This window comes from Pseudothermotoga sp., assembly GCF_031962025.1.
In the GTDB taxonomy this organism is placed as follows: domain Bacteria; phylum Thermotogota; class Thermotogae; order Thermotogales; family DSM-5069; genus Pseudothermotoga_B.
On record NZ_JAVRKW010000009.1, the window covers coordinates 1 to 57,671 of the forward strand.

Sequence of the window (57,671 nt, forward strand, 5' to 3'; positions counted from 1 at the left end):
TCATGCAGCACACGCTTTCAAATGCCAAAACCTGATGCACAAACTTTTTTGCCAGATTGATCTGATGCCAGTGGCATTTCGGCATAACTGTGAAGACAAAAACGCATAGATTTGTATAAAGTCTTGCACACTGATAATATGTTTGCTATTAAAAAATCACCTCTGACAAGAAAATCGCCAGAGGTGATTTTATTTACTACCAGTTCAAAAAGTGAATCTCACAAAACGGCAAGACTTATCAGCCAGACAACTACAGCGGCAGTAAAGCCTTCGATCAGCGTACCAAAGGTTTGCAGTCTGTAGCCTGTCTTGACATCCATTTTCGAAAATTGTGTCACGACCCAGAAGTAGCTATCGTTAGCGTGGGAAACAACCATAGACCCTGCACCGATCGCAACGACAGCGAGTGCCTTAGCCGTGGTAGAAGTTAATCCAAGCGGTCCCATGAGCGGAGCAAGCAAAGATGCAGTTGTGATTATCGCAACGGTTGAAGAACCCTGTGCCGTTTTTATTGCAGCTGCAATAATGAACGGCAGCCACATTCCAAGATTCGCTTTTGCAAGGTTTTGCCCTATTATATTGGCAATGCCAGAATTTTGAAGTACCTTTCCAAAAGCACCACCAGCGGCGGTTATGAGAATTATAATTCCCGCGTTCAATACAGCTTGTCCAACCCATCCGCTCATCGAGAGCATTTCTTTGTCCAATTTTTTCGGCAGCAGGAAAGCTATGAGAACACCTATTATCAATGCAGTTACAGGATTTCCTATGAATCCTATGAAGTTTCTGAATCCACCATCACCAAAAGGTTTTGTTGGAAAATCAGAGATGGATTTCAATACGATTAAAATTATCGGGATGATTATGGGCATGAATGCCGAAGCAGCACCAGGGGCTTCTTTCATTTTTTTGCTTATTTCTTCCTCTGTCAGTTCTGGGTCTGGATCTATTTTTATCTTGGAGCCAAATTTCATAGCAAAGAACCAGCCAACAAGCATTGCAGGTATCGATACGAGCAAGCCCCAGAGTATGACAACACCCAGATCAGCGTTGAGAATACCCGCCGCGGCAACAGGTCCGGGAGTCGGTGGTACCATCGTATGGGTTGCATACAGACCGAGGCTCAAAGAAATTGCGGTGATCGACAAACTCAACCCGGCTCTTTTCGTTAGAGCTTTGTTCAACGGATTGATGATGACAAAGCCAGAATCGCAAAAAACCGGTATTGAAACTATATAGCCGATAATGCTCATCGCCAGTGGTACGTTTTTTCTGCCTGTCAATTTTAAGATTGACTCAGCCATAGTGAATGCTCCGCCAGATTTTTCCAGGAAAAATCCTATGATTGTACCGGCGACGATCACAATACCGATGGAACTGACCGTGCCACCAAATCCTGCGGTGATTGAAGAAACCACATCTGAAAGTTTCATCCCTGAAAGTAATCCATAGATAAATGCGGCAAAAATCAGGGCAAGAAAAGGATGCAGTTTCCATCGAACCGTAGAGATAACGATGAACAGAATCGCCAAAAACAGCAAAACCACTGACCAGATTGCCACAGCTTCATACCTCCTCTAAAAAATATGAGCTGAATTAATTATACAAGTTCTTCCTTAACTCTTGAAAGGCTTTTCTCAAAGTCGTATAATGAGCATGAAATGGAGGTGTTTGGATGTATCTACAGGAAGTAATAGAGAGACTTAACAGTTACTGGGCAAATGTAGGATGTATGATAGATCAACCGTACGATATGGAAGTGGGAGCTGGCACTTTCCATCCGTCTACTTTTTTTGGATCTTTGCGAGAAGGCGAATGGAAAGTGGCGTTTGTTCAGCCAAGCCGTAGACCAGCCGATGGTAGATACGGTGAAAATCCTAATCGCCTTCAAAGGTATTTTCAATACCAGGTTATTATAAAACCATCACCAGAAGATTCACAGAAACTGTATCTTGATTCCTTACGTGCTTTGAACATAGATCTGAGCGAACACGATGTCAGATTCATAGAGGACAACTGGGAATCACCAACGCTGGGTGCGTGGGGAGTAGGCTGGGAAGTATGGCTTGACGGCATGGAAATAACGCAGTTCACCTATTTTCAGCAAATCGGCGGTATTCCTCTCAAATCAATTCCTCTTGAGATAACATACGGTATCGAGAGAATAGCGATGTATCTTCAGGGGAAAAACAACATATTCGATGTGATGTGGAACGAAAAGATTTCTTATGGCAATATCTATCTGGAGAACGAAAGACAATTTTCCAGGTACAATTTTGAACTTTCAAATCCACAGAGCCTTTTTCAGTTATACGATATTTATTCTATGGAATTTGAGAATCAGATCAACAATGGAAATTATCTTGTGGCGTACGATTATATGATCAAATGCTCTCATACCTTTAATTTGCTGGATGCAAGAAATGCCATAAGTGTGGCTCAAAGACAGCAATATATAAGATCCATCAGGACTATGGCAAAACGCTGTGCGGAAGCCTTTCTGGGAGGTCAATCGAAATGACAAACAACGCGTTGCTTGAAGTGGGTGTTGAAGAATTACCGGCAAGTGAAATTGACCAGATAAAACAGCAGTTGAAAGAATTATCGGAAAATTTTCTTAAAGAGGCTAAGATCGATTATCAGAATTTGCTTTGTTTTGTAACAAACCGCAGAATATGTGTGCTGATACAAAATCTTTCTGATAAACAGCAGGACATGGTCGTTGTGAAAAAAGGTCCTTCCGAGAAAGTTGCCTTCTCTGATGGTAAACCTACAAAGGCTCTGCTCGGTTTTCTGGCAGCCAATCAAGCATCTCAGGATGATATTTTTATTCAAGAAGGGTATGTCTATCTGAGAAAAAAACTTCAGGGAAAAAGTTCACAGGAAATTTTGCCGGAGATCTTCAAGCGTGTGGTCCTTTCACTCAGATTCACCAAGCCAATGAAATGGGCAAATGGAGAATACGAATTCATACGCCCTGTGAAGTGGATTTTATGTATATACAACGATCAGGTTCTTGAATTTGAACTGTTCGGTGTGAAATCATCAAATACAACTCGCTCGCATCCATACATAGCAAAACAGATCAAGATCGAAAAGCCACAGGACTACATATCCACTCTCAGGGATCATTTTGTAATCGTCGACGAAGCAGAACGAGTGCAAAAGATAAAACAACAGCTCGATGAGCTTGAAATGCAAAATGGTTTCAAATGCGATAAAGAAGAAAAAATGATCGATAAGATTTCAAAGATCACAGAATGGCCTGTTGCAATAGTGGGAACTTTTAAACAGCAGTATCTCAATTTGCCTTCTGAGTTGATAACCGTTACCATAAAACACCACCTGAGTGCCTTTACAACCACAAAAGACGGCAAAATCACCACATCTTTTGTTGCATTTTTGGACAGACCGCATGGAGATTTTTCCAAAATCATTCAGGGGTATCAGAATGTCGTCAATGCTCGTCTTGAGGATGCTCACTATTACTTTGAAATAGACAAAAGATACAAACTCGAAGACTTCAACGACAAACTCAAAGAGATGGTTTTTCAAAAAGAACTTGGAACTTTGTTCGACAAAGTAAAGCGAATCGAACAGATCAGTATGTACATCGCTGAAAAAGTCGGTCTGAAAGATATGCTGGAAAAAATTCGACGAGCGGCTGTATTATCCAAGGCTGATATCGCATCACATGTCGTTTACGAGTTCCCGGAATTGCAGGGAGTTATGGGAAGGATCTATGCAATTTTGAACGGTGAAGATAGCCAGGTTGCACATGCCATAGAAGAACAGTATTCAGATCAGTTGCAAACAAAGATCGGTGCAATCATAGGTATTTCTGACAGAATTGACACCATCGTTGGGAATCTCGCAGTTGGGAATATTCCGAGCGGTTCAAAAGATCCATTTGGCTTGAGAACCAAGATGGATACGATTTTACGGGCTGTTGTGTTTCAAAAATGGGATATAGACCTATATGATCTACTGTCCATGGCACTGAAGCTTTTGAACATGCAGTGCGGCGAACAGATAATCGAGAGTTTTGTGAGTTCAAGATATTACGCATTCTTGACAGGTGAAGGTCTCACTTACGATGTCGCAAGAGCCGTTAACCATTTGTGGAGAAAACCGCTCAGAGGATTCCTCTCTGCAAAAGCGATATCGAAGATGATGAACACCGAGGACTTCAACAAACTGTGCGTCGGTTTTGAGAGGGTTCACAATATCACAAAAAATTACACAGATACAACCTTCGATGGAGCTCTATTTGAAAAAGAAGCCGAAATATCTTTGCTGAACCAGTTCTTACATGCAAAATCCGTTGTCATGGAGAGCTTGAAAGAACTGGATTACGAAAGGGCTGTGAATTCACTCATCTCTTTAAAGCCTTACATTGACAATTATTTTGACCAGGTCTTTGTCATGTCAGAACGGGAAGATATAAGAAGAAACAGGCTCGGTTTTCTAAAAAGTATCGACGCACTGTTTATGCAAATAGGTGATCTGACCCATTTAGTGAAAAGAGAATAAGGGCATCTGCCCTTATTCATTTTTACTGACTGGAAGTAGACCAGTAATTAGATGGTTCTCTTGTGATAATTATGTCGTGTGGATGGCTCTCACGGACACCAGCCTGAGTTACTCTCATAAATACCGCCTTGTCTCTGAGTTCCTGTAGATTCTTGGCACCAACGTAACCCATTCCGGCTCTCAGCCCTCCAATTAGTTGATGAACCACATCTTTGACAGTGCCCTTGTAAGGTACCATTCCTTCAACGCCTTCAGGAACGAACTTGAAGTTTTCATTTTGGAAATATCTGTCGGCACTGCCCTTTTTCATAGCGGCTTCACTACCCATTCCTCTGTAAGCTTTGTACTTTCTGCCCTGATACAAAATTGCTTCTCCCGGTGCTTCTTCTGTTCCGGCAAAGATGCTGCCTATCATCACCGAATCTGCACCCGCAGCGAGAGCTTTGACAATGTCTCCGGAGTATCTTATGCCACCATCTGCGATTGATGTAACCCCATAATTTCTACAAACCTTTGCACATTCCATCACAGCCGTCAACTGAGGCACACCGATACCTGCGACTACTCGAGTGGTGCAGATCGAACCAGGTCCTATCCCAACCTTCACACAATCAGCACCTGCTTTTATCAAAGCCAGTGCGCCTTCTTCCGTTGCCACATTTCCGGCTACAACAGGCAGTTCTGGAAAATCCAGTTTTATTTTTTTGACAATCTCCAGGACTTTTTTCGAATGACCGTGGGCTGTATCAACAACGATGAAATCCACCTGAGCATCTTTTAGAGCCTGTACCCTGCTTAAAGTGTCATCTGCAGTTCCAACTGCCGCTCCGACGATCAATCTTCCCTTTGAATCTCGAGCCGCTAAGGGATGTTCAACAACGCTCATGATGTCCTTTATTGTTATCAATCCAACCAAGCGTTTTTGCGAATCAATCAGCGGTAGTTTCTCAACCTTGTGTGCATGCAAAATCTGTTTTGCTTCTTCCAGACTTACAGATGGTTCTGCAACCACGAGTTTTTCCATTGGCGTCATGAGTTCTTTAACGGGTCTGGCATAATTTTTCTCAAATCTGATATCCCTGTTTGTTATCAAACCGAGTAAATGATTATCTTCATCAACTACTGGCAGACCACCTATGCGATAAGTTGACATCAACTCAAGAGCTTTCTGTATACTATCATCCGGGTGAATTGTAACTGGATCACAGATCACTCCATTTTCAGTTCTTTTTACAATCGATACCTGGTGGGCTTGTTCTTCAATCGTCATATTCTTGTGTATGACTCCTACTCCGCCTTCGCGAGCAAGTGCTTTTGCAAGTTCCGCTTCCGTGACTGTGTCCATCGCGGCACTGACAAGCGGTATATTCAACCAGATATCCCCAACAAGCCTGGTTCTCACATCGGTTTGAGATGGCAGAATTTCACTGTATCTTGGTATTAAAAGAACATCATCAAAGGTGAGTCCTTCCTGAAAGCTCAAAGTTCCACCTCCTGTACATTTTTCGGTTTTCGATGTATTATGTTTTTCAGAAATTATATCACCGGGGTGGTTAAATTATGCCAGCACTTTTCATAAAGATCTACGGACATGTACAGGGTGTCGGGTTCAGGTATTTTGCCTATAAAATAGCAAGGAGAATGGGTATTAAAGGTTATGTGAAAAATGCCGACGATGGCTCAGTCGAGATTCATGCCCAGGGTGATGAAAACACGCTTGCCGAATTCATAAACCAAGTGAGCAGAGGACCAGCTTCAGCAGTTGTGACCAGTGTGCAATACACAGAAGTAGATGAGCAGAATTTCCAAACCTTTGAAATCGTCCATTGAAAAGGAGGAAAAAGATGTTCATATCTTTTGAAGGAATCGACGGCAGCGGAAAAGGTACTCAGGTAAGGCTCTTTTTGAAGTATCTACAGCAAAGAAAACTTCCATATGTGTGTGTGAGAGAACCCGGTGGAACAAAGGTAGGTGAAATGATAAGAAAATTGCTTTTAAAAGACCAGTCCATCTCGATTCTTCCAAAAGCAGAACTTTTATTGTTTTTAGCGAGCAGAGCTCAATTGGTATCCCAGATAATATTACCAGCTCTGTCAGAAAACAAAATCGTCGTGGCAGACCGATTCATAGATTCAAGTGTTGCTTATCAGGGTGCGGGGAGAAATATTGGACTAAAAGAAGTCGAAAAACTGAATGATTTTGCAACAGGCGGATTGAAGCCTGATCTCACATTTTACATAGATATCACAGTTGAGACTTCGGTGAAAAGAAAAAAAGCCTTTGATAGAATTGAATCAGAAGGATATGAATTTCTAAAAATCGTGAGAAATGCTTATCTTGATCTGGCAAGCAGGTACGCTGACAGAATAGTTGTAATAGACGGTGAAAGAACCATTGAGCAAATCCACAGGCAGATCGTTGAGATTTTCGAGGAACGGGGTGGAAACAAAATATGAAGCAGCTTTCAAGACTCATTCTGACAGATCTGAAACGCATTTTCAAAAATCGCTTATCCATCCTTACAATCATCATGGTACCAGTACTGGTGATACTCTTAACCACGATCTTGTTCAACAGCTACAGTTTATTCCGCGCTCGAATCGGCATAGTCAATCAGGACAGTGATCCACTCTCGCGGTTCACAGTGGGTATAGTCATGTCTCTTTTCAAAGGAAGTACCATATCATACGCCGGCTCTGATTATGAAAACAGATTGATGAACGGTGAATACAACGCCATTGTGATTATACCCAAAGACTTTTCAAAGGACCTGTATGCGGCAAAGCAGACCACCATAAGCTTCATACCAAGTCCGGTGGATCTGCAGGTTTCATCAATCATGTACCAGCTTTTCAAATCGATGTTCGAAGATTTGCAGGGAAGTCCGTTTTTCGATCCGCAGGTGATCAGATATCTATTTGCTTCTTCTGGCTATCCTGCACCCAAATTGGTAATGAGTGAGAAGGAAGAACTACTCAGTTTCAAATCTCTGTTGACTCCCATTGCCATTTTTCTCTCGGCTGCCTTTGTGGTAATTGCGCTGTCGAGCGGTTCAACTGTTTCTGAAAAAGAGAGTGGCTTGATAGATATATACCTTTCAACCAATCTGAGCCATATATCCTACACTGTCTCAAAGATTTTTTCTTATACAATCCTTGGCATAATAGAATCTCTCATCGCGTGCATTTTGTTTATCCTGCTAAAAGTTCATCTTCCAGTAGGACTGCTCACTATACTGATTATTTTGAATTCTTTTTTCCATGCCTGTGTGGGTATCATACTCTCTTATTTAGCCACGAACACGCAGACGGCAAATCTCTTTGGTCTGAGTGTTGTTGTCATATCGTTTTTTCTCAGTGGCATGATAGTACCTATAAGTTCTATGCCAAACATAGTTCAAACCGTTTCAAAGTACTTTCCGCTGTTCTTAACAAATTACATTCTCAGAAAAACACAGATCTACGGTCTGTTTTCGATGAATGAGATAAAAGTCATGCTGATCTGTTCAACGATAGTCTTTTTCTTAGCACTGATTTCAGGAATTTCATATTTCAAAAGAAGGTGAATGCTATGAAAGTGTTAATTGTTTCAGATACGCATGGTTCAATCACAAGCTGGAATAAAATTGAAAAAATGTTTGGATCAGTCAATGAAATCTTTCACCTTGGAGATGTGCTCTATCACGGACCAAGAAATCCTTTGCCAGACGGTTACAATCCGGCTGAACTTGCAAGTGTCTTGAAAGCAAAAGCAAATATATCCTATGTTAGAGGAAACTGCGATGCAGATGTTGATCTAATGGTTCTTGAAAAAGAAGATATGCCCAAGATAATGTCATTGACTGTGGAAAACAAAAAGATGGTTTTACTACACGGAGAAAACATCAAAAACGACAATCAGATTCTCGAATTGATCGAAAGATACAATGCCGATGTCTTTGTTTACGGGCATTTTCACATCCCAAGACTTGAAATAGTTCGATCCAAAGTCATTCTCAACCCCGGTAGCCCTTCTCTTCCAAAAATGAACCACCCACCGACATGTGCACTGATCGAATTTTCATCGAATTTAAAGATATCCATTTACACAATAGATGGAAAGCTTTACAGGGAGATGTCTCTATGATAGATTTTTCAACGATAATTGAAGAACTCAATCCAAAAGTTGAAACAGTTAGAAATGAAGGTACCATGTTGCCGCCAGATATAGATTATGCTGAATCAGCCCAAATCGTGGAAGAAGATATCATCAAAGATGCACCCTGCTGTCAGACAATGGTTTTTGTAGACAGCAGAAGAAGAACCTTTGAATCGATAAATGTTCTTGGATATAACATGCTGCTCAGTCAGATTGTCACAGGTGCGGTCATCTTAGAAAATGGAAAATGTACGACACTTTTTTCACCAGAAAAAGGACCAGAATCGAAATTGGTTCTTGCAGTACCAGATGCACTGGCACAGATAATCAATCTTCAGGAGAAAAAGGTGAAAATCGGCGAACTTATTTGCGAAGTTGCAACTGGCAGGGATGCAAAATCCGCACTGGATTCCTATATGCAACAGCTTGAACGTGATGAAGTCTCTAAATACATCGATGATTTTTTGACAATCAAGGATGGCAGTATAGATTTTGCAACACCTTCTTTCCGTGCGGCACGAGGTCCTGTGGGACTGGTCAAAAACGTGCAAAAAGCCTTTGTGAGTTTAGAGGTTTTCAAGAGCTATGGTTTGATGAAAAAAACTCAAAGATCAAGATGTATTCTTACGAACCCCATTGGCAACAATAATCTTTTGAGGATAATGTCTTATTTGAAACTGGTCAACACTGCTGGCTTAAAAGGTCTCGTGCGTATCGAAACAGTGATTGAAGAGGACAGGTTTGAAAAAGAAAAATACGATATCTTCGAAGTTTTCAACCAGCTTGCTTCAAGTCTGCCTTCGCTGGTAGATGACCTTTCATTGATCCCAAGAACTCCTGAAGATACACTGCCGATTATTTTTCTGGAGCGCTACTTGGATAGATATTTCTACAATCATTCTTATATACGCTGCAACCTTGCCGAAACCTTAAAAGGAAGGGGGACAATGATTTGAAAGGATTTTCCACAAGATCAATTCATGTCGGGGAGATTCACCAGCTTGATTCGATTACCACTCCGATCTTTCAAACCGCCAATTTTCTGATGAACCCATCCAAGTACAAAGTGGATAGCCGTGATAACTATATTTATTCGAGAATTTCAAATCCAACTGTGAGAGCTCTGGAACAGAAACTTTCAAATCTGTGCGGAGCAAAGGAAGGTATTCTGTTTTCATCTGGTATGGGTGCAATTACCTGTTCGCTTTTGTCAGTTCTTTCCCAAAAAGACAGGGCTATTTTCTTAACTGAACTCTATGGTGGTACATACAGCCTGGTTCAAAAGATTTTACCACAGCTTGGTATTCAATGCGAATTTTTCTCAGTAGATGATATATCAAATATTTCAATCAATGGAGCAAAAGTCGTTTACGTTGAATCGCTGACCAATCCACTTTTGAAATTGACAGATGTGGAGTTTCTGGCGAAAATTGCACACAAGAACGGTGCTTTACTTTTTGTAGATAACACCTTTTTGTCTCCATACAATTTCAGATCCCTTGAATTTGGTGCAGATTTAGAGATACACAGTGCTACAAAATACATAAACGGTCATTCAGATGTGATCATGGGATTTGTAGCAAGTAAAAATGAGGATCTGATCAATAAAATCTGGCAGAAGATGTACACCCTTGGTTTCAACCCCGATCCTTTCCAAGCCTATTTGGTGTCAAGATCGGTTAAGACTCTCGCACTGAGAATGGAAAGGCACAATTACAATGCCCGGCAGGTAGCTCAATTTCTATCAAATCACGAAAAAATAGTCGAAGTTAGATACCCCACCTTGTACAAAGATATTCCAGAATGTTATAAAAGCTGTCCTGGTTTTGGAGCAGTTGTCTACTGTGACCTTTTGACACAGAAGAACGCACTGAAATTCGTTGAAAATCTCAAAATATTCAAGCAGGCAACTTCACTTGCCGGAGTGGAATCTCTGGTAACTATTCCGTCTCTGACCTCACATGCATCTCTGAACGACGAAGAACTGAAAAAAGCAGGCATTTCAAAAGGTGGAGTTAGAATTTCTGTGGGTATAGAGGATCTGCAGGATCTGATAGAAGATCTAAAACAAGCCCTGGAGAAAATTTAAGGCGCCCTGCGGCGCCTTTTTTATTCTACACCAACCTGCATTCTGACAAACCTGGTGACCCTGATATTTTCTCTTATTTTGCCTATCAATTCGTCGATTACTTGCTTGACTGTTTTTGTGTCATCGAAAATGTATTTTTGATCATAGAGACACACTTCTTCGTAGAATTTTTCGAGCTTACCCTGAACTATTTTTTCAAGAACAGCCTGTGGCTTGTTAGAATCCTTCAGTTGAGCAAGATAGATCTCTTTTTCTTTTTCAACAACCTCGGCAGGTACATCCTCTCTTGTGACGTAGGTGGGATTCATCGCAGCAACGTGTTTGGCAAGGTTGTATGCAAGTTCCTTGAATTCAGGCATTCTCGCAACAAAATCTGTTTCACAGCCCAGTTCAAGCAGAACACCTATTTTATCGTTGAAATGAATATAAGAAGTCACTACTCCTTCCTTGGTTGCCCTTCCAGCTTTCTTCTGAGCAACAGCGGCTCCACGTTTTCTGAGTATCTCAACTGCTTTCTCAAAATCTCCCTGAGCTTCATTCAGTGCCGTCTTGCACTCCATAACTCCTGCACCTGTCATATCTCTGAGTTTTTTAACCATATCTGCACTTATCTGCATACAAAAACCTCCTTTTTAGTTTTGACATATTAGCCGAGCCATATTATATCACGGCATTCGATTTGAGCCTCTTTAAAGCTTCAACTACATTCGGTGGAACCCACATGCTTACATCGCCACCCATTAAAGCAACTTCTCTCACCAGACCTGAAGATAAAAAAGAAAACTTCTCATCGGTCATGAGAAAAACAGTTTCAAGCTCATTGCAAAGGTGCTTGTTTGCTATAGCCATTTCAAGTTCATACTGAAAATCCGTTAGAGCTCTCAGACCTCTTACCACGACTTTGATCTGTTTTTGTCTCAGATAATCCACTAAAAGCCCTTCGTGATAATCCACATGAACATTTTTTCTATCACTGATCAATTGGGATATCATTTCCACTCTCTGCTGAGCCGTGAAGATTGGTTTCTTGCGCGGATTAACCATCACCACAACCCATAGCTCATCAAAGATTTTCATCGCTCGATCGATTATATCCATGTGCCCGTAAGTTATGGGATCAAATGACCCGGGATACACCGCTTTCACTTCAATCACCACCGCAATCAGCCTGAAAGATCATGCCGTCATCAATTCTGAACGCCGTTAACCTTCCACCGTAGACACAGCCTGTATCGATTCCTATCTTATCGCGTGAAACAAACACATTTTCAAAAGGTGTATGACCAAAAACCACTATGTATCCTTCCAGCGGGTTTTCAGCGTATATGAATTCCTCTCTTATCCATATCAGATCAAAGTTGTTCTGTTCTTGAACAGGAAGATATGGCTTGACACCCGCATGTACAAAAAAATATCCATTTTCAATGTGATAATAAACGGTATTTTCGAAAAACTCAAGGTGTTCTGAAGGAATTTTTTTCACATCTCCATAACTTCTCACAGTTGCGTATGCACCATTCATCATCCACAGTTCAAAATCCCTATTATTGAGCACATAGTTGAGCATCATCCATTCATGATTACCCCGCAGAAAAACACAATCATAAACCTGTCTCAAAGCGAGCAACTTTTCAACAACTGCTTTACTGTCAGGACCACGATCTATATAATCACCGAGAAATATCAACTTATCCGTATTACAAAGTGGCAGTTTATCTATCAGACTGTCCAAAGCCCTGGCACAACCATGAATATCACCTATCGCATAGATCAATTCAAGTCCCTCCGCCTGTACAGAAACAGACCAAAGCCCACCAGTATCATGATTGCACTGAACAATTGTGCCGTTCTCAAATTTGCCCAGTAAAGGCTGTCAAGTCTGAGCTTTTCAATACAAATTCTGCCAAGCGAGTAAAGACATAGATACAGTGAAAAAACCTCGCCAGAATTTTTCCGATATTTATTCATGAACCGGGTCAATATCAGAAAGATAAAAAGATCCCAGATGGATTCATACAAGAAAGTCGGATGAAAATAATCAAATTGTGAATAACCAAATGGTCGAAATCTGACCGGTACATACATCTTCCACGGTAAGTTCGTTGGAGCTCCAAAAGCTTCGTAATTGAAAAGATTTCCCCATCTACCTATCGCCTGACCTAAAGGAAGGTATGCCGCACCAAGATCGAGAATTTGAAAAACACCGAAGCTGACGTTTTTTTTCAACTTGCTGTACAGGATAAAGGTTGCTATTGCAAATAAAACAGCTCCCTGTATTGCCAATCCCCCATGCCACACCATCAAAATCTCAAGCGGATTTCTCTGATAGTACTTCCAGTTGAAAATAACATAGAAAAACCGTGCCCCTATTATTCCAAAGATCACAGCATAGAAAATGAGTTCATCAAGTTGATCCAGATTGATCTTTTGTTCTTTTGCACTTTTTCTGGCAAGTAAATAAGAAAGAACTATTCCCAAAAGGATAAAAACAGAATAATAGCGCAGTTCAAACCTACCAAGCTTTAAAATTGTGCTTGTTAAAATCAGCTCTCCGCGGAATACCTGCATGAGAAATAACCAGCACAAAAGGAAAATTACGGCAAAAAGCAGCACCCTCAGCATGAGCTATTTCTCCAGAATGTGTTCTCTTATCTCGTTTATTTGTTTTTTGATCTTGTTGGCAGTCTTGTAATCTTCCTGCTTCAGGGCTTTCTCCAAGCGGTACTGCAGAATATATATTCTGCGCTTTGCCGCTTCATGTAAATCTTCCTGAGATATCTCGCTTTTACCAAAAAGAATCTTCAAAACAGCTACCGGAGCAACGGAGAAAACCAGTTCACCAGATGAAAGACTGTCCACGGATATCTCACCAAGATCTGTATCCTGAACAAGTTCGATGTGCCCAGCAAGATAATTCAATCCTTCTTTTGATAAACTGGGAGCTTCATTCAATTGTTTTCTCAAACAGCGCCGACAGAAAGCCACCTCTTTTACCATACCATCTGCTATGAATTTATAAATTTTTGCATCTGAATCTCCACAAAAATCGCATTTCACAGAATCACCTCATAAGAATTGAACACAGACATCGCTTTACCAACACCCTCATTGATGATCACTTCGACTGCATTCTCTACAACATCCAGAACACGGTCCAATACAGCCAATTCACTTTCGCTGAAATCCTGCAGAACATAATCTACCAGATCAACACCCTCGGGTTTTGGTCCTATACCAATTCTCACTCTGACAAAGCTATCGGTATTTAAAAGATCTATTATGGACTGAAGACCCTTATGACCACCTGAACTTCCCTTTGCCCTGATTCGAATCTTTCCAATTGCAAGATCTACATCATCGTACACAACAATTATATCATCAACTGTGCAGCCAAAATCACTCAAAGCCTGTTTCACTGCCCTGCCGCTCAGATTCATATAAGTCATCGGTTTTATCAAAGATATCTGATCACATGAGCTGAAAGTATACAAAGAACTCATCTGCCATTGCGCGCATTTTTTCAAATGATGGCATCTATCGACAAACATAAAGCCCACGTTATGCCTGTTGAAAGCATAACGTGGACCGGGATTGCCAAGTCCAAAAATCAGTTTCACTTTTCTTCTTCAACTTCCTCTTCTTTCTTACCCTTCTTTATGACTTCTGGTTCAGCCGCTGTTGCTTCTGCTGGCTTGACTTCTTCCTCTGCAGCAAGACCACGAGGCACAACTACCGTTACTACGGCTTCCTGTTGAGGCAGTAGTGGTTTCATGCCCTGTGGAAGTTTCAAATCCCTGACATGTATGGATTGTCCAAGTCCGAGCTTGGTCACGTCGATTTCTATGTACTCAACGACAGCCGAAGGCAGAGTTTCAACTGGCAGTTCGCTGTGTATCACTTCCAGAATTCCGCCTTTTTCAACTCCTTCGGCTTTACCAACAACACGAATTGGAATACTTATCTTCATAGTATGACCTTTGGCTGGTCTGTAAAAATCAATATGAACGATCTGGTCTGTGACCTTGTCAATCTGCACATTCTTGATGAAAACTTCTACCGTTTCAACATGATCACCCATGTTCAATTCGAGTTTCAAAGGCATGGATTCAGAGATCTTGTGAAATGCCTTTTCAACCTCGAACCTGTTCAAAGTAATGCTCACTGGCTCTGTTTCTGGTCCATAAATCACAGCAGGTATATTGCCTTTGTTTCTCAGTCTTCTAACGACCCTTTTTCCGTGTTCGGTTCTTAAGTTCGCCGTAAGTTGCATATCCTTCTGTCCCTCCTCATCTGAACAATATACTCACCGAAAGATTCTTCCTTATCCTTATAATCGCTTCCCCAAGTAAAGAAGCTATACTGAACACACAGAATTTTTCAGGTAAGTCCTTATGGTACACAGTATCAGTTATATAAACTTTATCAATATCACTTTTTTGAATCTTTTCAACAGCGTTACCAGAAAGAACTCCATGGGTTGCACATGCAAGTATACGCCTTGCACCAGATTTTTTCAAGATCTCTGCACCCTGGACAAGTGTTCCGCCAGTGTCAATTATATCGTCAAACATGATCGCTGTTTTGTCTTTAACATCACCTATAACATGAACGACTTCAGCCACGTTGTCGGCAGGTCTGCGTTTATCAAGTATCGCCAAGGAAACTCCAAGTTTTTCTGCAAACTTGCTTGCCCTGCGAACTGCACCGACATCAGGAGCAACAACAACCAGATCTTTTTTCTCGTCTTTGTAGAGCTTCAATATCTCCTCGCTGAAAACCGGAAAGCTGTACAAATTATCCAGCGGTATATCGAAAAATCCCTGAATCTGTTCGGCATGAAGATCAACTGTTAGAACCCTTGTCGCGCCAGCAACAGTTATGAGATTTGCGAGCAATTTGGCTGTTATTGGGTCTCTACCCTTGGCTTTCCTGTCCTGGCGCGCGTAACCATAATATGGTATCACAACTGCCACACTGTTTGCTGATGCCCGTTTGAAAGCATCGATCATGATCAAAAGTTCCATGACATTATCATTAACTGGATGCGAAAAAGATTGCAAAACAAAAACATCATGTCCTCTGACCGTTTCGTTTATCTTGACATTGATTTCCCCATCTGAAAAACGGGAAACCTGGCAATCTCCAAGTCTCAATCCTAAATAATCAGCAACACGTTTAGCGAGCTCAGGGTTCGAATTACCAGCGAAAAATTTCAAATCATTTCGTTGAAACGGCATCAGCCTTCCTCCTTTTGTTTTTTCTTCAAAACCCATCCCAATTTGTTCTCCTGCCTTGCCCTTGCTATTGCCAGACTCCATTCAGGTACATCCTGTGTTATCGTCGAACCCGCGGCAATGAACGAGCCTTTTTTGATTTTTACAGGTGCAACCAGTGCTGTGTTACTTCCAATAAAAACCTGATCTTCTATCACCGTCTGGTTTTTCTTCTTACCATCAAAATTACACGTTATCGTCCCAGCACCGACATTCACATCTTCACCGATCTGCGAATCTCCAAGGTATGTCAAATGCTGTGCTTTGGTATTAGAACCAATTGTGGAATTCTTCACTTCCACGAAATTCCCTATCTTAACCTTCGGGTATAGAACAGTACCCTCCCTCAATCTGCTGAACGGACCGACCGAAACTCCGCTCATGATATGAGCACCTGTACATTCAGATCTATTCACAACAACCTGATTTTCTATCACACAGTTCACAATACGGGTCATGGGACCTATCACACAATCCTCACCAATGACAGTTTCACCCTCTATGAAAGTCATCGGATACACGATTGTATCCCTACCAATCTTAACACTGGCATCTATATATGTGGTCAATGGATCAACAATTGTTACACCATCGAGCATCAGTCTTTCAAGTATGCGCTTTCGCTGAATTTTTTCAACTTGTGCAAGTTGAATTCTGTTGTTTATACCAGAAAAATCCTCGACATTTTCATCTCTGTACACATTGACTTTTTCGAGTAAACCAACGGCATCTGTAAGGTAGTATTCCCTCTTGCGATTTTCACAGTTTATCTTTGGAAGTACTTCTAAAAGCTTGCTGCCTTTGAAGATATACACACCTGTGTTTATCTCCCTGATCTTTTTTTCCTGTTCAGAGGCATCGAATTCCTCCACTATTTTCACGAACTTACCCGAATCATCCTTCACAATTCTTCCATAACCTGTGGGATCGTCCATCTCAACCGAAACAACTGTCACGTCATAATCACCACGGCGGTGTGCATCCACAATTTTCTGCAGTGTTTCCTGTCTTATCAATGGCATGTCTCCATACAAAATGAGCACATCATCTGCCGGATCTATGAAATGCTTTGCGCTCATAACCGCATGTGCTGTACCAAGTTGTTCTGTCTGATAAGCTATATCAACATCATCGGGAAGGACCTGTTTTACCATCTGAGCCTGATAACCGATGACTACACATACTTTTTTTGTTATGCCAGACACCGCGTCCAGAACCCACTGAATCATGGGCTTGCCGCACAGAGGATGAACAACCTTTGGGTATTTCGACTTCATTCTGCTGCTCATCCCTGCTGCAAGTATGAGGCTTATCATGGTCTTTGCCCCCTTACCACAGATGCGGAGGGTTCACCAGAACCCTCCAGCCCTTTTTACCGAGTTTTGTGAATACCTCATCCAGTTTCAGCAGCGTTCTTTCAAGCGCACCTGTTTTGATCAGAAAATGAAATCTGTATTTACCTTTCAACTTGAAGATTGGATGTTCAACAGGACCAAGGATCTTTTCACCGCTCAAAGAACCTGTACAGGAACTCACTATTTCCCATCCTATTGATGGGTCTTCACTTTCAAGGACCACCTGGATTAAATCACTGAAAGGTGGATAATCCAAATCCTTTCTTTTTTGTAACTCTTTCAGGTAAAATTCTTCTGTATCACAGGTAAATATATGTTTTATGACTTCATTATCAACTTCTGCTGTCTGAACAACCATTTTTCCGTTCTTTGCCATTTCATTTCCACGGCAGAGCAGTTGAAAAACCTGGACTCTAAAATTATAATCCGGCTGAAACAACAATCCGTCGAAATCCAAAAAAGCCATTAATCCTATTCTTTCAAGTCCAAAGCCGTGCAAAACCATCCTGGTACCTATCAGAATATCGATTTTCCCTTGCTCAAACTCAAAAAGGTTCTGAACCATCGATGAATAATTTGTCTCATCGCTGTCAATTCTGGCAATTCTCGCAGATGGAAAATGATATCTGAGAATCTTCTCTATTCTCTCTGTTCCGTAACCCTTAGGATAAAGTGCACGGGTGCCGCATTTCGGACACAGGTCGTCGGCAGGCTCAGTATAACCGCACTGATGACACTTATATTTATTTGCAGATCTGTGAAAGGACATCGCCACATCACATTTCGGGCACAAGAGCGTATGTCCACAAACCGCACAGGTGACAAACGGCGCATAACCTTTTCTTCTAACGATAATAACTGTTCCTTTGCCATTTTCTATGGCGTGCTTTATCTGTTCAAGCAGTTCGTCTGAGATGAAACCGGTCTGTTTTTTCATATCAATAACGCGGATGTTTTTTGAATCATTCGGAAGGCTGAAAATCCTGGATTTATCAATATAGAAATGGTCATCCACACGACCTGTTGTCGAAGAAAGAATGACAGATATGTTCATCAGTGAAGCCTTCTTTTTCATAAGCTCTACAGCATCATAAATTGGTTCTTCGAACTGATAATAACTCTCATCTTCGTCATTTTCTACAACTATAAGTCCCAGATTCTTTATGGGTAAGAAAACCCCAAGGCGTGTACCAACAAAAACCCTTGGTTCTTTTTTGAGCGCGTTGAACCACGTAACCGCTTTCTGTGACTTTGACATACCACCATGATAAACAGAAACTCCCACTCCCAGAGATCTTTGAATCATTCCCGCCAGATAAGGTATCTGTGATGAAAGTGGAACCAGATAGAGCACCGACTTTCCCGTGTCAATCGTATTTTTTAAAACTCCGAAAATGGCTTTGAATCTTTTCTCAACAGACCCTTTAATGACCAGCCATTCTTTGTGTTCAATCTCAGATGGCAAAGATGGACTATCACTTTCAAAGACAAAACCACGCGATAAAGGCGTATCGGTGAATCTTAATAGACCTTTCTTTTCCATTCTTCTCAATTTTTCTACTCCAACTCCTGTGGCTTCAATCACCTGATCCACCGTTGCGCTTTCTATTGAAAAAAGGTAATTGATGACGTCATATTCATCAGATGTTTTGGCAAGAGAGATAGCTTCACCAACTGGCATACTCAAAGTCACAAAAAGATTCCTCAGTCTTGGTCTTGGAGTTTTCATCGCGGCAATTCGGCGCAATCTCACATAACCTTTTTTTAGATAAAGATCAAGTGTTTTTTCGCCGTGAATGGAAAGAAATTCCGTGAGCTTCAAAGACTGCAGGTTCAGTAAATCCGATACTGGTTCAACGAATGTTTCAGTGTATTGGTCAACAAATGCAGGTACCATCAGGTCAAAAAGCTGTCCAGCGGGAGAATAGAAATGTTCACAAGCCCACTTGATCATTTGAACATCATGAACAGACAAAAAACTATAACCATCTATTCTCTCCAGTATCGTTTTAACACCAGTCTTGTGATCTGCTCGTGCCACAATATATCCAGTGACAGTTCTGTTGTTGAAATCAACTTTGACTCTTTCACCCAATTCGAGGTCTGCCTCAAAAGAGTATAGAAAAGTCCTTTTCAGCGGGATTTTTGAGATCGCAACCTCGTACACCATCAAAAATCAACTGTCTTTACGTTTCCAGATGATTTTTTCACCTGAGGTTATAGAATGAAGTGTTTCGGGTAACTGCAGGGGAAATTTCTCGATGATCTCAACGATCAGATCCTGAGGTATAGAAGTTTCTATCCAGATTTCACTGATATCCACATCGTAGCGTTCTCGCTGAACTATACCACCCAGAACCTTCTCGATGGCTTTTACGTACCTTTCATACACCACAGCTATTCCTCCAGATGAACTATATAAACGGCATCCTCACCGTCTATTTCTTTCAAATTGACATTAACTCTCTCGCGATTTTTCGAAGTGGGCAGATTCTTGCCCACAAAATCAGGTCTTATCGGCAACTCCCTATGCCCTCTGTCTATAAGCACCGCAAGCTGAACACAGCGGGGTCTTCCAAGATCTGAAAGGGCATCAAGTGCAGCACGAACTGTGCGTCCGGTAAAAAGCACATCATCAACCAGCACAACTGTTTTGTCGTCTATGGAGAACTCTATCTTTGTCTTACCTTTTTCTGTGCGTTTCTCATCATCTCTGTAAGGACCCACATCGAGTTCGCCAACTGGTAGCCTTTTAGCTTCTATCAACTCCACAAAATCAGCAAGCCTTTTTGCCAGAAATACGCCGCGCGTAATAATACCTACAAATACGACCTGATCAACGCCTCGATTTTTTTCGACAACCTCGTGAGCTATTCTCATCAACGACCTTCTTATATCTTCGGAACTCAGTACTTTTACCCTGTTCACCATCTCACGCCGACACGAAAATCTATATGCCAATCGTAACTCAGCTCATTGAACAGATCAGAACCACTTTGCTTTGTGAACGGGTAATACACAGAAACTCCGATGTTGAAATCTCCAATTTGCACATTTCCACCAACATCGAGTGACAGACTGCCCTTAGAAGTCTCTGGCGCATAGAAAAATGGCATTGTAAAGTACAGACTCACAGGCAAAAGATTGAGCTGAGCTCCAGGAGCAAGATTCCAAAATTCATTTGAAACATACATGGCATCAAAAGAAAACTTCATTTGATCAAACTCCAATGAGATTCCAGCTCCGATATCAGCTCTATTCATCAGATTGGAATCTGAAGACCAAACTCTGAATTTCTTAACTGCTATGCTATAATAAGCATAACCTTCCTGTACAAATTTTCCTCTAACACCGACATCTATAAAAACAGAGTATTTTTCTGTAGAAGAGCCTTGCTTGATCCGTTCCAGCCCAACATTCAGCCCAAGATCGACATTTCCAGATCTACCTGCCACTCCGTACAGAAAACTGAGTCTTTCTTTGTTCAAATCACTGAAATCACTCGATAAACTCAAAACACCTGCCAAGGAATCCTTCGCGGGTTGAACTAACGAAACCGAGAAACTTCGAACATTATTTGTGCCGAACCTGAGAGTGTTGGATATCAACAATTGACGGAGTTCATTCTCAACTATACCTGCAGGATTGACCCTGAATGCCCATGGACCAGTTGCGCCCACATAACGCCCATCAGATGAAAAATCAATTATGTCACCCAGACACAGTATTGTCAACAGAATTACAATAAAGCTCATCACCCTCACTCTTGGCATAAGAATCAGCCACCTCCTTCTTAAAATCCATAAAAGTCCCATCGTATATAGAACGTCTCAGTTTTTCCATGAATCTCATCATAAAACGCAGATTGTGATTTGTGAGCAACATACCACCCAGAAGCTCTCCTCGATCCAGCAAATGATGTATGTATGACCTGGTGTAATTTCTACAAACTATACAATCGCAGTCTTCTTCTATTGGTCTAAGGTCATTTTTAAATCTTGCGGCTTTGATGTTCACCCTGCCTTTGAAAGTCAATGCCGTACCATGTCTTGCAAGTCTTGTTGGAAAGACACTGTCAAACATATCAACTCCGATTTCCACAAGATGAACTATCAGTTCTGGAGACCCTCCACCCATGAAATACCTTGGTTTTTCAAAAGGCAAGGACTCTACTGTGATACTGCTCAAATACACAGTCTTTTCAAATTCCTCTCCAAGACTCAAACCCCCTATTGCAAAACCATCAAAGGGCATTTGAGCAAGCTCCTGTGCACTCAATCGCCTTAGATCTTCGTAAACCCCACCCTGTGCTATCGCAAAGATCATCTGACCATCGTTGACACCGTACTTCAAACATCTGTGTGCCCATTGCTGAGTTCTTTTCAAAGACCTGAGAGCTTCTTCATAACTATCCAAAGGACCTGGACAGTGATCAAGAACCATAACGATATCAGAGCCCAGCACTTTCTGTATTTCAATCGAAAGTTCCGGTGTCAGAAACAGTTTGGACCCATCAACCGGTGATCTTATCAGCACACCGTCGTCATTTATCTGACGCAAATCCTTAAGACTGAAAACCTGAAATCCGCCACTATCAGTAAGTATACCACCATTCCAGTTCATGAAATTATGTAAACCACCGTGAAGTTTTATCACATCCAATCCAGGCTTAACTGCCAGATGGTAAGAATTTCCCAGAAGAATACCAACTCCTATTTTTTCCAGTTCGTCGGTACGCATCAATTTTACATTCGCGTTTGTCCCGACCGGCATGAAAATAGGAGTATCAAAGGTACCATGTGATGTATGAAGCTTGCCAACACGTGCCATCCCATTTTGAGCTGTTATTTCAAACCCTAAGGTCCGCTCTCTGTACTGCAATTTCTCTGACACTCTTCAACGCTCCTTCCACTTCACCTGTGAAGGTCTTCAATTCATGCATGAGATTTTCCCTGAACTTCTCATCTTTGATCGACTTCAAATTTATCAATACATTTGCCTTAGCAGAATTAAAAGCACTCGCCGCAAGTTCAGCCGCACTGATTACATCAGAAATCGCGTTTATATTTCCCCATTGTGCTACAGCCACCGCTGTTTTCAAAACCTCCTTCAGATGACGGCAAGTTTCGTACGGTACGTGAGCCGCCTGCTTCAACGCTTCCTGGATCGCCTGACTTCTTTTTTCCTTTTCTTCAGGAGTATTCTTTGGTAGTTTAAAAGCACTCATAACCTGATCGAAAGCCTTTACATCAAGATCTATAGTATCAAGCAGGGCAAGACGTTTTTCCTGCATCAGGCTCACTGCTCTTTCCATCTCCGCATGCCAGTCCGAATAATCCTGTCTTGCAAGGGTGAGATTTGCAACCATTTCCACCAGTGAAGCAGCTAGAGCACCGACCAGTGCGCTGACAGCACCACCACCCGGTGTTGGACTTTTGTCAGCTACCCTGTCCACAAATTCTCTTATTGGAAGTTTTGCAAGATTCATCCCTCCACCCCCTCTGAAAGTATTTTGATCGATGAACTTGTACCTATTCTGCTTGCCCCGGCTTTGATAAGCTCAACAGCCTGTGAAAAACTTTTGATACCGCCAGAAGCTTTAACCTGCAGTTTTTCCGAGCACCATTTCATAAGATGAACATCCTGAGCCGTTGCCCCTGCTGTCCCAAAACCCGTTGAAGTTTTCACAAATTTGGCTTTTGCCAATTCACTCAACACACAAGCGGCTATTTTCTCTTCATCGCTCAGATAGCAAGTCTCAATTATAACTTTTACCGGTTTACCTTCAGCAGCTTCCACCACCGAACAGATATCTTCATACACGTACGTCCATTCCTTTGACTTGAGCATTCCAATATGAATCACCATATCGATTTCATCGGCACCGAGTTGAACCAGTTCGGCTGTTTCCCTTGCTTTGACAGTTTGAGTTACCGCACCCAGCGGAAATCCAACCACGCTGACCACTTTCACCTTGGTGTTTTTCAATTTATCAACAGCGTATTTCACAAAAGAAGGATTTACACAGACACCGTAAAAACCGTGGTCAACTGCTTCGTCACAGAGCCTGAATATTTCTTCAATTGTTGCGGTCGGTCTCAACAATGTGTGCTCAATAGATTGTTTTAATTCATCCACCGTGACTATTTTATCACTGATTTGAAATCTATACTCTTTCTTATAACTGACTATTTTTTCTTCAATTTTATATTCTATGTTCATGAAAAACCACCTCACAATCCGAGTTCTTTGCTGATCGTTTTCATAGCATCCAGAGACAGAGTTAGAAATTCCTCAAGAGACAGTCCGAGTTCTTCACAACTTTTCATCTGCTCTCTATTTGCTCCTTTGGCAAAAAGCTTTTCTTTGAATCTTCTCATGAGAAAATCCGTATCAATAACTGAAAGTGATTTTTCAGGTGTTATCAGTGCAGCCGCAACAATGAAGCCCGTGACAGGGTCTGCGGCATAAATGGCTCTTTCCATTTTTGTTGTTATTTCCTTCTTTTCACAATGAGCCAGTATTGCATCCAGAACGGCTTTTGGAACGTCATAATCTTTGAGCAGTTCAACGGTTTTGAGCCCGTGATTTTGAGGATCGTCTTTTGTGTAATCATAGTCAAGATCATGCAGTAAGCCAGCAAGTCCCCAGAGTTCTTCATCTTCACCAAATCTTTTAGCGAGTGCTCTCATCACTACCTCAACCGCAAGGCAGTGCTTGATCAGGTTTTTCGACTTCACATGGTTTTTAACAAGCTCAACGGCACTCTCTCTTTTCAGCATAATTACACCCTCCTGTAGAGATTTCTGCAATGTCTTTCACCGTAGTACAGTCTGAGAAATTCCATATCTTTAAAAACAACCTGAACATCGCCAAACTGAGCTATCAACTCAAAGAGTTTTTTCACGCCCTCTTCAGGATCACTCACAGATATGAAGTTTTTTCTTTTTGCATACTGTCCAAGAATGCCTCCAAGACAAACTGGAAGGTTAGTTCTACTCATCGGCACAAATGCAACAGATTCAGATGAGTCAATAAGTTTAGACAAGTATCCTTTTGCGCTTTCATGATCCTTCCTTTTGACTGCTTCACTCAAAAGCAGTACCAGAGCCTGAGGATCGAAATTGCAAAGATTTTCTACCAGATCTCTGTCGAAAGAACCGTTGTTCACAAAATCAATTGCCTGATTGAGTATGATAATTCTTGGGCAAAACGTGTACTCATCGCTTTTTGATATCTTTGCCCTGCATGCAGCGTATTTAGCACATGCATAAGCCTTCCTGTCCAGTACATCTGCGATTTTAACTGCCCTTTCTTCATCTTCTGTCAGTGCAGAAACTATTAGTGTCAATAGTTTATATCCGCCCTGTGATACACAGCTTGTAAATAAGGAAGTATTTACCTGCCCGGTATCGTAAGCATCGATTAAAAGGCCGATATAAGGGTCTTTAAGGCTATTAAAAACCACTCTGAAAAGTTTTGCAGCATCGCGAAATCTACCAGTAAAGAGCAAAACTTCGGCAACCGATAACAGTGCAACAGGTGATGATGGATATTCCCTGAGCAAATTTTTCACGGCTTCTACAGGTGGCTTACAGGTTGAATACAAATCCTTAGTCAAGTTGAGCGCTTCAAAATAAGCACTCTTTTGCTCATTAAAATCCGATTTGGTGAAATCACCTTCGATGAATGATCTCAACTGTTCCAGAAAAACTCTATGTACTGTATCTTCAACCTGATTGATCTTTTTGTAAATCGAACGTCCTATAACAGAATCATTTTCACCATAGGTAAAACGGTTGAGATCATAAATCGACCATATATCCTGAACGGGTATATTCAATTCTTCCTCAAAGGTTATCTTGGGTTTGGATGGCGAAATGTCTTTTTTGGGTTGTTCCTTGGGTTTCAACCCCTTTTTTTCAAGATCTTTTTCTAATTCCATTTTTAACTTTAGCAGATTCAGAATCCTTTCGTCCTTCTCTTCTTCCATCCGAACAAGCCTCCAGTAAACCATGTGCCCTGAAGCTGTAATAACTTTCTCTTCCCACTACCAGATGGTCTATCAACCTGATACCAAGTATATCACCAGCTTTGATTATCATTTCGGTCGCTCTTTTGTCTTCCTCGCTTGGTGTGGGGTCTCCCGATGGGTGATTGTGAACAATGATCAATCCACCGGCATTTGACCTGACTGCAATCCTGAAAATCTCAGCAGGATGAAATAAGGTCTGGTTGCTCGTTCCATGTGTTATATCTTTGTGAAAAACCACAAAGAGCTTGCTATCAACAATGATAACACGTAATACCTCTTTTTCAAAAAACCTCATATCGTGGCAGTATTCAAAAACAGTATCCGGTTTGTCCAAGTTGATACGCACATCTGAGAGTTCTTTATACAACCTCTTACCAAGCTCGAGCGCGGCTTTCAAAGAAGTTGCTTTTGCAATTCCAATTCCACTAACAGATGCAATTTCCTCCAATTCCGCATTGGACAGTGCTCTGAGTGACCTATCGAACTTGGCGTATAATTCCTCGGCAAGCTGAAACACATCCTTTCCCCTTATGCCTGTTCTCAAAAGTATTGCGATGAGTTCCTGTTCAGACAAACCTTCAGAACCAGCCTTCATCATTCGTTCTCTTGGTTTCAGAATTCCACCACCCTTTTTTATAAAAATACTCCCAAAGGTCGGCAATGGGAAGACCTATCACCACATATGGATCACCGACAATCGATTCGATGAAAACGCCTCCGAAATCCTGTAAACCATAAGATCCCGCCTTACCTGAAGAATAATTGTGCGCATAATATTCGATCACTTCTTGTGGCACTTTTCTGAATTTGACCCGTGCGGTTTGCGTCTTCAGCCAGATTTCACCAGGGCTAACGACAGCAACACAGGTATGAACCTGGTGCCATCTTCCAATTAGACCAGAAAGTTGGGATTTAGCATCAAAGATATCCTTTGGTTTACCAAGAATAATTCCATCAATTTCCACAACTGTATCAGCACCTATGACCACAGCATCTGTGGCTCTGTCAAAAACACTGAGAGCCTTTAAAAGTGCCAGTTTTTCCACAGTTTCTATGGCATCATCAGTGTTTGTCTCCTCTATCTGAGGAACCACCACCTGGAAGTTTTCGAACAGTATTTTTAGAATCTTCTGTCGGCGCGGAGACGAAGACGCTAAGATCAATCTTTTGAACACGAGAGATCACCTTTCCAGCTATATACGCATTTGCAAAAGCACCGGGTAAACCAAGAACCACCATGTACGGTAAGATCCAGAAAAGGGCTCTACTGCCAATAAAAATCGCTCCAACAAAGGTCTGCACAACGTTGTTTGTGACACTACCAAAAACACTCACACCCAAGAGTCCAAAGATATTCATTTTGAATATCAATGCTTCTATCAACGCCGCTGAAATCGATCCAAAAACACTCATGAAAAAAGCCACATCCAGAAAATGACCAATGATCAGTGATCCAACAAGGCTCTTGCCAACTGCTACGATCAAACCATCTTTTACACCAAAAACAGCCACCGATATGAGCACGACAAAATTCGAAAAACCCCACTTTCCATTTGGAAATGGAAATGGAACGAAACTCTCAAGAACATACACCGCTATACCAAGTGAAATGAAAAGGGAGTTCAGCGCGATCTTCTTACTCCTCACCAGGTCATCACATCCACCTTGCTTTTTCCCACAAACTTCACAACAACTTTGTTGGGAATGCATACTATTACACCGTTTGGACCAACCTTTCCGGTTTTCTCGCAAATTTTCAAAGGACAGTCGCTGTTCTTCACATAAACTTTCCCGCTTTCAAAAACTACATCCATGACATGTCTTTCTAAATCTTTCAATTCGTATTCACCGTACTCTTTCAAAACGGTGACCAGCCGTCCATCCTTCCAGATTTCCACATATCCTGTGGAATCACTTTGATGCGTTACAAAAAAGAACAGCAAAAAAACCACAGCTATGACGGCAACCACAGCAAAATCTATCAACCTGAAAATCTTACCTTGGGCGCTCATAGGTTGAAAACGATGGTGATTTGTGAATAGCACCATTCTCGTCAATCAACAGAACACTTCCACCGAGCTGTGGATACTGTAAAACGACGTATTCCCATTCCTGAGCCATGACAAACCCCGATGTAGAAAGAACATCAGCCGTTGTCGCGTCCTTTGCTATGACTGTAACAGATTGTGCCCCTTTTGCAGGATAACCAGTTTTAGGATCAAAGATGTGATGGTATCTTATTCCATCGACGATGAAATACCTCTCGTAATCTCCAGATGTAGCCACCGCACCATCTGTTAAATAGATATAATCTACAGCCGAATCTGCCTTGCGTGGATCTCTCACACCTATTACCCATGGTCTGGAACCAAATTTCGGTCCTATAATCCTTATATCTCCTCCTGCTTCGATGAAACCCGTACATTTTGAATCTATTTCTTTGGCTATCTGATATGCCCTGTCAAGCGCATAGCCTTTTGCAATCCCACCAAGATCCAGTTTTGCACCATCGTTCAATTTGATCCTCCTTGTTCTGCCATCCAGCTCAACTTTTTTAACCCCGCAATGATTGAGAATTTCATCTATCTCTGCTTTAGAAGGTACCACAGTCGGAACCTTTTCGGATATCCTGTCAAATCCCCAGAGTTTTATCAAATTACCCAGAGCCGGATCAAAAGCACCCTCGGTGAGCTGTGAAAATTTCAATGCCGCATCAATTAAAACAAAACTCTCTTCATCAAGATCAACCAAGTCATTTGAAGAATTTATCTTGCTGATAACGCTCTGTGAACTATTTGGATCGAATTTTTTATAAACCCTGTCTAATTCATTAAAGATGATTTCAGCCATATTTTTTGAACCTTTTTTGGAAGATACCACGATCCTGCAGTATGTTCCAAGTGTGAAGCCTGTGTATTCATAGTAATTAGGTGGTGTACGCACAAAGACCAGAATCAGAAAGGCAACGACAATAGCGATACCGATCAATAGAACCGAGAACACAAAATTGTTGATCCTCAGAAAATTCTTGCTATCTTTTTTCCGCACTTTTTGCACCTGCCTTCTGAATCTAATGCCGTGATTTGGACATCATACCCCCGCCTTGTGACAACTGTCGTTCCACAGTCTGGACAAACAGTGCTCTCATATCGTGGATCCCAAAGATTTCCAATATAGACAAAATCGAGATATTGACGAGCCAGATTGTAAATATCTATCAACCCTTCCACAGAAGTGGGCGGATCAGCCATTTTGTAATTTGGAAAATAACGCGATAGATGAAGTGGCAGGGATCGATTTAGATCAGCCAGCCATTTGAATTCATTTTCCAATTGTTTCATGTCATCATTTATACCAGGAACGACCAGAGTTGTTACCTCCACATGAATTCCATACTTCACAGATCTTTCGATGGTTTGCTTGACAGTTTCTAAATCTCCACCAAGGCGGCGGTATATACTTTCATCGAAAGCTTTAAGATCAATATTCATGGCGTGAATAGACTGGAGCAACAGGTTGAGCGGCTCTTTTTCCACAAGACCGTTTGTTACTAAAACATTGTACAATCCCTCTCTGGCTGCTATTCTGGAAGTATCAAGTACAAATTCAAACCAGACGAACGGCTCGTTATAAGTATAGGCAATTCCCTTCGATCCACGTTCAACTGCAATGGATACTAACTGTTCGGGAAGAACCCGCTTTGTTGGAGCCATCTGCTGGGATATCTCCCAATTCTGGCAGAAAGCACATTTCATATTACAGCCAAAAGAACCAACTGATAGTATTTTGTCTGAAGGGTTGAAGTGAAATAAAGGCTTTTTTTCTATCGGGTCGATGGCAATTGAAGTGATCTGCCCGTAATTCATCAATTCCATTATTCCATCTTGGTTTTTTCTTGTCAGGCACAGCCCTATTTGTCCTTCGCTCAGCACACAGTGATGCGGACAAAGTTCGCATCTCACCTTTTCATCGCCAAGGCTGGTGAAATAGAGCGCCATTTTTTGCACCCAACCACCCCTCAGTGATACCTTTCTACGGTAAATCTGTACACAGTAACCTTCTCAGAGAAAAAGATACCGGCTTTTCTCTTTGCAATTGAAAGCTGCTGTTCAACTGTATCGACACCTGGCAGGTCTGGCAGCAGAAGACCCCTTTTGAAACCGCTCACAACTATCACTCCATACTTTTTTGGATCAAGCTGATTTATATCTGATACTTTTTCTGGCTCGCTCAAAATATCAACGCTGACCTGTATTTCATCGAATTCTTTTTCCTCAACAGGTGGAAACCTTGGATCTTCTGTTGCGGCTGCTATTGCATTGTCTCTTATTTCCTCAGCCAGATTTGATTTTGCTGGAAGATAGGTACCTATACATCCCCTCAAACTACCATCCAGCCTGTGTAGGCTCACAAAAGCTCCGGTTTTTCTGGTCAAAAGCTCCTGTGGAGCACCGTCTCTGAGTGGATCAATCTGTATATGGTCTTTTATCCAGTACTCGATACTTTTGATCGCCCATTTTACATAAGGATGTTCCCCTTTCACCTTGATATCCCCCCTTTTGAGTTACTAAGTGCGAGAAACTCAAAATCTTCTTTATAGATGAGCATACTTCCTCCCTTTGGTAGCGAACGCGATGCAATCACCTGTGCAAGACTCTGAGCAAAGGCAATGTCTTTTTCGAGTGGTTTACTTGCTTTTAAAATCCCTTCGATTTTCACAATGCAGTCGTAATCTTCAAAAAATTCATCCCACGAAATGAGTATCTGACCAGAAAATTCTTTTGAGAAAAAACTGTGGACGTACTTCATCTGTTCCACAAGATCACTGAATTTGGAAGGCAAACAAAGCACTATCTTTCTTTTAGAAGTCTTCGAAAATTCTTTAAAGTAGTATATGCACTCACTCAACTTGTTCACGACGGTATTCAAGCCCATTCTGTATGATTCAATACTGAAATCGGCTGAAGGGATCAATACTATCCTGATCCCCGCAGAAAAAAGTTCGTTCGCAAAAGCCAGAGAATGCTCATTGCCCACCACGAGTAACAGATCGATTCCATATTTGAGAAGATTCTCCATTATTCTGTATTTCCAGTTCTTTGGTATATCCTGTAAAGATGAACTTGAAAGTACAGATCCACCGGCGTTCTCAAATTTTTTTACCGCTTGTTTGTCTATGAGAAACGATTTTCCCTGGTAAAGTCCTTCCCAGCCGTTCAAGAAGCCTACGAGACTATCCTGAGATTTTTGAGCAAGTGTGTGAATGAACTTGTTAACGCCCGGGCATACTCCTTCGACTAAAAGCCCTGATCTCACCAGAATCCTCCCAGATAAATTATACCCTCTGAAAGCCATCAACGGCTTTTGGAAAAGAGACTCAAAAACCTCTGAGGACAAAATTTGGAAAGTAATTTTTGCAGATATTTGCTATACTCTGCACATCCTGGTAACTTGCCTGTGGCAATTTGCTGAAAGATGGATCAAGGGTACTGCCCTGTGTTCTACAGTTTTGGATCACATAAGTTGAAGCACCGTATAACCATTCACATATTCGGTGAAAATCTTCAATCGAAAGTAATGAAGGATGAAAAGTCGTTCGAAATTCGTAGTCTGGTGCGAAAGTCTTTATGAGTTCAACTGATTTTTTTACATTCTGTACATCCACCTTAGATCTACAGATCTGATGATATTTATCTAACGGAGCCTTTATATCCATAGCCACAAAATCGAGCAGTTTCAATTCAAGCAATTCTTTAAGCACATATGGATTTGTACCATTTGTATCGAGCTTTACCTTCAACCTAAACTCTTTAACATCACAGATCATTGATCTGAGATTCTCATAAAGAGTCGGTTCACCACCAGTAAAACATACACCATCTATCATCTGATGGTTTTTCAGCAACCACTGTAAAACTTTTCCCCAGGGAATTTGATAATGACAGCTATCCCTACTGATTAGGTCCTTATTATGACAATAAGGGCATCTGAGATTACACCCTGCTATGAAAACTGTAGAACACAAACAACCCGGATAATCCAGCAGGCTTACTTTGACCCAACCCTGAACTGAATACATAAGCAGTCATCCACAATGAACTTTGTACGTATTTCTGATCTTGAATTCTTCTTGCTTTCCTGGGTTCCAGTTCTGTACAGGCCTGTAAAAACCAACAACCCTGCTCCACACCTCTGTAGCTCGACCACACATTGGACAACTGTATTGTTCACCCGGTATGTATCCATGCTCCTGGCATATGCTAAAAGTGGGAGTAATGGTGATGTAAGGTAAGCGATAATTCTCAAAAATTCTCTTTATCAATAATCCGATTGATTTTGTGTCTTCGATTCTCTCTCCCAGATAAACGTGGAAAACGGTTCCACCGGTGTACCTGATCTGTAATTCCTCCTGCATCTGCAGTGCTTCAAAGAGATCTTCAACTTCACCCACTGGAAGCTGAGTAGAGTTTGTGTAGAATGGTTCGGCATCACCGCTGGTGAATATATCTATAAAGCGTTCCTTGTCGATCTTTGCAAGTCTGTAGGAAGTACCCTCAGCTGGAGTTGCTTCAAGGTTGAACAGATTTTTTGTCTGTTTTTGATAATCAATTAATCGCGCTCTCATAAAATCAAGAACCTTGATCGCAAAATCTTTACCCTCTTCGGTGTTGATGCCCTTTTTGAACAAATTCACAAGGGCTTCATGCATCCCGATTAAACCAATCGTACTGAAATGATTATGCCAATATTGTCCAAAAGAATCTTTGATCTTCTTCAAATACACCCTTGAGTATGGATACAATCCGGCCTCGGTCAGTTTTTCAATAATTTCTCGCTTAATCACAAGACTTTCTTTTGCAAGATCCATGATATTCGACAATCTTTCAAAGAACTCATCAACCGATCGCGAAAGGTACCCAAGTCTTGGCATGTTGATAGTCACAACACCAATGGACCCCGTCATTGGATTGGCACCAAATAACCCGCCTCCTCTTTTGCGTAATTCACGGTTATCAAGTCTGAGCCTGCAACACATACTCCTGACATCTTCTGGCGACAAGCCAGAACTCACAAAATTCGCAAAGTACGGCACACCATACTTGCAAGTCATTTTCAAAATCATTTCCGCAACCTCGTTATTCCATGGAAAGTCAGGAACTATGTTGTAAGTTGGTATGGGAAAGCTGAAAATTCTTCCCTTGGCATCTCCCTGGAGCATCACCTCGCAAAAAGCTTTGTTGAGCATGTCCATCTGTGCTTGAAAATCTCCATAACATCTGTCCTGATACTCGCCACCTATGATAACCGGTTCGTGAGCAAGGTACTTTGGCACCGTTACATCCATCGTTATGTTCACAAAAGGGGTCTGGAACCCGACTCTTGTTGGAATGTTCAAATTAAAAACAAACTCCTGCATGCATTGCAATACATCTGAGTAAGACAAACCATCATAAGCTATGAAAGGAGCAAGAAAAGTATCGAAATTAGAAAATGCTTGAGCACCCGCCGCCTCACCCTGCAACGTGTAGAAGAAATTGACCACTTGCATGAGCGCAACTCTAAAGTGTTTTGCTGGTTTACTTTCAACCTTTTGTTCAACCCCACCAAAACCATAGATTAAAAGGTCTCTCAAATCCCATCCACAACAATAGGGAGCAAGGAGATTCAAATCGTGAATATGAAAATCTCCCTGCAGATGAGCCTGACGGATCTCCTCTGGATAGATTTTTTCCAGCCAGTATCTTGTGGTCAAAGCTGAAACTATGTAGTTGTTCATACCCTGAAGCGAATAATTCATGTTGCTGTTTTCCCTTACTTGCCAATCCTGCAACGAAAGATATTTGTCTATCAGATCACTGGTATCAAAAGACATCTTCACACCCCCACAATCTACTATATATAGTGTACAATTAAATTGTACACTATATATCGTATAAAGTCAAACAGGATACGAGAGCTTTGCCAATTGATGGGAAAAAATTTGGCAGCGCGTTAGCGCTGCCATTCATTTTCTGAGGGAGGTGTATAAACAGGTGTACAGGCCAGCTGTGAGTTGAATCTGAACCAACTTTTTTATTGGGATTACTTTAAACTGCGTCTTTTTCTGCAATGTTTTGATCCGTGAATCGATAATCTCTCTGATCTTTTCTGATGTTTCTGAAAGCAGACGATCTTTATTTTTTTGAGATTTTACAAGCCGGTAGAACATACCCCATTTGAACAGAGAATAGGATTTAGTGCTTATCTGATTGTCAAATTTTTCTGCCACAGTTGCGTTTCTTTCAAGTTCTTCAGCCGTTTGAGCCCAACGAAGTCTTGCTTGATAAGATCTTTTGAAGGATTCCATGAAATATTCAAGTGCATCCTGGAATTTGGTATGGGTATCGATGTAGCTTTTTATCTTTTCATACAGTGAAATGAGATGCTCCATATCATTCTTGTCTGATTCAAGATTTTCAAGAACTAATTTTCTTCTACTTATCTTTGTTGGTTTGGTATTCTCAATTCGTTCGTCATAGTAGTAAGGTACCTCACAAACAAGTTCAAAGACGTTCCTGCTGAAACGTTTAGCATACCCTATGCTGCTTTCTCCGCTCATTATAATTGTTGCAGGATCGACACTTGCATATTTTTCATAATAGTCATACGCATCTACCGTCGTTGGCATCAAAAAAACCGCGCGGTGAAATTGTTTTGCATATGGCACTTCTGGTTCACCGAGTGACAGTGGTACGTTCTGATCTTCAGCGGCTTTTTCGAAAATCGGATACAGCAAGGGTGCATCTTCACTGATGTAGTAGTAAACCCCACCAAAACCTGCATTGTGTAAACTGTATATGAATGATGGTGGTGCCTGTTGTATTATATTCATGAGTGCCTGCGTCTCCGGCGTAGGCTTATCAAATTTGAGAGTTTTGTATTCTATCGGGAAAGACCATTCTACCTGTTCATTTCCCGCTGGCCTGTAATAATTGTACACATACTGCCTGAAAGAATATGGTTTTTTGAACCATCCTTCATTGAGTTTTGCTCCATCTACGTCGGCAGCTTTAACAATATACCAGGTGAAATCAAAAATATCTCTTAACTCTTTATTTTCAGCCAGTTTCCAGGACAGATAATCCAGCATTACACTGCCAACTGGCTCGTTTGGATGAGGAAAACCATAAAGCAGAGCAGACTTACTTCCATTACCAATCCTCAGGCATAATATTGGCTCACCATTTGTTGATTTACCAACCTCAAAAAGGTCAACAACCTGTGGAAACTGGATTTTCAACTTCTTTGAGGATTCATTCAGCTCATCAACTGTCATGAATTTCCTGTAATCTGGAACTTGCCTAATAACCTGTTCAATAATGCTCATGTCCTTTCCCTCCTTATACTTTCAGGCATGAAGCATAATGACCTGGCTCTATTTGTCTGAGCTGTGGGGTCTGTTTTTCACATTCACTATCTGCAAATGGGCACCTGTTTGCAAAATTACATCCAACCTGCGGTTGAAAAACCCCCATGAGTTCTCTGGGTTTGATCCTTTGTTTTTTCTCAAAAACCGATGGCGAATAACTCACCAAAACTTTTGTATATGGATGCAACGATTTTTCCACAACATCAGATGATTTTCCCATTTCAACAATCTTACCAAGATACAAAACTGCTATCCGATCACTCACGTATTTTGCTAAGGATATATCATGCGTTATAAACATCACAGTGGTTTTCTCTGTTCTGACAAGATCAAGCATGAGATTTATTACACTGGCTCTGACAGATAAATCAAGCATTGAAACGCACTCATCTGCTATCAAAAAAGTGGGATTGAGCATCATAGCCCTCAAAAGCGAGATTCTCTGTAACTGTCCGCCTGACAACTCATGCGGATATCGACTCAAAAAAGATTCAGCAGGCTCAAGCCCGGCACGGTGCAAAAAGTGCTTTATTATTTCTTTCCTTTGGGAATCACTTTCTCCAATCTTGTTTATCTTCAAGGGAATTTTAAGAGAGTCTTCTATGGTTAATCTTTGATCAAAAGATTCATACGGATTCTGGAAAATTATCTGAATCTCTCTTCTTGTATCGGAGGAAAGCTTTGTCGAACCACTTATTCTGTTTCCCTTGAAAAGGATCTCACCTTCTGTCTCTTTCTCTATTCTGCTGAGCACCAAACCAAGTGTGGATTTTCCACAGCCACTTTCACCCAGAACTCCAAATATTTCACCCTGGTCTATATCAAAACTCACATCATCGAGTGCTTTCACAACGTATTTTTTCAACAAACCCACTGTGAAATATTTTTTCAGATTATTTACCTGCAGTACTCGCATGATCTATTCCCCACCTTCAAACAAGCCACGTGATGCCCTTCAAATTCAAAAACAGGAGGAATTGTTTCAAGGCATTCTTGTGATGCTAAATCACATCTGGCGGCAAAAACACAACCATTTATCTGCTTTGAGAGGTCAGGAAGGTTTCCTGGTATACTGTACAACTTTCCGCCTTTCTCAGCAAAATCTGGCAAGGAGGCAACAAGAGCCTTTGTATATGGATGTAATGGTCTATGAATCACCTGATCTTTGCTTCCATACTCCATGAGCCTTCCAGCATACATAACGGCGACATCGTCACAGAGTTCCGCTACAACCCCCAGATCATGGCTTATCACCATGCCTGTTAAAGAAAATTTCTCGATCAGGATCTTGAGTTCTTCTATTATCTGTCCCTGTGTAACTACATCAAGAGCAGTAGTAGCTTCATCCAAGATCACAAATTTTGGTGAGTTGACAAGTGCAAGTGCTATCATAACCCTTTGCATCATTCCACCTGAAAGCTGGTGAGGATAACATTCAAGCACTCTAACTGGCAAGTTAACTGTGCTCAAAAGCGATTCGAGCCTTTCTTTGATTTCTCTCTCATCCATCTGTGGATTGTGCACTATCAGCGCTTCTGACATCTGTGTCCCAATTTTGTGAACAGGGCTCAAAGCATTCATTGATCGTTGAAAAACCATCGAGAATTCTTTCCATCTAAACTTTTCAAGCTCACTATCGCTCATTGAAGTTATCTGATGACCCAGCAATTCTATTTTTCCTTTTATCACATGTGCATTTTTTGGAAGAAGCCGCATGATTGCGTGTGCCAGCGTACTTTTACCTGAACCTGATTCCCCAACGACACCAAGAAATTTCCCTTTTTTCACAGAAACATTCAAATCTTCAACGGCATGTATCTGCTTTTTTCCAACCATATATCTAACAGTTAAATCTTCCACATCGAGTACATTCATTCTTCACTCACCTCACCAAGAGCTGGATAGAGTGCCTTTTGCAATCCGTCTCCTATAAAAGAAAATGCAATAACGGTGAGAATTGTGAAAATCCCAGGAAAAACTATGATCCACCAGGCGAAAGTCATGTAAGATTTTCCTTCACTTATCATCTTGCCCCAGCTCGTTACGTTTGGATCGCCAAGTCCAAGAAAACTGAGCGCAGCTTCTGTCAAAATTGCTCCACCAATCTGAAGTGCACTGTTTGCAACAACAGGATACATACCATTTGGGATGATATGAGAAAATATTATTCTAAGGGTACTTTCACCATTTGCGCGTGCTATTTTAACAAAAGCCCTTTCCTTTATGCTTAGGGTTTGTGCCCTCATAATTCTCGCATTCGAAGGCCATGTAGTCAGACCTATCACAAGCATTATGTAGAACAGATTTCTACCAAATATGGCTACTATTATCAGTATCAGAAAGAATACCGGGATCATCAAGAAAGAATCAATGATCTTACTCACTACTTCATCCACTATGCCTCCATAGTAACCTGAGAGTGTACCAATGAAAATACCTATCAATGCCGAAAGACCAGCCGCAACAAATCCAACAAGGAGTGATGTTCTGGTACCAAACACCACGCGACTGAAGACATCCCTTCCAAGGTGATCTGTACCAAAAAAGTGCTTCAACCCCGGTTTATAAAGAACATCTCCTGTCATCTCACCAGCTTTGTAGGGAGCTATTTGAGAAGAAAATACCGCAAAGAAAACCATCACTAAGAAAATGAATAAACCTGCCATTCCATAATTATTTGATAAATATCTCTTCAAAAACGATTTGAATCTGCTCACACAATCACCTCTAAGTCAATCTGATCCTTGGGTCTACGAAAGCAATTACTAAGTCTGTTATAATCATAGCTATGCTTATAAACACAGCCATTAAAAAGTAAATCCCGAGTATCAACTGATAATCTCTTCTGTATATTGCATCCAGCAGCAATCTACCCATTCCGGGCCAGGCAAAGACCGTTTCAATAATCGTTGCACCCGTTACTGAAAATCCCATGGTTATTCCAAAAACCGTCAAAGAAGGGATAATAGCATTTCTAATCACGTATTTTTTGAAAAGTCTCTGTCGTGGTACCCCTATTGCAGTTAAAGTTGTCACATAGTCCTGTTTGTAATTTTGAATTATACTTGCTCTCGTTACTCTGTAAAAAACTGGCATTTGGATCAAAATAAGAGTTACAGCAGGTAGAGTCAAATGATGCAGTAAATCCAAAAATTTGCGCATTCCTTCATAAGATTCTCTCAAATTGAACATACCCGAAGTTGGGAACCATCTAAGTTTTGCAGAAAATACAAGGATCATTATCAAACCAAGCCAAAAGGATGGCATTGCATAAAGTATGTAGGAAATGATCGATACAAATGTATCTTTGCTCGATTTTTGTGTCTTGCTAACGAATATCGCAAGATAAGTGCCTATAAAAAAGGCAATAAGACTGCCTGTAACTGTTAAAACCAAGGTCGGCCCGATTCTCTGCTTTATCAAAATCCAGCTTGGTTGATCATAGACATAAGAATAACCAAAATCCCCTTTTAATAAATTTCCAATGTACTTAAAATATTGCACGATGACTGGCTGATCAAGTCCATATCTCTTTTTCAGGGCTTCTATCATTTGCTTGGACGGATTTTCAAGGCCTACCATTATCGTAACAGGATCACCCGGTGCAAGATGAATTATGAAAAAATTCAGAGTCAAAACCAAAAACACCAGGATGATTGCAGAAATGATTCTCCTCACCAGATATCGAGCAAAATGATCCATGCGGCAACACACTCTCCTTTAAGGATAAGCCACCCACAAATGTGGGTGGCTACACAGCTATTTGTCCAGCCATGTCTTTGCGTAGTTGTTGAGAGCTATCTTTCCAACCAACTGGTATGGCAAATCTTTTACATATTTTTTGTGCACATAATTAACTGCAACTTCACCAATTGGGTAAAATGGCAGATCTTGTGCGAGTATTTCCTGAATTTTGAAGTAGTATTCCTTCCTCTTATCTGGATCTACTACAGTTGCTCCTTTATCGAGCAGTTCGTCAACTTCTTTTGAAGAATAACCCATCACGTTTATGTCTCCACCTGTGCCTACTCTGAGTTTCAAGTTATCCGGATCAGGTCCCTGGAAACCATTGAGAACTGTTAAATCGAAATCCCCACCCTTCAGGCATTTTTCTATGTAGGCAGCTATCTCATATTCTTCCAATGTCACTTTGATACCAACTTTGTCCAGCTGTTCTTTTATGATCGTGGCCATATCTCTCCAAACCTGTCCTTGGAAATAAACCAGTGTCACTTCGAACCTGTAACCATCTTTTCCCCTTGGATATCCCGCTTCATCCAGCAGTTTCTCAGCCATCTTCAAATCCTGACCTGGTGCTTTTGCATTCGGGTTATAAGCCCACGGAATACCCTGTGTGTAAAATCCATCACTCACAGAGCCGTATTTAATTGCTTTATCAAAAATTTCCTGTCTGTTGAGAGCATAGGCAGCCGCAAAGCGCACCTTTGGGTTGTTGAATGGTGAGGAACGCCTTGCAACATTGAATCCCATGTAATACCTGCTTGGAGCGGGTTTTTGAAAAACAACAATATCAGGCATCTTTTGATAAATCGGAATGTGCACATTGCTGACATTATTGTTCACATCAACTTCGCCACTTAAAAAAGCTTGTTGAGCAGTATCTTGATCTGGTATGATTTTGAAAATAATCCTGTCCAGATATGGCTCTCCCATAAAATATTCCGGGTTCTTCTGCAAAATAACATGACTACCCTTTACCCACTCGACAAATTTGAAGGGACCTGTTCCAACAGGTTTCTGGTTGGCTGGATTATCCATCCAATCGACAGGAGAACCGTCTCTGGTTATGTCGTATATGTGTTTTGGCATTACCCAAGTACCATACCAAGACAAAAATCCGATAAAAGCCGCCTGTGGTTGGCTCATTTTGAAGACCACTGTATAATCATCTTTTGCCTCAATTGATATGACTTTCTCGAAGTACTTTGAAGCCGTTGCCTCTGGATGAGATTTGATTTGACTGTATGTCCAGACTGCATCTTCAGCCGTGCATGGTTTACCATCATGCCACTTTACTCCTTTTCTGAGGTGAAAGGTATAAGTGAGCCCATCAGGAGAGATTTCCCAGCTTTCTGCAAGATCTGGTATTACATTGTAATCTGCGTCCAGAGCAACGAGTTTGCTGAAGATACATCCATAAATCCCATTTCCAGCATCGTCGGTTTTTGCATCTGGGTTGAAAGAAATAGGATCGCCCCAATGGGCAATGACCAAGGTTCCACCCTTTTTGGGTGTCTGAGCGGCAGCGAGTAATAACACGCAGGTTACCAGGAATGCCAGAACAAACAACTTCTTCGCCATAATAACACCTCCTTAAAATAGTTTAATGATCAAAGACAATCTTCCCATCTATGATTACAACTTCTATCCTCGAATTTGGCTTTAAAGGATGATCACTTGAAATAACCAGATCAGCATCTTTTCCAATACAGATGCTGCCAACCTTGTCATCGATCTTGAGCATTTTTGCTGGATTTACAGTGATCATCTTTAAAGCATCATCATAAGAAAGGCCGTTTCTGACAACCACACTACCGAGCAATCTCAAATGCTTTTGAGGAATAACTGGGTGATCTGTCATGAGTGCTACGCAGACACCTGCTTTACACAGTTCTACAGGTATCCTGTCATTAACATACCTGAAGGCTGAATAAAGTTTTGAGAGCATCACAGGACCATAAACAACCGGAACATTAGATTGTTTTATTTCATTTATCAACAAATCTCCAGCAAAAACGTGATCAATTGTTGCACAAAGATTGAATTCCTTTATGATATCCAAAACTGCGATAATCTCATCTGGAGAAGTGGAAAGATGAATCTTTGCGATCATATCCCTTTTGAGTACCTTAGACACGTAGTGATATTGAAATTCTTTTGTATCATCGGGATTTTCCATCCACTTTTTTGCATCATACAGAGTGTCTCGCAGAAGGGCAACTGTTCCCATTCGAGTAGATGGATAGGGTTCCTTGGATTTGTACTCTCTGATACCCTTTGGACCGAGTGCCATCTTCAAAGCTGCCTCCCGGTTCAGCACCCTGCCGTTAGTTTTCGCAATCAACCCGACTCCACCAATCACGTTAGCGCTGCCTGGTCCGGTGTAGACTGTTGTCACTCCACCCGAAATAGCATCACTGAAGGCTTTGTCAAAAAAATCTATGGCATCTATTGCTCTCATCTGTGGAGTTATTGGACCTGAGAAATCATTGACATCACTGTATTCCCAATCCAATCCTTCTGGGATCAAGCCAATGTGGCTGTGTGCATCGACAAAACCAGGAGAGATGAATTTTCCGGTTGCATCTATTTTTCTGTAATGGGAATCAAAACCGATCCTTTTACCAACGTATTTTATCTTCTCATCTTCAATGAGTATTAACCCATCCTCGATGACCTCAAATCCCGTCCAGATAGTACCCCCAATCACTGCGATCATCTTTCATCCCTCCAACAGACCTGGCCGTCGATGATCGTGCATATTACTTTCGTATCTGGTTGAAAAGGCTCATTTGAAAGAATCACAAGATCTGCATCTTTACCAACTTCAATTGAACCTGTTTGATTATCTATACCCAAAATTCTGGCAGCATTGATAGTAATAAGAGACAGCGCTTCATAAACAGAAAAACCTTCAGCTATGGACAGACCGGCAAGCAAATCAAGATACTGGATGGGGAGCGTGGGATGGTCAGTCGTGAGGCAAAAATCAATACCTTTCATCTTTGAGAGGTTCAAAGAGTCCAGGTTTTTCAGCTCTACACCTCTCTTTGAGAAAACCACGGGACCATAAACAACAGGTATATCCTTCAGATCATCTTTCAGCATATAAGCTTCTGTCCCATGATCGAGTATGATTTTTATATTGAATTCCTCGGCAAGCCTTTTTACAGCAACGATATCTCTGACGGTATGGACATGAACCCTCAATGGGATTTTCCTTTCAAGCAAAGGAATCAAAGCTTCTAATTTTGGATTCGTTTTTTCATGTTTATCTTTCATGTACCGCAGTGTCTGGGTAAAAATCGATCTTATCTCTGCAATCATTCCCATTCTCGTAGTGGGTGTCATCTTGCGCTCTGTCAAAAATCTTTTGGGGTGTTCTCCAAGCGCGGCTTTGATACACGCTGATTTTCTGATCAATCTTCGATTCGTTTTATAAATCGCACCCTGCCCAGGCATAATAGTGATTTTCTCAACGCTACTACCAAAAGACATGTATGAACCTGGGAGTATGCCAACAGTTGTCACACCGGCTCTTATTGCATCTTCAAAAGCAGGATCAAACGGATCAACTCCATCCACTACGTTCAAATGGGGAGTCAAAGGGTCTGAACTTTCAAATCCGTGATCGCCATTTTCACCTTCCAGACGATAGATACCAATATGAGTGTGTGGATCAATAAAACCTGGTGCAACATAGTACTTGCTGGCATCGATAAAATCATGATCATCAGAAAAGGTAGATTTCGTGGTTATATCTCTAATCTTTCCCTGCTCAACGACAACTGTAACACCACTCATCTGCTCAAAGGGTGTAAGCAGAGTTTTGCATGTTATTTTCAAGATAAACCCTCCCAACAAAAGAAAAATAGATCTAAAAGGACGTTTTGAAAAAAATCTCTTAACTGTTTTTATTGTCACTAATCGTATCACCAAATTTGCATACTGAAATTGAATTTGATGTTACACAACAGGCAATTAATGTTCCTATAGCTAACTAATTGTCACGAACAAATGTATCTTGGCACGCAGTTTTGGATCTTTAACCCGCATTTCAAACAACACATGTTAAACTATAGCTGGGTGTAATTTTGCAAAAGAGGTGATCAAGATGCAAAAAATAAACAAGAAAAAGAGAATTGCCCTGATAGCTCACGACAGAAGGAAAAAAGATCTGATTGAATGGGTACAATTCAACAGGGGTACTTTATCAGAACACGAACTTTACGCGACAGGTACAACTGGTTCATTGATTGAGCAGAAAACAGGTCTCAAGGTGACAAAATTCAAAAGTGGTCCATTGGGAGGCGATCAGGAAATAGGGGCAAAGATATCCCAAGGCGAGATAGACATACTGATCTTTTTCTGGGACCCGCTTGAGCCTCTTGCACACGATGTCGATATAAAAGCTCTGATAAGAATTGCCACAGTTTACAATATACCAGTTGCAATCACAAGATCTACGGCTGATTTTTTGATCTCTTCACCTCTGTTCAAAACAGAATACGAAAGAATATTGCCCGATTATGAATCAGAACTCAAAGAAAGAATCATGAAGATCGTTCAGCAAAATTCAGAGCAGGATTGACTTTTCTCAAATATCCATTGTCTTCAAACCATTGCAACGCATCTTTCAAAGACTCAAACAGAGGTCTTGGATTGTAACCAAGTTTTTCCGTAGCTTTTTGGTGTGAATAAACGTAGTTTCTGGTGAGAGTGTGGACACTATAGGGTGTCAGCAGGGGTTTTTTCTTTTTTAAAAGATAATAAGCCGATGCGACCAAAGAGATAGGATAAGCTATATAACTTGGCAGAAACAGGTTTACAGACCTTGATGGTCTTATTTTCTGAAGCATCTGGACAAAAGCCCTTATAGTCGTGTAGTGACCGCTTGCAATGAACAGCTCTCCTTTTTCTGCTCTGTTACATGCCTTGATCAAAAGATCTGCCACGTCGCGAACATCTACAAAATCAAATGAGCCACAGATACCCACCCTGAGAAGGTTCTTTGAATGTAAAAGCAGTAAATTACCCATCTCAGATACACGCCAATCATACGGTCCTACGACTCCTGTGGGACAGACAACAACCGCATCCAATCCTTTTTTCACCGATTCAAGAACCTTCAATGTAGCTATAGCCTTTGACTTTGCGTAATCTCCAGATGTTTTTTGCGGGTCTATTGGAGTTGATTCATCGATGAGAGAACCTACCTTTGGTTCACAAAAAGCATGGATGGAGCTCACATAGACAAGTCTGTGAACTTTGTTTTCTGTGCACGCTCTTATAACATTTTCGGTACCGGTGACATTCACATCATAAACGATCTTTCTCCTGCCAAGGATGGATATAACAGCAGCAAGGTGGTATACTACCTCAACATCTTTGCTCGCATCGCGGACAAAATCGTAATCTCTTATGTCTCCTCTCACAATTTGTACTGGCAAGCCCTCAAGTGGTACGGTGTCTTCAAAAGGTGCCACCATCGCTCTGACATTTTGATTTGATGCAACGAGTAACCTAACCAGGACATTTCCCAAATGACCGGTTGCTCCCGTGACTAAAATCATGGTCTCTCACCCAATAAAAAAAGCCTTGAGAGTCTTTCAAAACCTTCAGCCATTATCGCAAGGTCTTCAGGTGGTATCCAAGAAGTGACTTTATCTATCAATTTTGAAAAATCTGAAAGAATCTGTTTGTAAATTTGCTGACCTTTTTGAGTCAGTTCAATCATTATGACACGTCTGTCTTCGTCCGATCTGGAACGCGATACAAAGCCTTTCTGCTCAAGTGAATCGACAAGAAAGGTTATGTTGCTCTTTGTCATGGAAAAAGCCTGAGCAAGTTCGCTCATCTTTTGTGAACCCTTCTGGGCTACGTACAAAAGTACATACAGCTCTATAGCCCTTAGATTCTCAACTTCGTTGTTAAAGTTGAGCATTTTCGAAAAGGTCAGAACCAGATCGAAGATAGATCTCATAATCTTTTCTGCATCGATTTTCATATACTCACCCTCTTTGAATTATATAGTTAATTTTATAAACTGTCAAGAATTTTAACTATATGATTTTGAAAATATTCAGACCTTTATCTTCTCATCTTCAACAGGATTATGGGCTGAAAGGATAAAACAAAAGGTGCCACGAACCTATCCTCGACTGGCTCAGACCAGGGCGTTGATGTACCTCCGGCTCCAGTCAGGCTCCCCTGCGGCACACGATGGAAACTGCTTATGGCTGCTTCCTTCCGGACCTGACCAGGTTCACAGCCCACCGTTGCACAGGACCCAACCTTCAACGCCTTCAGTACATCCCGTTTCCTGACCCAAGTAGCCTCAGATAGGCCTTCAGCCCCGCTGTGGCGGATTTCGGGTTACAGGGGACCGCCAACCCCCCGCCTATCGTGGCACCGATTTAATTATAAACCATATTCTCTTTTTTCAGACGAAAAACAAAATCCCGCAGTCGACCTGCGGGAAAATGTGTGAATTATTTTTTCAAAAACTTTCATACAGATTCAAAAACCATTTTTCAAAAACTGCTGTAAATCTTTGTACCAGTTATACCTGTTGACAGCCTTAAAGCAATTCATAACCCATACCCTAAATCCTTTTTTCCAATCATATTTACCAGTCTAAAATATCAAAACCAAACCAAAAACTTCTTCTTCTTCAAAAACATTAGACCTATCCCAATATACGTCCTACCTTTTACCAGGATCCCGGTTGGCGCCTCCCATTATATATTATACGAAATGTATAAAACTAACAGTTGAAAAAGATGCTTTTATATAGCCTATATTTGAACAAAAAGCGAATACTTTTTTGTCAAAAAGCCAGATATAGAACTTATGACTGACTCAGATAAAAACAAAGGGAGGGCGGGTGCCCTCCCTTAAATGGTTTTTCAAAAATCAGTATTCAGGTGGCATAGCTGGAGTTGTTTCTTTCTTCTCCTCTGGTTTTTCCACAACAAGAACTTCTGTTGTCAAAAGCATTCCAGCGATAGAAGCGGCATTTTGCAGAGCACTTCTTGTAACCTTTGCCGGGTCAATGATTCCAGCTTTGAACATGTCTGTGTATTCACCTTTGAGCGCATCAAAACCATAGGATTCGTCTTTGGAGCTCAGGATTTTCTCGACTATAACAGCACCATCATAACCGGCATTTTCTGCAATCTGTTTGATAGGAGCCTCGAGTGACTTGTAGACTATCATTGCACCGACTTTTTCGTCGCCATCGAGTTCCTTCAGGAGGCTTTCAAGAACTTTTCTGCTTCTGAGTAGTGTCACTCCACCGCCAGGGACTATACCTTCTTCAACTGCAGCTCTTGTTGCACTCAGAGCGTCCTCTATTCTGTGTTTCTTTTCTTTGAGTTCGGTCTCTGTCGCGGCACCAACTTTGATCACTGCGACTCCACCGGCAAGCTTTGCCATTCTTTCCTGGAGTGTTTCTTTCTCATACTCAGATGTTGTCTGCTCAATCTGCGACTTGATCTGGGCTATTCTCTTTTTGATTTCTTCTGGATTTCCTTTTCCACCGATGATTATCGTGTCGTCTTTCTTAACTCTCACAAGATCTGCTCTTCCAAGGTCTTCCAGTGTCACGTCTTCAAGATTTATTCCAAGCTCATCGCTGATTACCGTTCCACCTGTGAGTATCGCAATGTCCTGAAGCATGGCTTTCCTTCTGTCACCAAAGCCGGGAGCCTTAACTGCGCAGGCAGAAAGCGTGCCCTTCAATTTGTTCAGAACGAGTGTTGTCAATGCCTCTCCCTCAACATCTTCTGCAATGACAAGAATCGGTCTTCCAGTCTGAGCGACTTTCTCAAGAATTGGTATCAATGGCTTGATTGCACTCAGTTTTTTGTCTGTGATCAGGATGAAAGGTTCTTTGAGTTCGACTTCCATTTTTTCTGCATCGGTCACAAAGTACGGTGAAATGTATCCTCTGTCAAACTGCATACCCTCGGTGAATTCAACGTATGTTTCAAGAGTCTTCGAGTCTTCAACTGTTATGACACCATCTTCTCCAACTTTGTCCATTGCTTCAGCAATCAGTTCACCAATCTCTGGATTGTTTGCGCTGATAGCCGCAACGTGCGCAATGTCTTCCCTACCAGAAAGTTTCTTGGATTTTTCCTTGATATAATTTGCTACCTTCTCAGTTGCTTTATCGATACCACGTTTGAGCAGTATTGGATTTGAGCCTGCAGCAACGTTCTTCAAACCTTCTCTGATCATGGACTGAGCGAGAACAGTAGCTGTTGTCGTTCCGTCACCTGCAACATCGTTGGTCTTTGAAGCCACTTCTTTTACAAGCTGAGCACCGAGATTTTCAAATTTGTCCTCAAGATCGATTTCCTTGGCTATAGAAACACCATCATTGGTTATAGTTGGTGAACCCCAGCTCTTTTCGATGACGACATTTCTACCTTTTGGACCAAGTGTGATCCTTACAGCATCTGCAACTTTGTTCACGCCTCTTTCAAGTGCCCTGCGAGCTTCTTCATCAAATTTCAAAAGTTTCGGCATCACTCATTCCTCCCTTCACTCTTCGATCTTTGCAAGAATATCATTCGCATCAATAATGATGTAATCAACGTCATCAATCTTGATTTCTGTTCCGGCATACTTTGAGAAAATCACCTTGTCTCCAGCCTTCACATCGATATTTTCAACCTTTTCCCCAACAGCGATTACCTCGGCTTTCATGGGTTTTTCCTTTGCCGAATCAGGTAAGACTATACCTCCCTCGGTTCTTTTTTCCTCTTTCAAGGGTTTGATCAAAAGCCTCTCGCCAAGTGGTGTAACTTTCATAAACCAGACCTCCTTTCATTTTTTAAATCTTATCACTCTACCTTCTTGAGTGCTAATTATAGCATACACCACTCTGGACAACTAATCAAGTGTCATTTTTTGTAGTTATTGCAAAATAATTCCAACTACAGGAGATTAATCACAATAAAATGGCAAATTAAAGCCATTATCTAATTAGATCACCTGTTTTTATCGATAAAACTCAAGAGGTTGAATCCATTCATGGTAGAATTTTGCTGATCAGGAGGGATAACAAATGAACAAGAGTCTGATAATCAGAGAATACATATTTGCAACCTTCGGCGTGATAATAACAGCCGTAGGTCTTGTGGCATTTTTGATACCAAACAACATAGCCGCGGGTGGTGCAAGTGGACTTGCCATGGTTTTGAATGGTCTGATAAAATTGCCTGTCGGTATATGGATGTACATAATAAATGGTCTTTTGTTTTTAATCGCCTTTTTGACCATTGGTTTTGATTTCAGTGTGAAAACCATATACTGCACCTTTTTGATAACCTTCCTTGTCGATCTTTTCGATAGATTCATCAAGATACCAAAATACATCGCTGGAGATATGATGCTTGCAGTTTTCTTTGGAGATGTTCTCACCGCAATTGGAATGGCAATCACTTTCACCCAAAATGCCTCTACAGGTGGAACAGATATAATTGCCAGAATACTGAACAGATACTACGCAGCGTCGATGGGAACAACCCTGTTGATTGTTGATCTCATCATCGGTGTCCTTGCTGGTCTGACATTTGGAGCAAGAACAGGTATGTACGCGATTTTAGCCATCATAATAAACGGCATGACAATCGATTTTGTGATGAAAGGAATCGAGACTTCAACGCAGGTGATAGTGATATCAGACAAAAACGAACAAATAGCTGACTTTGTCCTCAATCAACTCAAAAGGGGAGCCACATATCTGGAGGGTCACGGTGCCTACACTAAAAAGCACAAAAAAATATTACTCATAGTCTTGAGAAGAAGAGAACTCGGCGAACTCATTTCTTTTATCAGAAAAACCGACAAAAGTTCCTTCATAATAGTTAACGAGGCGCGCTACACTCTTGGTGAAGGTTTTCAGAACATCAGAAATGTTTTTTAATGTACACTTCCAAAGTCTTCATCTTCAACAGGATGTAGATGAACTGTGTTCAGTCTGTATATATTAGAGTAGTTCATCGACATGTTATATTAAATGTGAGGTGATAGGTTGAGAACAGTTTCAAACGCTCTGTTTTTTATTGGTTCTGGCGCACTGTTGTTCGCCATCCTGAGCTTTGAGCTTGGTTTAAAAGCCATGAAAAACGACGAAAAGGAAAAGATGAAAGATCACAACAGACGAGGCTGGAAAGCTCTGTTTTTGTGTGGAATGATATACACGCTGTCTTTCATCACGGCTTTGTTTGTCTGAGGTTCAAAAATACCTTTGAGATTAAAAAAGACCCGATAATGATAATTGCATAGTACGTGATGAACCTCCAGGTTATGACAGTAGCAACGACAACATCACGCGAGATCAGATTTTTGAACATCATGTAAAAGGCTCCCTCAATCCCGCCGAAGAGCCTGGTGTGGGCAAAAAATAAACAACCATGGTCATTGTGAGTATCGCCGCTAAAAATTCAAGATAATTCACCTTTCTAAAACCAAAGCTCAGCATCAATGTGTATGGAACACTCATCGTCAAAAGTATTTCCAGGCAGGTTAAAAGAACATTGAAAACCAAAAGCAACTTCGATGAAGTCCACAGATTTTTGAGCAGCTCAAAGTAACCCGATACAGAATCGATGGTTTTTTTAAAGACCACCTGAGTATCTTTCTTGGTCAAACGCGAAATCACCGCAGTCAAAAACTTTGAAGTGAAGATTTTCTGGGTGAAATTTTTCGAAAAAATAAGGAGTATGAAAAACACGTAGACGGAACTGGTGAGTATCAATCCTGTGTAAACCAAAAAAGCCGAACCGTTGTCAGAAACAATTCTCTTACCTCTGAAAAGAATCAGAAAAAAAGAAGCCGTGATCATCAAAGTCAGCGATGTGATGAACTTCACACCGACCGCCATCGACGATCTTTCCACTGGTATGTTGTTTTTTACCAGATGATATATCTGAAAAGGCTGACCGCCCGCTGAAAAAGGAGTTATGGCACTTGTGTAAAGACCGAGTACCGTGTTCTCAAGGCACAACAGGTAACTGACCTTGATCCCATCGTGTGACAGTAAAATCTTTGTTCTCAACGCATCGATCAAGATGAAAACAAAATAAACAAGGCACGCAATCAGGAATATCCCAAAATCAATAGATCTGAATGCTGCAAAAAGCGTGTCCCTGGCACCAAAAAGTGATATCAACCCGGTCATTCCCAAACTCAAAATGATACCCATCAAGATCTTTGTTCGCACAGCGCATCACCTTTTTGCTTTATTACTTTACCACAATCTGTTATTTTTTCAATCTTCGTGATAAAATGTAGCTGAGTCGTACTATTGGAGGATGGTGCTGTGAACATGAGGCGTGATCTTGGTATAGATCTTGGGACAGCAAATACACTTGTTTATGTCAAAGGAAAGGGAATAGTCATAAATGAACCATCTGTCGTGGCGATCAATGCAGACACGGGCGAAATTCTCAAAGTTGGAATGGAAGCAAAGATGATGCTTGGAAAAACACCAGCTTCGATAATAGCCCTGCGACCATTGAGGGATGGTGTCATCGCCGATTACGATGTGGCTCTTTCGATGCTCAAGTACTTTATCGGCAAAACCAGACCCACAATGTCTTTTCTAAAACCAAGGGTTGTCATAGGAGTACCAATAGGAATAACCGATGTTGAAAAGCGCGCCATACTCGAAGCCGGGCTTGAAGCAGGTGCCTCAAAGGTTTTCCTGATAGAAGAACCCATGGCAAGTGCGATAGGCATAGATCTGGACGTTGAAGAGCCAAACGGGAATATGATCGTCGATATAGGCGGTGGAACAACGGAGGTTGCCGTGATATCGCTTGGCAGTATTGTCGTCTGGGACTCAATAAGAATTGCGGGAGACGAGATGGATGAGGCAATAGTTCAGTACGTCAGAGAGACATACCGAATAGCAATAGGTGAGAGAACCGCTGAAAAGATAAAGATAGACATTGGAAATGTCTATCAAACCGAGGAATACGATGCGCTGGAAACATTGGTAACCGGTATTGATCTTTCAACTGGATTACCCAGGAAAATCATTCTAAAAGGCGGAGAAGTCCGCGAAGCACTCATGGTACCAACCTCATCCATAATTGACAGTATAAAATCTACCCTGGAAAAAACACCACCGGAGCTGGCAACAGACATCGTAGAACGTGGAATAGTTACAACAGGTGGCGGTTCTCTATTGAGAGGTATTGACAAATTGATTGAGAGAGAAACTGGCATAAAGGTTGTCAGAGCAGAGGATCCCATGTCGTGCGTTGCAAGAGGTGCTGGTAAGGTTCTCGATAAGGTGGAAATACTGAAAAAGCTTCAGCAGGTGGACTGAATGCCCATCAAGAAAGTCAATCAAGTTGTTGCACTGTTTTTCATCTTTATATTGATCTTCGTGCTCGATGTGCTGTCTTTTCACCGCATGAGTTCTGTTCTGTGTTCATTTTTTCATCCACTGACTGTTGTACCTTTTAAAAGTAGAGTGCTTGCCATGCACATACTGGAAGGAATAAAAATTTCCTTAGCCAAAAACAACAGTGAAACCATTCCACCGCAGGCTCAGTCCCCCGAGCAAGGTCTTGCGGTGCTCGGTCTAAGAGAACAGTACATCGTGGTGGCTGGAGAGTCAAAACCGGGAGATATTGCCGTGGATCCTGTTAACAAATGCCTGGTTGGAATTGTTAGAAAATCCGATAAGCAAATAAGCTGGGTTGAATCGATATTCTCCCCACAGGTGGTTGTGCAGGTCACAGTTGAATCGTCCACGTTAAAGGTGGATGGAGAACTTTTTTTCGGGAACAGGCTCCGAATATACGAAAATATCGATGTCACAGGCTTTGAAGTGAAAGTTTCTGATGTGTTCACATGCGGAACTCTTTTGAGAAGTTTGGGATTTGAAAAACTCGGAATGGTCATCGACAAAGACGGACCATACTACGTGGTTGACAACCATTTCATTGTCCCGAATCGTCTTGAGATTTTTCCTGGGTATTGATTATTTTGTTCATCAAATCCGACAGGAGCTTTGCGTCTTCCTCGTCGTAAGTCGTTTTTTCTTCGAGTTTTTTAAGAATTTCAAATGGGTCGTCCTGACTGATCAAATGAGTTTCTTGCTTTGGTTTTTCCTTTTCCTTTGAAAGAATCTCCTGAACTATTGAGTCAAGCTGTGTTTCAATTTCTTTGAACTTCTCATCTGATTCAACGGGAATTTCCTTTGAACCAGTTATCTGCTGAACGAGTTTTTCAACCTCACTTACACTGGTTTCAACTTTGGTCTCAATGTCAACTTTCTGTTCGACAGGTTTTGCTTTCTTTGTTCTCTTTTTCAAAAGGAACAGAACAAGGAAAGTCACAGAAAAACTAACGACAAAAACACCTATGATTAGTATCACGGGAGCACCTTTTGCCTTCAAGACCTGTGTTGGAGTTGAAGTAGCTGTTATCTGGGGTATCTTCGATCTTATCCACACCATCCATTCCTCAGTTGGCTGAGCACCCTGATCAATCAGCGTCAAAATTTTTTCGGCAATCGGATTACTTTTTCTGTACTGCTCCAGATAAGCTTTTGCTCTTTGAAGATCTCCTATGGCAAAGGCACAGATACCCATCCTCAGCTTCAGCAGATTGTCGTAAGATTCCAGCGAAGGATCTATCTGCACCGCCTCTTCAAACCATTGAAGGGCTTGTTTGTAGTCTCCCGCAACATAAGCATTCAACGCAGAGACATAATATTGGTTTGATGCAAATAAACTAACAACAAAGATTATCTCAAAAACAACGATCAACTTTCCTCTTTTAAGGTAGTTCATAAACTTCTATCCTCCTATCTACAAGTGCGTAAACCTCCTTCCCGACTGGTACGATTTTCTTGACCTTTCCATCGAATTTCTGTATTTCTTCCCTTAATATCATATTCTTATGATCAAAGAAAAGAACCGAAGAACTCCCGCCGATCAACATGTATCTGTCGCTCTGGCTGACAAAAGCCGGATCTATCCATCCTTCAGCAGCAACCAGTTGTTTTTTCGACAAAAGATCGAAGAAAACCACAGAATAACTCCTCAGTCCAAGGATGAGCAAATCGTCTTTTTTGATACAGCTTGTGAAATCTATCGATTTTCCTTTTATATTAATATCAGTAGAACTCACCAATTTTTTTATAACACCATCAGCCAGACTGTACACAGCTTCATTCGTCAGCAAAAGCGGGCTGTCACCATCCACAAACTTTGCGTATTCTCCAGACAGATCAGCTACTTTTTTCCAGTCTTTATCCCACTTGTAAAGAGTTAATCCTGCACCCTTTACTACTGAGAAAATTCCCAGATCACCTGCCAGAAAATCCACACAGTTTTCAAGAAGGTTCACACCGGAAATCTGAGATATATTATTACCATCGTATATTACTGCACTTTTGTTGCTGTAAAATCCAAGTTTGCCTGAAATTACATGTGCAAACTGAATATCCCCGCGGTAAAAGACCTTCCCATTCAGATCGTACAGTCCACTACTGAGCTGAATCAAAATCTTCGAGCCAGTCCGAAAGATGTCAATCGCTTGCTGATTAAATGTTTTTGTCTTTTTCATCAATTGAGCTATTCTAAAAGAGTTCGGTACCTTGATCTGCCAAGCCTGAACCGATTTTGGAATAGTTTCTGTCTCACGTGCTCCAGCCACTCTCTCAGGATAAGTTTCCACTTTGTACTCAGGCACCTTCAAAGGCTGGTATTGTAGAAATTCTTTCAGTTTCTGCTGGAATTTCGGTGCAAGATAACAGTCGAAAAACGAGCCGTCTGATTCAAAAAGTTCGACTCCATCTATTGACGCACTTTGTTTTGTCACAACACCATCTGAGCCGATTGCCAGTTCAGGATAAAAACTCTCAAGCACAGTACCTTTCAAATTTATGGACATTGGCGGTCTATTCCCAACCACACACAGATATCTCACATCTTTACGCGGTGATCCAAGCAAACCAAGCAATTTTGAAGACGGCAAAATCTCAGTGTACAGCGGACCAACAGATTCAAGGTAAAACAAAAGATGTGATTTCACCGAATCAATTGTTGATTTGTCTGTGCCAAAATTGTTGGCAATCAACTCCGATGGTTTACCAAAAAGCAATGTCCCAAAGTAGATCGGGTTCACAACATTGGTACCTTTGTTTGGAGTGCTTATCAAGACAACTGTCCTGACATTTTTTATTTCAGGGTGCCTTTCCAGTGCAAGACGAGCTATTAAACCTCCCATCCCGTGTGCAACGATATCGAATTCCAGAGATTTCAGTCTGAGAAGTTCTGCCGACAATTTCTCTGCTTCATAGAGTAAAAAGCTTTTTATTTCACTGATTATTGAAAACTGTTTGAAACCATTCATGTAGGACTTTGATTTCGTTTCAACTACTGGATATTCATAGTACATGATCGTTCTATTTGGAAAAAGTTCACTCCAGACATTGATTTCCTGCTTGAGTGTGCTTGGAACAAAACCAAGAAAACTTCTATCAACATCTGGTATGAGCATTAAAACTGGCTCTACGCTCTTTGAATTTTCTTTAATCAACTGCAGACCGAGCTTTTGTTTTTGCGGCACACTTGCAACTATACCGATTGTCGAAGTGTGAAAGGCTTCCACCTCGATGTAAGCTCCAAGATCATCCACATCTATGTAAGCTCCACCAAAGGTTTTGTAAATTGGTTCTGAGATATTCGGAATGTACGCCAACCTGATATTGGCATACTCCTCACCAAGGTACAGATTCTTCGGCAGCCGGTAGCGGATCAGGATTGGTTTCATAGCGAATTCTTCGATTTTATCAACCGGAGAAACATCGTACACGTCCGAGACAAACACCGAAGTAAGCTGGTATGGAAGGTCCGAAGAAGATATTTTTTTAATCTCAAAAGACTTTGGACGGTTGTATGCGCCTTCAGGTACTGAAATATTCAAAGCTTGTGTCACGATACTCGCACTTTTTTCAGGATTTGCCACAAAGGTTTTCCTGAAGATTCTCAATCCCAAAAAGACAATCGATACAACCAGAGCAGAACCAACAACGATGAACAAAATCAATTTCTTTTTCAGAACAGATTTGAAGAGTTCAAAAATCTTTTCCACAGATCTCACTCTCTCAGCCGGCAAAAGATTTCAAAAAATCGACCGTTCTGTTCATTCCAAATTCATTGAATCTGTTCACGATTCCCTCTAATAACTTATCGGCAAAGTTCTGAGCTTTCTGAATCCCGACGATACTCACCACCGTTGGTTTTCCAAGTATCTTGTCCCTTCCCACTGTCTTGCCGGCTGCCTTCTCATCCATTAGAGCATCCTTCAAATCATCAACCACCTGAAACCATATACCGAGCACAGAACCGAGTTTAGAAAATCTGTCTATCAACTGATGCTTTTTGCAAAGTATGGCACCAGAGGCGATGCAGAACGAGAACAGACTGCCGGTTTTCTTAGAGTACATCTTCAACACTTCGCTCAGTCTTTGATTTTTTCCGGTGTACTCGACATCAAGGGCTTCACCGACCAGCACTTCATAGGTCGATTTTGAAAATTCCCTGAATAGAACTGTCTTTATCTGTGGATCAGCCGGCGACTGGCTCAGCACTTCAAAAGACTTGAGCATCAAGCCATCCCCGGCGAGTATCGCAAAGTCGTTTCCGTAGACCACATGACAGGACGGCTTGCCGCGCCTGAGAGGAGAGTCGTCTATCTGCGGAAGATCATCGTGAATCAGTGAAGCAGTGTGGAAAAGTTCGATTGCAAGTGCTGGATGCCATACTAAATCTAAATCTACCATCATATCTTCGCAGACGGTTTTTATCAAAAGCGGTCTGATTCGTTTGCCAGCAGAGAGCAGGCTATAATTCATAGCCTCTTCGACTTTGCTTGATACTGTAATCAGGCGCTGTAATTTTTCATTGAAGATTGAAAGAAACTCTTCATTCCTCATCTTCTTGATCCTGAGGCTCATCCCTGAGCATCTGCCTGAATTTGTCTATATCCAGATTTTCGACGAATTTTTTGAATTCTTCATCTGATGTGTCTTCAGGTATTTGCAGATCAATTGCGTGTTCTTCGACTATTTCATTGCTCACATAAAGAGGTATACCTTTTTTCACAGCGAGCACTATTGAATCAGACGGTCTTGCATCCATTTCGATCAAAGCATGCTCATCTGAACCTTCATCCTCTTCGCCTTCCACGTAAGTCAAATCCCGTATCACAAGTGTTGCATAGTAAACGTTGTCTTTCACCGAGTGAATGATAGCTTTTTCAAGACGTGCATCGAGCGCCTCAAGGATATTCACAATCAAATCGTGTGTCAAAGGTCTTGGAAAATCAAGACCTTCAAGGCTTATTGCAAGCGCGTTTGCTTCACAGGCTCCTATCCAGATGGGAACCACCTTGTTAGTTCCTTCTACTCCCAGTATTACAACAGGAGAATTGTGCACTTTGTCCAGAACCAGTGCTTTGATCCAGGCTCTTCTCATTTCAGATCACCTCCAGCAGTTTTAAGCCTCTCAACCCCAAGCCGCACGATTTGTTCTACTCTCTGAGCCAGTTCTTCTTCATTGGAGAAATCTTTTGGATCAATCGGCGGATGGATTATCATCGATACAGGACCGGGGTTTAAAAAGAGGCTACGCTTTGGCACCAGAAATATTGTACCCCAAATTGAGACAGGTAACACCTTGACATTGAGTTTTTTTGCTATCTTGAAAACAGCGGTTTTGAACTTTCCAACGGTTCCATCAACAGATCGAGTGCCTTCAGGAAAAACAAGCAAAGAGCTCCCGGATGACAATGTTTTGACCATCTTCTTGATCACCCGCGCTCCCTCAGCCGGATTATCCCGATCCAAGAAAAATCCTCCCATGTACCTGACAAACCAGTTGATACCCGGTACCTTCGAGAGCTCTTTTTTGGCAACCATGGGCATTGGACCTACATAACCGAGTATCAAAGGTATGTCCATCAAACTCTGGTGATTTGCCACGACAAGACAATTTTTGCAGACATTCTCTTCGCCAAACACGGTCGTCGGTGAAAACATCCATCTGAAAGCGTTCCTGCCAAAAATCTTGATTTGTCCATCGACGAAATTTCTTGCCTTGGATTTTCCAAAAAAGAGCCGAATGATCAATCCAATGAAAAGAACAACAGTTCCATAAACAATGATATACAAAACAGCCGCCACAAGAAAATAAATTGTCACCAGAATTCTCTTCATCTTAACACCACCAAGACTATATTACCTTCACAAATTCAAAACGATTGTTCAAAAGATCAATCATCAAAATTTTGCCAATCAGTGTCTCTTTTTTGTTGCAAATTAATCTGATCACCTCAGCCGCCTGCATCGAACCTACCAGAACCACCAGAGGCGGAAAAACCTGTGAAACCTTCCGATCCTGATTTCCACGGAGTAAATCCTTGAGAGTCGGTGTCTTACCGTAAAAAATGGTCGTAACCTGACCAACAAAATCCTGAACACCCGCATGGACAAGTGGCACTGAACTTTTCTGACACAATCTGTCCAGTATCAATTTGGACCTGAAATTGTCAAGACAATCAACCACAACATCAACCTGTGGAAGAATAAAATCGTCGTCTATGGATTTTTCAATCGGAATCAAATTGCACGAAGGGTTTATTCTGCTGAGCACTTCTTGAGCTACCCGTACCTTTTGTTTTCCCAGACTCTGAGAATCGTACAGAATCTGTCTGTTCAAATCTGGCTCATCGACGATGCCGTGATCAACCAGATAAATGGTGCCAACACCAGTTCTGACAAGCAACGACAGAACAGTACAGCCAAGCCCGCCAGCGCCAGCAACAAGAACCTTTGCAGAAAAGAGATTGTTCATGCACTCACCAAGTAACTGACTGTGTCTTTCAAACATTTCATCCACCACTTACAGGCACAAAGATGGTCATTTCCAAGCTCTTGAGAAAATTGGTATCGCAGTCAAGTATGTTCACACCATCGCACAGTACAACAACCCAGTTTTTGACAATTTTTCCGTCCTTTTCAGTCAACAAATAGACACTCTCTTCTTGCTGGTCGATGACA

63 protein-coding genes and 1 other RNA gene (1 of these 64 running past the window's edge) are annotated in these 57,671 nt (G+C 41.4%); 13 read left to right on the plus strand and 51 right to left on the minus strand.

Annotated features, from left to right (window positions below; translation table 11 throughout):
* Positions 1 to 218 precede the first annotated feature (218 nt).
* A complete protein-coding gene (locus AC4E92_RS07400; RefSeq protein ID WP_490239959.1) occupies positions 219 to 1,562 on the minus strand; it encodes a GntP family permease in 1,344 nt (447 codons plus the stop codon).
* Between the two features lie 113 nt (positions 1,563 to 1,675).
* Here AC4E92_RS07400 and AC4E92_RS07405 point away from each other — a divergent pair, with 113 nt between their 5' ends.
* The gene (locus AC4E92_RS07405) at positions 1,676 to 2,521 is read left to right on the plus strand and encodes a glycine--tRNA ligase subunit alpha (RefSeq protein ID WP_490239960.1); all 846 of its coding nucleotides are present in this window, start codon (positions 1,676 to 1,678) and stop codon (positions 2,519 to 2,521) included.
* Positions 2,518 to 4,533 (plus strand): glycine--tRNA ligase subunit beta, encoded by a 2,016-nt coding sequence (glyS, locus tag AC4E92_RS07410; RefSeq protein ID WP_490239961.1) that lies wholly within the window; start codon positions 2,518 to 2,520, stop codon positions 4,531 to 4,533. The genes AC4E92_RS07405 and glyS overlap by 4 nt, the downstream gene beginning before the upstream one ends.
* 22 nt (positions 4,534 to 4,555) lie before the next feature.
* Here the strand turns inward: glyS and guaB are convergent, their stop codons facing one another.
* Positions 4,556 to 6,016, minus strand: coding sequence for an IMP dehydrogenase (gene guaB, locus AC4E92_RS07415; RefSeq protein ID WP_490239962.1), 1,461 nt, complete (start codon positions 6,014 to 6,016; stop codon positions 4,556 to 4,558).
* A 77-nt stretch (positions 6,017 to 6,093) separates the two neighbouring features.
* Here guaB and AC4E92_RS07420 point away from each other — a divergent pair, with 77 nt between their 5' ends.
* The 6 genes from AC4E92_RS07420 to AC4E92_RS07445 are packed head-to-tail and all read left to right on the plus strand — an operon-like array spanning position 6,094 to position 10,759.
* Entirely contained in the window at positions 6,094 to 6,363 is a 270-nt protein-coding gene (locus tag AC4E92_RS07420) for an acylphosphatase (RefSeq protein WP_490239963.1), read from the plus strand.
* A gap of 14 nt (positions 6,364 to 6,377) precedes the next feature.
* On the plus strand, positions 6,378 to 6,989 hold the full coding sequence (gene tmk, locus AC4E92_RS07425) for a dTMP kinase (RefSeq protein ID WP_490239964.1): 612 nt from the start codon (positions 6,378 to 6,380) through the stop codon (positions 6,987 to 6,989).
* Positions 6,986 to 8,098, plus strand: a complete 1,113-nt coding sequence (locus AC4E92_RS07430; protein ID WP_490239965.1) for an ABC transporter permease — start codon at positions 6,986 to 6,988, stop codon at positions 8,096 to 8,098. Before tmk ends, AC4E92_RS07430 begins: the two co-directional genes overlap by 4 nt.
* A 5-nt stretch (positions 8,099 to 8,103) precedes the next feature.
* Positions 8,104 to 8,658: a phosphodiesterase gene (gene yfcE / locus AC4E92_RS07435; protein WP_490239966.1), complete on the plus strand. Its 555-nt coding sequence runs from the start codon at positions 8,104 to 8,106 to the stop codon at positions 8,656 to 8,658.
* Positions 8,655 to 9,626 carry a hypothetical protein gene (locus tag AC4E92_RS07440; protein WP_490239967.1) on the plus strand — a complete coding sequence of 324 codons (972 nt, stop codon included), beginning with the start codon at positions 8,655 to 8,657 and terminating at the stop codon, positions 9,624 to 9,626. Before yfcE ends, AC4E92_RS07440 begins: the two co-directional genes overlap by 4 nt.
* Positions 9,623 to 10,759: a trans-sulfuration enzyme family protein gene (locus AC4E92_RS07445; RefSeq protein WP_490239968.1), complete on the plus strand. Its 1,137-nt coding sequence runs from the start codon at positions 9,623 to 9,625 to the stop codon at positions 10,757 to 10,759. The genes AC4E92_RS07440 and AC4E92_RS07445 overlap by 4 nt, the downstream gene beginning before the upstream one ends.
* A 20-nt stretch (positions 10,760 to 10,779) precedes the next feature.
* Here AC4E92_RS07445 and tsf read toward each other — a convergent pair whose 3' ends face one another.
* From tsf to AC4E92_RS07625, 36 genes are all read right to left on the minus strand, one after another.
* Positions 10,780 to 11,376 (minus strand): translation elongation factor Ts, encoded by a 597-nt coding sequence (tsf, locus tag AC4E92_RS07450; RefSeq protein WP_490239969.1) that lies wholly within the window; start codon positions 11,374 to 11,376, stop codon positions 10,780 to 10,782.
* A gap of 43 nt (positions 11,377 to 11,419) precedes the next feature.
* Positions 11,420 to 11,905 carry a pantetheine-phosphate adenylyltransferase gene (gene coaD / locus AC4E92_RS07455; RefSeq protein WP_490239970.1) on the minus strand — a complete coding sequence of 162 codons (486 nt, stop codon included), beginning with the start codon at positions 11,903 to 11,905 and terminating at the stop codon, positions 11,420 to 11,422.
* 1 nt (position 11,906) lies between these two features.
* Positions 11,907 to 12,533: a metallophosphoesterase family protein gene (locus AC4E92_RS07460; protein ID WP_490239971.1), complete on the minus strand. Its 627-nt coding sequence runs from the start codon at positions 12,531 to 12,533 to the stop codon at positions 11,907 to 11,909.
* On the minus strand, positions 12,530 to 13,381 hold the full coding sequence (gene lgt, locus AC4E92_RS07465; protein WP_490239972.1) for a prolipoprotein diacylglyceryl transferase: 852 nt from the start codon (positions 13,379 to 13,381) through the stop codon (positions 12,530 to 12,532). Before lgt ends, AC4E92_RS07460 begins: the two co-directional genes overlap by 4 nt.
* A gap of 3 nt (positions 13,382 to 13,384) precedes the next feature.
* Positions 13,385 to 13,816, minus strand: coding sequence for a hypothetical protein (locus tag AC4E92_RS07470; protein ID WP_490239973.1), 432 nt, complete (start codon positions 13,814 to 13,816; stop codon positions 13,385 to 13,387).
* Positions 13,813 to 14,376: an aminoacyl-tRNA hydrolase gene (gene pth / locus AC4E92_RS07475; protein ID WP_490239974.1), complete on the minus strand. Its 564-nt coding sequence runs from the start codon at positions 14,374 to 14,376 to the stop codon at positions 13,813 to 13,815. The genes AC4E92_RS07470 and pth overlap by 4 nt, the downstream gene beginning before the upstream one ends.
* Positions 14,373 to 15,029: a 50S ribosomal protein L25 gene (locus AC4E92_RS07480; protein WP_490239975.1), complete on the minus strand. Its 657-nt coding sequence runs from the start codon at positions 15,027 to 15,029 to the stop codon at positions 14,373 to 14,375. Before AC4E92_RS07480 ends, pth begins: the two co-directional genes overlap by 4 nt.
* Positions 15,030 to 15,045: 16 nt before the next feature.
* On the minus strand, positions 15,046 to 15,996 hold the full coding sequence (locus tag AC4E92_RS07485) for a ribose-phosphate pyrophosphokinase (RefSeq protein ID WP_490239976.1): 951 nt from the start codon (positions 15,994 to 15,996) through the stop codon (positions 15,046 to 15,048).
* Complete coding sequence (gene glmU / locus AC4E92_RS07490; RefSeq protein WP_490239977.1) at positions 15,996 to 17,348, minus strand: bifunctional UDP-N-acetylglucosamine diphosphorylase/glucosamine-1-phosphate N-acetyltransferase GlmU; 1,353 nt, start codon at positions 17,346 to 17,348, stop codon at positions 15,996 to 15,998. The genes AC4E92_RS07485 and glmU overlap by 1 nt, the downstream gene beginning before the upstream one ends.
* A 13-nt stretch (positions 17,349 to 17,361) precedes the next feature.
* Positions 17,362 to 19,554 carry a replication restart helicase PriA gene (gene priA / locus AC4E92_RS07495; RefSeq protein ID WP_490239978.1) on the minus strand — a complete coding sequence of 731 codons (2,193 nt, stop codon included), beginning with the start codon at positions 19,552 to 19,554 and terminating at the stop codon, positions 17,362 to 17,364.
* A 9-nt stretch (positions 19,555 to 19,563) separates the two neighbouring features.
* Positions 19,564 to 19,782, minus strand: coding sequence for a hypothetical protein (locus tag AC4E92_RS07500; protein ID WP_490239979.1), 219 nt, complete (start codon positions 19,780 to 19,782; stop codon positions 19,564 to 19,566).
* A gap of 2 nt (positions 19,783 to 19,784) precedes the next feature.
* Positions 19,785 to 20,318, minus strand: coding sequence for a bifunctional pyr operon transcriptional regulator/uracil phosphoribosyltransferase PyrR (gene pyrR / locus AC4E92_RS07505; RefSeq protein ID WP_490239980.1), 534 nt, complete (start codon positions 20,316 to 20,318; stop codon positions 19,785 to 19,787).
* Positions 20,312 to 21,142 (minus strand): hypothetical protein, encoded by an 831-nt coding sequence (locus AC4E92_RS07510; RefSeq protein ID WP_490239981.1) that lies wholly within the window; start codon positions 21,140 to 21,142, stop codon positions 20,312 to 20,314. The genes pyrR and AC4E92_RS07510 overlap by 7 nt, the downstream gene beginning before the upstream one ends.
* A complete protein-coding gene (gene tgt / locus AC4E92_RS07515) occupies positions 21,099 to 22,217 on the minus strand; it encodes a tRNA guanosine(34) transglycosylase Tgt (RefSeq protein ID WP_490240027.1) in 1,119 nt (372 codons plus the stop codon). The genes AC4E92_RS07510 and tgt overlap by 44 nt, the downstream gene beginning before the upstream one ends.
* 19 nt (positions 22,218 to 22,236) lie before the next feature.
* Positions 22,237 to 22,875: a cyclodeaminase/cyclohydrolase family protein gene (locus AC4E92_RS07520; RefSeq protein ID WP_490239982.1), complete on the minus strand. Its 639-nt coding sequence runs from the start codon at positions 22,873 to 22,875 to the stop codon at positions 22,237 to 22,239.
* A complete protein-coding gene (gene deoC / locus AC4E92_RS07525; RefSeq protein ID WP_490239983.1) occupies positions 22,872 to 23,609 on the minus strand; it encodes a deoxyribose-phosphate aldolase in 738 nt (245 codons plus the stop codon). Before deoC ends, AC4E92_RS07520 begins: the two co-directional genes overlap by 4 nt.
* Before the next feature lie 11 nt (positions 23,610 to 23,620).
* Positions 23,621 to 24,169 carry an HD domain-containing protein gene (locus AC4E92_RS07530; RefSeq protein ID WP_490239984.1) on the minus strand — a complete coding sequence of 183 codons (549 nt, stop codon included), beginning with the start codon at positions 24,167 to 24,169 and terminating at the stop codon, positions 23,621 to 23,623.
* Between the two features lie 2 nt (positions 24,170 to 24,171).
* The gene (locus AC4E92_RS07535; protein WP_490239985.1) at positions 24,172 to 25,380 is read right to left on the minus strand and encodes a hypothetical protein; all 1,209 of its coding nucleotides are present in this window, start codon (positions 25,378 to 25,380) and stop codon (positions 24,172 to 24,174) included.
* Positions 25,310 to 26,059 carry a RadC family protein gene (radC, locus tag AC4E92_RS07540; protein WP_490240028.1) on the minus strand — a complete coding sequence of 250 codons (750 nt, stop codon included), beginning with the start codon at positions 26,057 to 26,059 and terminating at the stop codon, positions 25,310 to 25,312. Before radC ends, AC4E92_RS07535 begins: the two co-directional genes overlap by 71 nt.
* A complete protein-coding gene (locus tag AC4E92_RS07545; RefSeq protein ID WP_490239986.1) occupies positions 26,001 to 26,597 on the minus strand; it encodes a Maf family nucleotide pyrophosphatase in 597 nt (198 codons plus the stop codon). The genes radC and AC4E92_RS07545 overlap by 59 nt, the downstream gene beginning before the upstream one ends.
* Positions 26,485 to 27,069 (minus strand): Gx transporter family protein, encoded by a 585-nt coding sequence (locus AC4E92_RS07550; protein ID WP_490239987.1) that lies wholly within the window; start codon positions 27,067 to 27,069, stop codon positions 26,485 to 26,487. The genes AC4E92_RS07545 and AC4E92_RS07550 overlap by 113 nt, the downstream gene beginning before the upstream one ends.
* On the minus strand, positions 27,066 to 27,434 hold the full coding sequence (locus AC4E92_RS07555; RefSeq protein WP_490239988.1) for a NusG domain II-containing protein: 369 nt from the start codon (positions 27,432 to 27,434) through the stop codon (positions 27,066 to 27,068). The genes AC4E92_RS07550 and AC4E92_RS07555 overlap by 4 nt, the downstream gene beginning before the upstream one ends.
* Positions 27,418 to 28,470 carry an FAD:protein FMN transferase gene (locus AC4E92_RS07560; RefSeq protein WP_490239989.1) on the minus strand — a complete coding sequence of 351 codons (1,053 nt, stop codon included), beginning with the start codon at positions 28,468 to 28,470 and terminating at the stop codon, positions 27,418 to 27,420. The genes AC4E92_RS07555 and AC4E92_RS07560 overlap by 17 nt, the downstream gene beginning before the upstream one ends.
* Positions 28,440 to 29,429, minus strand: a complete 990-nt coding sequence (gene amrS, locus AC4E92_RS07565) for an AmmeMemoRadiSam system radical SAM enzyme (RefSeq protein ID WP_490239990.1) — start codon at positions 29,427 to 29,429, stop codon at positions 28,440 to 28,442. The genes AC4E92_RS07560 and amrS overlap by 31 nt, the downstream gene beginning before the upstream one ends.
* Positions 29,430 to 29,440: 11 nt before the next feature.
* Complete coding sequence (amrA, locus tag AC4E92_RS07570) at positions 29,441 to 29,965, minus strand: AmmeMemoRadiSam system protein A (RefSeq protein WP_490239991.1); 525 nt, start codon at positions 29,963 to 29,965, stop codon at positions 29,441 to 29,443.
* Positions 29,962 to 30,738, minus strand: a complete 777-nt coding sequence (locus AC4E92_RS07575; protein WP_490239992.1) for a 6-phosphofructokinase — start codon at positions 30,736 to 30,738, stop codon at positions 29,962 to 29,964. Before AC4E92_RS07575 ends, amrA begins: the two co-directional genes overlap by 4 nt.
* Positions 30,739 to 30,799: 61 nt before the next feature.
* Positions 30,800 to 31,501: an anaerobic ribonucleoside-triphosphate reductase activating protein gene (locus AC4E92_RS07580; protein ID WP_490239993.1), complete on the minus strand. Its 702-nt coding sequence runs from the start codon at positions 31,499 to 31,501 to the stop codon at positions 30,800 to 30,802.
* Between the two features lie 6 nt (positions 31,502 to 31,507).
* Positions 31,508 to 33,295 (minus strand): ribonucleoside triphosphate reductase, encoded by a 1,788-nt coding sequence (locus AC4E92_RS07585; protein WP_490239994.1) that lies wholly within the window; start codon positions 33,293 to 33,295, stop codon positions 31,508 to 31,510.
* A 132-nt stretch (positions 33,296 to 33,427) separates the two neighbouring features.
* A complete protein-coding gene (locus AC4E92_RS07590; protein WP_490239995.1) occupies positions 33,428 to 34,789 on the minus strand; it encodes a M14 family zinc carboxypeptidase in 1,362 nt (453 codons plus the stop codon).
* A 13-nt stretch (positions 34,790 to 34,802) separates the two neighbouring features.
* On the minus strand, positions 34,803 to 35,747 hold the full coding sequence (locus AC4E92_RS07595; RefSeq protein WP_490239996.1) for an oligopeptide/dipeptide ABC transporter ATP-binding protein: 945 nt from the start codon (positions 35,745 to 35,747) through the stop codon (positions 34,803 to 34,805).
* A complete protein-coding gene (locus AC4E92_RS07600) occupies positions 35,729 to 36,706 on the minus strand; it encodes an ABC transporter ATP-binding protein (RefSeq protein ID WP_490239997.1) in 978 nt (325 codons plus the stop codon). Before AC4E92_RS07600 ends, AC4E92_RS07595 begins: the two co-directional genes overlap by 19 nt.
* The gene (locus AC4E92_RS07605) at positions 36,703 to 37,548 is read right to left on the minus strand and encodes an ABC transporter permease (RefSeq protein WP_490239998.1); all 846 of its coding nucleotides are present in this window, start codon (positions 37,546 to 37,548) and stop codon (positions 36,703 to 36,705) included. The genes AC4E92_RS07600 and AC4E92_RS07605 overlap by 4 nt, the downstream gene beginning before the upstream one ends.
* 10 nt (positions 37,549 to 37,558) lie before the next feature.
* Positions 37,559 to 38,533 carry an ABC transporter permease gene (locus AC4E92_RS07610; RefSeq protein WP_490239999.1) on the minus strand — a complete coding sequence of 325 codons (975 nt, stop codon included), beginning with the start codon at positions 38,531 to 38,533 and terminating at the stop codon, positions 37,559 to 37,561.
* Positions 38,534 to 38,590: 57 nt separating this feature from the next.
* Positions 38,591 to 40,153 carry an ABC transporter substrate-binding protein gene (locus AC4E92_RS07615; RefSeq protein ID WP_490240000.1) on the minus strand — a complete coding sequence of 521 codons (1,563 nt, stop codon included), beginning with the start codon at positions 40,151 to 40,153 and terminating at the stop codon, positions 38,591 to 38,593.
* A 22-nt stretch (positions 40,154 to 40,175) separates the two neighbouring features.
* Positions 40,176 to 41,291: an amidohydrolase family protein gene (locus AC4E92_RS07620; protein ID WP_490240001.1), complete on the minus strand. Its 1,116-nt coding sequence runs from the start codon at positions 41,289 to 41,291 to the stop codon at positions 40,176 to 40,178.
* Positions 41,288 to 42,418: an amidohydrolase family protein gene (locus AC4E92_RS07625; protein ID WP_490240002.1), complete on the minus strand. Its 1,131-nt coding sequence runs from the start codon at positions 42,416 to 42,418 to the stop codon at positions 41,288 to 41,290. Before AC4E92_RS07625 ends, AC4E92_RS07620 begins: the two co-directional genes overlap by 4 nt.
* 268 nt (positions 42,419 to 42,686) lie before the next feature.
* Here AC4E92_RS07625 and AC4E92_RS07630 point away from each other — a divergent pair, with 268 nt between their 5' ends.
* Entirely contained in the window at positions 42,687 to 43,163 is a 477-nt protein-coding gene (locus tag AC4E92_RS07630) for a methylglyoxal synthase (protein ID WP_490240003.1), read from the plus strand.
* Here AC4E92_RS07630 and AC4E92_RS07635 read toward each other — a convergent pair.
* The 5 genes from AC4E92_RS07635 to groES all read right to left on the minus strand — a co-directional run bounded on the left by AC4E92_RS07635 (position 43,126) and on the right by groES (position 47,392).
* On the minus strand, positions 43,126 to 44,145 hold the full coding sequence (locus AC4E92_RS07635) for an NAD-dependent epimerase/dehydratase family protein (protein WP_490240004.1): 1,020 nt from the start codon (positions 44,143 to 44,145) through the stop codon (positions 43,126 to 43,128). The two genes, AC4E92_RS07630 and AC4E92_RS07635, sit on opposite strands and share 38 nt — an antisense overlap.
* Positions 44,142 to 44,579: a MarR family winged helix-turn-helix transcriptional regulator gene (locus AC4E92_RS07640; protein ID WP_490240005.1), complete on the minus strand. Its 438-nt coding sequence runs from the start codon at positions 44,577 to 44,579 to the stop codon at positions 44,142 to 44,144. Before AC4E92_RS07640 ends, AC4E92_RS07635 begins: the two co-directional genes overlap by 4 nt.
* Before the next feature lie 136 nt (positions 44,580 to 44,715).
* Positions 44,716 to 44,981, minus strand: an RNA gene (gene ffs / locus AC4E92_RS07645) — signal recognition particle sRNA large type.
* 506 nt (positions 44,982 to 45,487) lie between these two features.
* Positions 45,488 to 47,107 (minus strand): chaperonin GroEL, encoded by a 1,620-nt coding sequence (gene groL, locus AC4E92_RS07650; RefSeq protein WP_490240006.1) that lies wholly within the window; start codon positions 47,105 to 47,107, stop codon positions 45,488 to 45,490.
* A 15-nt stretch (positions 47,108 to 47,122) separates the two neighbouring features.
* On the minus strand, positions 47,123 to 47,392 hold the full coding sequence (gene groES, locus AC4E92_RS07655; RefSeq protein WP_435564136.1) for a co-chaperone GroES: 270 nt from the start codon (positions 47,390 to 47,392) through the stop codon (positions 47,123 to 47,125).
* A gap of 256 nt (positions 47,393 to 47,648) precedes the next feature.
* On the opposite strand from groES, the gene AC4E92_RS07660 reads away from it, so the two are divergent.
* Together AC4E92_RS07660 and AC4E92_RS07665 are read left to right on the plus strand one after the other, a co-directional pair.
* On the plus strand, positions 47,649 to 48,509 hold the full coding sequence (locus AC4E92_RS07660) for a YitT family protein (RefSeq protein WP_490240007.1): 861 nt from the start codon (positions 47,649 to 47,651) through the stop codon (positions 48,507 to 48,509).
* Between the two features lie 108 nt (positions 48,510 to 48,617).
* Positions 48,618 to 48,818 (plus strand): hypothetical protein, encoded by a 201-nt coding sequence (locus AC4E92_RS07665; RefSeq protein ID WP_490240008.1) that lies wholly within the window; start codon positions 48,618 to 48,620, stop codon positions 48,816 to 48,818.
* A gap of 120 nt (positions 48,819 to 48,938) precedes the next feature.
* On the opposite strand, the gene AC4E92_RS07670 is transcribed toward AC4E92_RS07665, so the two are convergent.
* Positions 48,939 to 49,808 (minus strand): lysylphosphatidylglycerol synthase transmembrane domain-containing protein, encoded by an 870-nt coding sequence (locus tag AC4E92_RS07670; RefSeq protein WP_490240009.1) that lies wholly within the window; start codon positions 49,806 to 49,808, stop codon positions 48,939 to 48,941.
* A gap of 105 nt (positions 49,809 to 49,913) precedes the next feature.
* Between AC4E92_RS07670 and AC4E92_RS07675 the strand changes: the two genes are divergently transcribed.
* Both AC4E92_RS07675 and AC4E92_RS07680 read left to right on the plus strand, forming a co-directional pair.
* Positions 49,914 to 50,921, plus strand: coding sequence for a rod shape-determining protein (locus tag AC4E92_RS07675; protein WP_490240029.1), 1,008 nt, complete (start codon positions 49,914 to 49,916; stop codon positions 50,919 to 50,921).
* A complete protein-coding gene (locus AC4E92_RS07680) occupies positions 50,922 to 51,581 on the plus strand; it encodes a hypothetical protein (RefSeq protein WP_490240010.1) in 660 nt (219 codons plus the stop codon).
* On the opposite strand, the gene AC4E92_RS07685 is transcribed toward AC4E92_RS07680, so the two are convergent.
* The 7 genes in view from AC4E92_RS07685 to AC4E92_RS07715 are tightly spaced (at most 16 nt apart) and all read right to left on the minus strand, a layout consistent with a single transcriptional unit that may run on beyond the window.
* Positions 51,541 to 52,395, minus strand: coding sequence for a tetratricopeptide repeat protein (locus tag AC4E92_RS07685; RefSeq protein ID WP_490240011.1), 855 nt, complete (start codon positions 52,393 to 52,395; stop codon positions 51,541 to 51,543). The genes AC4E92_RS07680 and AC4E92_RS07685 overlap by 41 nt on opposite strands.
* A complete protein-coding gene (locus AC4E92_RS07690) occupies positions 52,382 to 54,703 on the minus strand; it encodes an esterase/lipase family protein (RefSeq protein WP_490240012.1) in 2,322 nt (773 codons plus the stop codon). The genes AC4E92_RS07685 and AC4E92_RS07690 overlap by 14 nt, the downstream gene beginning before the upstream one ends.
* A 13-nt stretch (positions 54,704 to 54,716) precedes the next feature.
* Positions 54,717 to 55,568, minus strand: coding sequence for a polyprenyl synthetase family protein (locus AC4E92_RS07695; protein ID WP_490240013.1), 852 nt, complete (start codon positions 55,566 to 55,568; stop codon positions 54,717 to 54,719).
* On the minus strand, positions 55,537 to 56,088 hold the full coding sequence (locus tag AC4E92_RS07700) for a bifunctional nuclease family protein (protein ID WP_490240014.1): 552 nt from the start codon (positions 56,086 to 56,088) through the stop codon (positions 55,537 to 55,539). Before AC4E92_RS07700 ends, AC4E92_RS07695 begins: the two co-directional genes overlap by 32 nt.
* Positions 56,085 to 56,828 (minus strand): lysophospholipid acyltransferase family protein, encoded by a 744-nt coding sequence (locus tag AC4E92_RS07705; RefSeq protein WP_490240015.1) that lies wholly within the window; start codon positions 56,826 to 56,828, stop codon positions 56,085 to 56,087. Before AC4E92_RS07705 ends, AC4E92_RS07700 begins: the two co-directional genes overlap by 4 nt.
* Before the next feature lie 16 nt (positions 56,829 to 56,844).
* Positions 56,845 to 57,501 carry a HesA/MoeB/ThiF family protein gene (locus AC4E92_RS07710; protein WP_490240016.1) on the minus strand — a complete coding sequence of 219 codons (657 nt, stop codon included), beginning with the start codon at positions 57,499 to 57,501 and terminating at the stop codon, positions 56,845 to 56,847.
* A gap of 1 nt (position 57,502) precedes the next feature.
* Positions 57,503 to 57,671, minus strand: the 3' portion of a protein-coding gene (locus tag AC4E92_RS07715) for a hypothetical protein (protein WP_490240017.1). The gene runs 125 nt beyond the window's last position; the window shows 169 of its 294 coding nt (coding positions 126-294); its start codon lies beyond the right edge, outside the window; it ends in the stop codon at positions 57,503 to 57,505.

Bases quoted from the DNA above. Each gene is read 5' to 3' on its own strand.
- AC4E92_RS07405 (WP_490239960.1), top strand. From the start codon at position 1,676: ATGTATCTACAGGAAGTAATAGAGAGACTTAACAGTTACTGGGCAAAT.
- glyS (WP_490239961.1), top strand. From the start codon at position 2,518: ATGACAAACAACGCGTTGCTTGAAGTGGGTGTTGAAGAATTACCGGCA.
- AC4E92_RS07420 (WP_490239963.1), top strand. From the start codon at position 6,094: ATGCCAGCACTTTTCATAAAGATCTACGGACATGTACAGGGTGTCGGG.
- tmk (WP_490239964.1), top strand. From the start codon at position 6,378: ATGTTCATATCTTTTGAAGGAATCGACGGCAGCGGAAAAGGTACTCAG.
- AC4E92_RS07430 (WP_490239965.1), top strand. From the start codon at position 6,986: ATGAAGCAGCTTTCAAGACTCATTCTGACAGATCTGAAACGCATTTTC.
- yfcE (WP_490239966.1), top strand. From the start codon at position 8,104: ATGAAAGTGTTAATTGTTTCAGATACGCATGGTTCAATCACAAGCTGG.
- AC4E92_RS07440 (WP_490239967.1), top strand. From the start codon at position 8,655: ATGATAGATTTTTCAACGATAATTGAAGAACTCAATCCAAAAGTTGAA.
- tsf (WP_490239969.1), bottom strand. From the start codon at position 11,376: ATGCAGATAAGTGCAGATATGGTTAAAAAACTCAGAGATATGACAGGT.
- lgt (WP_490239972.1), bottom strand. From the start codon at position 13,381: ATGCTGAGGGTGCTGCTTTTTGCCGTAATTTTCCTTTTGTGCTGGTTA.
- AC4E92_RS07480 (WP_490239975.1), bottom strand. From the start codon at position 15,029: ATGCAACTTACGGCGAACTTAAGAACCGAACACGGAAAAAGGGTCGTT.
- AC4E92_RS07485 (WP_490239976.1), bottom strand. From the start codon at position 15,996: ATGCCGTTTCAACGAAATGATTTGAAATTTTTCGCTGGTAATTCGAAC.
- glmU (WP_490239977.1), bottom strand. From the start codon at position 17,348: ATGATAAGCCTCATACTTGCAGCAGGGATGAGCAGCAGAATGAAGTCG.
- pyrR (WP_490239980.1), bottom strand. From the start codon at position 20,318: ATGGTGAACAGGGTAAAAGTACTGAGTTCCGAAGATATAAGAAGGTCG.
- AC4E92_RS07510 (WP_490239981.1), bottom strand. From the start codon at position 21,142: ATGAGCTTTATTGTAATTCTGTTGACAATACTGTGTCTGGGTGACATA.
- tgt (WP_490240027.1), bottom strand. From the start codon at position 22,217: ATGGCACGTGTTGGCAAGCTTCATACATCACATGGTACCTTTGATACT.
- AC4E92_RS07520 (WP_490239982.1), bottom strand. From the start codon at position 22,875: ATGAATCTTGCAAAACTTCCAATAAGAGAATTTGTGGACAGGGTAGCT.
- deoC (WP_490239983.1), bottom strand. From the start codon at position 23,609: ATGAACATAGAATATAAAATTGAAGAAAAAATAGTCAGTTATAAGAAA.
- AC4E92_RS07530 (WP_490239984.1), bottom strand. From the start codon at position 24,169: ATGCTGAAAAGAGAGAGTGCCGTTGAGCTTGTTAAAAACCATGTGAAG.
- AC4E92_RS07535 (WP_490239985.1), bottom strand. From the start codon at position 25,380: ATGGAAGAAGAGAAGGACGAAAGGATTCTGAATCTGCTAAAGTTAAAA.
- AC4E92_RS07555 (WP_490239988.1), bottom strand. From the start codon at position 27,434: ATGAGCGCCCAAGGTAAGATTTTCAGGTTGATAGATTTTGCTGTGGTT.
- AC4E92_RS07580 (WP_490239993.1), bottom strand. From the start codon at position 31,501: ATGTATTCAGTTCAGGGTTGGGTCAAAGTAAGCCTGCTGGATTATCCG.
- AC4E92_RS07585 (WP_490239994.1), bottom strand. From the start codon at position 33,295: ATGTCTTTTGATACCAGTGATCTGATAGACAAATATCTTTCGTTGCAG.
- AC4E92_RS07590 (WP_490239995.1), bottom strand. From the start codon at position 34,789: ATGAGCATTATTGAACAGGTTATTAGGCAAGTTCCAGATTACAGGAAA.
- AC4E92_RS07595 (WP_490239996.1), bottom strand. From the start codon at position 35,747: ATGCGAGTACTGCAGGTAAATAATCTGAAAAAATATTTCACAGTGGGT.
- AC4E92_RS07600 (WP_490239997.1), bottom strand. From the start codon at position 36,706: ATGAATGTACTCGATGTGGAAGATTTAACTGTTAGATATATGGTTGGA.
- AC4E92_RS07610 (WP_490239999.1), bottom strand. From the start codon at position 38,533: ATGGATCATTTTGCTCGATATCTGGTGAGGAGAATCATTTCTGCAATC.
- AC4E92_RS07615 (WP_490240000.1), bottom strand. From the start codon at position 40,153: ATGGCGAAGAAGTTGTTTGTTCTGGCATTCCTGGTAACCTGCGTGTTA.
- AC4E92_RS07620 (WP_490240001.1), bottom strand. From the start codon at position 41,291: ATGATCGCAGTGATTGGGGGTACTATCTGGACGGGATTTGAGGTCATC.
- AC4E92_RS07630 (WP_490240003.1), top strand. From the start codon at position 42,687: ATGCAAAAAATAAACAAGAAAAAGAGAATTGCCCTGATAGCTCACGAC.
- AC4E92_RS07635 (WP_490240004.1), bottom strand. From the start codon at position 44,145: ATGATTTTAGTCACGGGAGCAACCGGTCATTTGGGAAATGTCCTGGTT.
- AC4E92_RS07640 (WP_490240005.1), bottom strand. From the start codon at position 44,579: ATGAAAATCGATGCAGAAAAGATTATGAGATCTATCTTCGATCTGGTT.
- groL (WP_490240006.1), bottom strand. From the start codon at position 47,107: ATGCCGAAACTTTTGAAATTTGATGAAGAAGCTCGCAGGGCACTTGAA.
- groES (WP_435564136.1), bottom strand. From the start codon at position 47,392: ATGAAAGTTACACCACTTGGCGAGAGGCTTTTGATCAAACCCTTGAAA.
- AC4E92_RS07660 (WP_490240007.1), top strand. From the start codon at position 47,649: ATGAACAAGAGTCTGATAATCAGAGAATACATATTTGCAACCTTCGGC.
- AC4E92_RS07675 (WP_490240029.1), top strand. From the start codon at position 49,914: ATGAGGCGTGATCTTGGTATAGATCTTGGGACAGCAAATACACTTGTT.
- AC4E92_RS07680 (WP_490240010.1), top strand. From the start codon at position 50,922: ATGCCCATCAAGAAAGTCAATCAAGTTGTTGCACTGTTTTTCATCTTT.
- AC4E92_RS07685 (WP_490240011.1), bottom strand. From the start codon at position 52,395: ATGAACTACCTTAAAAGAGGAAAGTTGATCGTTGTTTTTGAGATAATC.
- AC4E92_RS07695 (WP_490240013.1), bottom strand. From the start codon at position 55,568: ATGAGCCTCAGGATCAAGAAGATGAGGAATGAAGAGTTTCTTTCAATC.
- AC4E92_RS07700 (WP_490240014.1), bottom strand. From the start codon at position 56,088: ATGAGAAGAGCCTGGATCAAAGCACTGGTTCTGGACAAAGTGCACAAT.
- AC4E92_RS07705 (WP_490240015.1), bottom strand. From the start codon at position 56,828: ATGAAGAGAATTCTGGTGACAATTTATTTTCTTGTGGCGGCTGTTTTG.
- AC4E92_RS07710 (WP_490240016.1), bottom strand. From the start codon at position 57,501: ATGTTTGAAAGACACAGTCAGTTACTTGGTGAGTGCATGAACAATCTC.